Consider the following 57671-nt stretch of genomic DNA (forward strand, 5'->3'; position numbering starts at 1 on the left):
GGTCGGCCCCGGTGCGCTCGTTGGCCCACGACTGGGCGTTCTTCAGATGGAAGTGGACCATCTGACGTGTGTAGCGCTCCCAGTCACGGCGCTCGTACGTCGCGTCGGCCGCGGCCTGCAACGCCTGCAGAGCATGGCCGTTGACGTCCTCCAGGAGTTCGAACCGGGGCGGTCGGCCCTTCTCCATGGCGCGCACCCAGTCGGAGTGCCCCACCGTCACAAGCAGGTCGTCGCCGACCTCGGCGCGCAGGAAGTCGAGGTCGTCCTGACCCTGCACCTTGTTGCCGACGACCCTCAGCTCGACGCCGAAGTCGCGGGCGTACTCCTTGTACTGGCGATAGACGGAGACCCCCTTCCGGGTCGGCTCGGCGACGAGGAACGTGATGTCGAAGCGGGTGAACATGCCGGAGGCGAAGGAGTCCGAGCCCGCCGTCATGTCGACGACCACATACTCACCGGGCCCGTCGACCAGGTGGTTCAGGCACAGCTCCACCGCTCCGGTCTTGGAGTGGTAGCAGGCGACCCCCAGGTCGGCGTCGGTGAAGGGGCCGGTGACCATCAAACGGACGGCGCCGCCGTCGAGTTCCACCGGCCGGGCGCAGGCGTCGTAGACCGGATTGTCCTCGCGCACCCGCAGCAGCCGTGAGCCCTCGCCGGGCGGGGTCGTCTTGATCATCGTCTCGGTGGAGGCGATGCGCGGGTTGCCTCCGCGCAGATAGTCCTTGATCAGCGGCAGCCGGTCGCCCATCGCGGGCAGCGCGGCGGCCTGCGCCTCGTCGAGGCCCAGCGCGGCGCCGAGGTGCTGGTTGATGTCGGCGTCGACCCCCACGACCGGTGCCCCGGTGGCCACCAGATGGCGGATGAACAGGGAGGACAGGGTGGTCTTGCCGCTGCCGCCCTTCCCAACGAAAGCAATTTTCATGTTCAGAAAGCGTAGTGGCGCAGGGTGCGGCTCAAAGGGCCGGACGTGAAGAAGACCACTCCTTCGTGGGGCACGGGCGCCGGTTGCGTACTGTCGTACCCATGAGTACGACAGGCGCGACCGCCGATCCGCTCGCGGCCCTGGGCGCACTGCCCGGCGTCCCCGACTCCGTCGAATCCGTGCGCAAGGCCGTGGACCGGGTCTACGGGCACCGCGTCATGCGCCGCCGCAGCAACGAGATCACCTCCGAGGCTGCGCTGCGCGGCGCCCGGGGTTCGGCCGCGTTGTCCGGCGCGGACTGGGCCCTGGAGGAGGTGCGCCGGCGCACGGACTTCAGCGTGGACGACGAGGCGCGCGTGATGGGCGGCGCGCTGCGGCTGACCGCCGAGGCGGGTCAGCTGCTGTCCATCTGGCGGCAGTCGCCGCTGCGGGTCCTGGCCAGGCTGCACCTGGTGGCCGCCGCGGACGACACCGACCGTGTGGGACGCCCGCGCCTGGCGGGCGAGGCGGTCGACGAGCCGCTGGTGGAGCTGCCCCTGCCGGACGCGGACGAGGTCTCCGCGCGGCTGGAGGGCCTGTCCGAGCTGATCGTGGCGGGCAGCTCGGCTCCGGCACTGGTCAGCGCCGCCGTCGTGCACGGCGAGCTGATGACGCTGCGCCCGTTCGGCTCGCACAACGGCCTCGTCGCGCGCGCGGCCGAGCGGATCGTCCTGGTCGGCAGCGGCCTCGACCCCAAGTCCGTCTGCCCGGCCGAGGTCGGCCACGCCGAACTGGGCCGCGCGGCCTACCTGGCGGCGCTGGACGGCTATGTCTCCGGCACGCCCGAGGGGATGGCCGCCTGGATCGCCCACTGCGGCAGGGCGATCGAGCTGGGCGCGCGCGAGTCGACGGCGGTGTGCGAGGCGCTCCAGCGCGGCGCGGCGTAAGTCGCCGACGGCGTGTGCCTGGACGCGGCGCAAGTCAATTGCGGCGTGCGCCGGGACGCGGTGTAAGTCACTGGCGGCGTGTACCTGGACGTGGCCCAGGTCGCCGACCGGGCGTGTGCTCGGACGTGGCCCAGGTCGCTGACAGGGCGCGTGCTTGAAAGAGCGACCTTCGAGGCAAGCGGCTTCCAGGCAAGCAGCTTCAAGGCAAGCGGCTTCCAGGCAAGAAGCTTCGAGGCAAGAAAAAAAGGCCCCCGTCGAGGGAGCTGAAAAGAGTTGCGGCGGTACGGGTATCCGTACCGCCGCTGGCATGTTCACCCGGTTACCAAGCGTCCTCGATATGTTGCCCATCAGGCCGGGGTCTTTGCCCGTCACCTGGTGCGGCTGGCCCGTAATCGACGGGTCGACGTCGCGTGGGTGCCCGATGTTCATGCGCGGTCCGTGGGCCAAATGCGTAGTGAAGGTGATCCTCTCGGATGTCCTTGGTCTCGCGGGCCGTTGACTCCTTTGTACTCCAGGTCGGGAGCAAGTGGTAGTCCTGGCCATACTTCTTTACTTTTAGGTTCAAACAGGACACAAGCGGGCCGTGGTCCGTCGACCGTCCGGCGCGGGGCCGGACCGCCGCGGGTCAGATCGTTGTCGCGCGGCGCCGACTCGCGTACCAGACGAGCCCCGCGGTGGCCGCCGCGGCGCCGATCGCGGCGGCCGCGACGAGTGCCGGGCGCGGCGGTACGGAGAAGGCAGGCAGCCGCTGCTTGAGCCGCACGGGCCGGTGGAAGTCGAGAACCGGCCACCCGCGCGCGACCGCCTCCCGGCGCAGCGTGCGGTCCGGATTGACGGCGTGCGCGTGGCCCACGGCCTCCAGCATCGGCAGGTCGGTCGCCGAGTCGCTGTAGGCGTAACACCTCGAAAGGTCGTACCCCTCCGACTCCGCCAGTTCCCTGATCGCCTCCGCCTTGGTGGGGCCGTAGGCGTAGTACTCCACCTCTCCGGTGAAGCATCCGTCGTCCCCTACGACCATCCGGGTGGCGATCACGCGGTCCGCGCCCAGCAGTTCGCCGATGGGCTCGACGACCTCCGCGCCCGAGGTGGAGACGATCACGACATCACGGCCGGCGGTGTGGTGCTCCTCGATGAGCGAGGCGGCCTCGTCGTAGATGATCGGGTCGACGATGTCGTGCAGTGTCTCGGCGACGATCTCCTTGACCTGCTGGACGTTCCAGCCGCGCACCATCTGGGAGAGGTAGTCGCGGGTGCGTTCCATCTGATCGTGGTCCATGCCGCCCACGAGGAACACGAACTGGGCGTATGCGGTACGCAAGGCGGCCCGGCGGTTGATCAGACCGCCTTGGTAGAACGACTTGCTGAACGTGAGTGTGCTCGACTTCGCAATGACCGTCTTGTCCAGGTCAAAGAAGGCGGCTGTGCGGGGCATCGAGTGGTTTTCCACGACCCTGAGCATAGGCGCAGCCCATTCGGCGTAAGCTGGGGCCTGTGGGTTTGCCTGAGAAGGCTCTCGGGTACACCATGGAAGTCACGGATCGTTCGCGACCGTGCTAACCCGGTCCGGCTCCTCCCCCCCCGAGTCGGCCCGTGGGGACGACCCCCGCTCTCCCCCCCGGCGGGGGTCGTCGCATGTCCGGGTGGGTTTTCTCTTTCTTCGCGCGGCATGAAGCCGCTCCGGGGCGGCCGTGGCCGCCCCTTTCGTCATGCCCATGATCCGTCACTTTCAGTAGTCGTCGGACTCCTCTGCGGAAGTCGCACAGGAGATGGTGCAGGGGTCACCGGTATGGGTGACGGCGATATTCACAGCCGCCGGGTCGTCCACAGGAATTGACCAAGATCCACACGATTTCCGGGATCGCTGCACCGTGATTCCAGCGCGCTCCGAACGCGACGAGTTGTGACCACTTCCCGTTTGTCGGACGCGTTTGGCCGGTTTCTGTCGGCCGCTCAAATGGAGGCCGGTCTCCCGGTTCTTCACACGGATGGGAAACGCGGGGCCGAAGAGGCCGCGCGGGACACGCAGCGAAGGGGGAAGTCGCGCCATGGCCGACGTCATCACACCCGAATCACCGCCCGGCGCCGGAGGCCGGCAGGGCAGACCGCTCATCGTCACCGAGGACGCCGAGCTTCTGGACGATCTGCTGCGGCTATGTGCCGCCGCCGGTGCCACGCCCGAGGTCCATCCCGCCGTGCCCGCTCGCCGCGGCGGCTGGGAGGCCGCACCGCTCGTGCTGGTCGGTGACGACGCCGCCCGCCGGGTGCGTGGGGCCGCCCGTAGACGAGGAGTCGTGCTGGTGGGCCGTGACCAGGACGACTCCGGGGTCTGGCGGCGGGCCGTGGAGATCGGCGCCGACCACGTCCTGATGCTTCCCGACGGCGAACAGTGGCTGGTCGACCGCATCGCGGATGTCGCCGAAGGCGTCGGCCGGCCCGCCCTCACCGTCGGAGTGATCGGCGGCCGCGGCGGCGCCGGAGCCTCCACGCTCGCGTGCGCCCTCGCCGTCACCTCCGCACACGAAGGCGTAAGGACCCTGCTCGTGGACGCCGATCCGCTCGGTGGCGGACTCGACGTGCTGCTCGGCGGCGAGACCACCGTCGGCCTGCGCTGGCCCGCCTTCGCCGGATCACGCGGACGGGTCGGCAGCGGGGCCCTTGAGGAGTCGCTGCCCGAGCTGCACTCCCTGCGGGTGCTCAGCTGGGACCGCGGCGACCGCGTCGCAGTACCGCCGCAGGCCGTGCGCGCGGTGCTCGCCGCCGCCCGGCGCCGGGGCGGCACGGTCGTCGTCGACCTGCCCCGCCGCTTCGACGAGAGCGTCGCCGAGGCCCTGTCCCAGCTCGACGTCGGCATCCTCGTCGTCCCCGCCGAACTGCGCGCCGTCGCCGCGGCCGGCCGTGTGACCGCCGCGTTCGGCATGGTCCTGCGCGATCTGCGGGTCGCGGTCCGCGGTCCCTACGCCCCCGGCCTCGACGAGCGCGAGGTCGCCCGCCTCCTCGGACTGCCGCTGATCGGCGAGGTCCCCGTCGAGTCCGCGCTGCTGCGGCCGCACGGCCGCAAAACCCCGCCGGGCGCGGGTGGGCGCGGCCCGCTGGCCCGCTTCTGCAAGGAGTTCTGGGAGCGGGCGCTGATCGAGGCAGGTGCGGCATGAGCGCGCTACCTGGGCTTGAGGTGCCCACTGCGAGTCAGGCCGCGGCCCACGGTGGTGCCGGGGCGGGATCCGTGCCGCCGGAGGGCGGACGGCTGTTCGGCGGGAGGCGGCTCGGCGGGAGTGGCGACGGAACGGCTGTCGCGGTTCTGCCGGGGGCACGACGGCCGGGTGCGGGTGGCGGACTGACGCCCGAGCTGCTGGAAGGTGTGCGGCGGCGGCTGGCCGAGAGCGGGGCCGAGCCGACGCCCGCGCGGGTGGCTCAGGCTCTTCGGGAGCAGGGCCGGGTGCTCGGGGACGCCGAAGTGCTGGGCGCGGCCGAGCAGTTGCGGTCCGAGCTGATCGGCAGCGGGCCGCTGGAGACGCTGCTCGCCGATCCCTCGGTGACCGACGTGCTCGTGTCGGCTCCCGACCGGGTCTGGGTCGACCGCGGCGGCGGCCTGGAACTGACCCGGGTCGCCTTCACCGACGCCGCGGCGGTACGACGGCTCGCGCAGCGGCTGGCCGCGGTGGCAGGGCGGCGTCTCGACGATGCCCGGCCCTGGGTCGACGCCCGGCTGCCCGACGGCACTCGGCTCCACGCGGTGCTGCCCCCGGTCGCCGTCGGCTGCACCTGTCTGGCCCTGCGAGTGGTGCGGCCGCGCGCGTTCACGCTCGACGAACTCGTGGCGGCGGGCACGGTTCCGCCGGGCGGGGACCGCGTGCTGCGGGCCCTGCTGCGGGCGCGGCTGTCCTTCCTGATCAGCGGAGGCACCGGCAGTGGCAAGACGACCCTGCTCAGCGCGTTGCTCGGGCTCGTCGGGCCGGGCGAGCGGATCGTGCTGGCCGAGGACTCCGCGGAGTTGCGGCCCGACCATCCGCACGTCGTACGACTGGAGACCAGACCCGCCAACCAGGAGGCTGCCGGCCTCGTCACCCTTGAGGATCTCGTCCGCCAGGCCCTGCGGATGCGGCCCGACCGGCTGGTGGTGGGCGAGGTGCGCGGCCCCGAAGTGGTGCATCTGCTCGCGGCGTTGAACACCGGCCACGACGGCGGCGGAACGGTGCACGCGAACGCCGCGGCGGACGTCCCCGCCCGTCTGGAGGCGCTCGGCACGGCGGCCGGGCTCGATCGGGCCGCACTGCACAGCCAGTTGGCCGCCGCCCTGTCGGTGGTGCTGCACCTGGCGCGCGACCGGGCCGGGCGGCGCCGGATCGCCGAGGTCCATGTGCTGGAGCGGGACGCGGCTGGGCTGGTGCGAACGGTGCCCGCGCTGCGGTGGGGCGCACGGGCGTTCGTGCGCGAGCGGGGGTGGGAGCGGCTGCGGGAGTTGCTCCGGGACGACTGCGGTGAGGCGGAGGTCTGTGGACCGCTGCCGGTGGACGGAGGGGAGAGGGCGCGTGAGCGCGATGAGTGAGATGGGGGTCGCGGCGGCCCTGGTGTGTGCGGTGGCGGCCGCCTGGCTGGCCGGTGAGTGGCAATCCGGGTCCAGGCGTGCCCGGTTGCTGCTGGCGGGTGGTGGGGTGGTGGGCACGGGTCCGCCGCCGAGGTGGCCAGGACCGGCCCGGCACCTGCGGCGCGTGCGGGAGCAGGTGAGGCCCGAGTGGTGGTCGCCCGCGGTGGGACTGGTGCTGGCCGTGCTGGGCGCCTCGGTGCTGCCGGCCGTCGCGGGGGCGGCCGGGTTGCCGGTCCTGAGGCGGGTGCGGCTTGCCCGGGAGGCCAGGCGGGCGCGGGAACGGCGAGGGGACGCGGTCATCGCGCTGTGCGGAGTGCTCGCCGGGGAGGTGCGGGCCGGGCGGCAGCCGGGTGAGGCGCTGCTGCGGGCCGCGCAGGAGTCCGGCGGCCTCGGCCCGGCCCAGTCGGCGGTGCTGGCGGCGGCCCGGTTCGGCGGGGACGTGCCCGAGGCGCTCGCGACAGCGGCGCGGCGTCCGGGCGCCGAAGGTCTCCTGGGACTGGCCGCGTGCTGGCGGGTGGCCGTGGACCAGGGTGCGGGTCTGGCCGCCGGACTGGACCGGCTGGAAGGGGCGTTGCGGGCGCAGCGCGACCAGCGTGCCGATCTGCGGGCCCAGTTGGCGGGCGCCCGCTCCACCGCGGTGATGCTGGCCGGGCTTCCGGCTCTCGGCCTACTGCTCGGCGGCGCCCTCGGTGCGGAGCCGCTGCGGGTGCTGTTGCACACCGGGGCCGGGCTGGGCTGTCTGCTGGCTGGCGGGCTGCTGGAGGGCGTCGGCCTGTGGTGGGCGCTGCGGATCGTGCGGGGAGCGGAGGCGGCATGAGCCAGGAGGTTGTCCACAGGCTGTGGGTGGTTCTGGTGACGGGCGCAGCCGTGTTCTGGGTGGCCCACCGGCTGGCCGGGGTGCGGCGCGAGCGCCGGGTCCGGCGACGGCTGGCCGTACTGCTCGCCGTGGAGGCGGCGGTGGGCCGGGAGAGGCGTCCCAGTGTGGTCCCCGCACTGCGGACCTGGCTGGCACCGGTCGGCGTGGTGTGCGCCGGGTGGGTGCTGGCCGGCGGGTTCATCGGAGTCCTGGTCGGACTGATCGGGGCGGGGGTCCTGTCGCGGTGGCGGCGCGGGCGGGCGGAAGCCGAGGACACGGCGGGAGGGCTCGATGCCGCACGGGCGGCCCAGGGCGCCCGTCAACTCCCGCTCGCCGCCGATCTGCTGGCCGCCTGCATCGCCGCCGGGGCCGGTCCTGTGGCCGCGGCGCAGGCGGTGGGGGAGGCGCTGGGCGGCCCCGTCGGAGAGGCACTCGCGCGGGGAGCGGCCGAGGTCCGGCTCGGTGGGGAACCGGCCGGGGCCTGGCGCGGACTCGCCGCGGTGCCGGGCGCGCAGGGCATGGCGCGGTTGTTGGAGCGCGCCGACGTCTCGGGGCTTCCGGCGGCGGGACCCGTCTCCCGGCTCGCGGCGGACGCCCGCGCCGACTGGACCCGCACCGCGACGGCCCGCGCGAGAAGGGCGGCCGTCCTGGTCACCGCGCCGGTGGGGCTGTGCTTTCTGCCCGCCTTCATCGCCGTGGGTGTGCTGCCCGTGGTGATCGGGCTGGCGGGTGAGGTGCTGGGCGGGGGTCGGTGACGGCGGGTGGTGGCGGGTCCTGGTCGGTGGCGCCGGGCGGGGGTGGTTGGTCGGGTCGGTGACGGAGAAGGACGCCGTGAACCGGGCGGGTGACGGAGGACGGAGGTGGTGGATCGAGTCGGTAACAGTGCGGTGGTGGCGGCGGTGGCGGCGGTGGCGGTGGGCAGAGGCGGTGAATCGGAGCCGGTGGCAATCGAAGAGAACCGAACGGAACGAAAAATCACGGAGGTTGAGATGAACGACGCGGTACGGGCGCGGTGGGGCGCCCTGGTGAGCGGTATGCGCGACTGGTGCCGGTCGCGGCGACGGGACGCGGGGATGGTGACGTCGGAGTACGCCCTCGGGATCGTCGCGGCGGCCGCCTTCGCGGTGGTGCTCTACAAGGTCGTCACCAGCGGGCAGGTCAGTGCCGAACTGCAGGCCATCGTGAAGCGGGCCCTCGATGCGGGGAAGTGAGCGAAGGGGCGACCGGGGCTTTGTGACGGCCGAGTCGGCCGTGGTGCTGCCGGTGCTGGTGATGTTCGCGATGGCGCTCGTGTGGGGCCTGCTCGTCGTGGCGGCGCAGATCCAGTGCATGGACGCGGCCAGGACCGGTGCCCGCGCGGCGGCGCGGCAGGATCCCGAGGACGCGGTCGTGAAGGTGACACGCGAGGCGGCGCCCCCCGGTGCGCGGGTGACCGTCACCCGGGAGGGCGACCTCGTCCGGGTGGCCGTGGTGGCCGAGCCGGCGGCCCTGACCGGGCTTCCCTTCGAGGTGCGGGAGGAGGCCGTGGCAGCGGCGGAGGAGACGGTGGGGGTGGGGTCGTGAGAGGGGCTGTGGGCAGGAAGGGCGTCGGCGCCGCCGTGTCGGCACCCGGACGGCCGTACCGCTCCGACCGGGGTTCGGCCACCGTGTGGAGCGTCGGCGCGATCGGCGTGCTGTGTGTCGTGTTCGGCGTCGTGCTCGCCCTGGGGCAGGCCGTGGTGGTGCGGCAGCACGCCGCGCGCGGTGCCGACATGGCGGCGCTCGCCGCGGCGGACCGTTGGCCGCAGGGCGGTCCGGCGGCCTGTGAGCACGCAGGCCGGGTGGCCCGCGCCCAGGGGGTACGGCTGGTGCGGTGCGTGCTGAGCGGTGAGGTCTCGGACGTGACGGCGGCCTCCGCGCGGGGACCGTTCGCGGCGGAGGCCAGGGCGCGGGCGGGCCCCGCGGGGATGGACCCCTGGGGGCTCACCACGGGGATGGACCCCCCTGGCCCCGATGCGGAGGCGGACCGCCAGGGTCTCGGCGCAGGGGCGGACTTCCAGGGGTTCAGTGCAGGGGCGGACTCCCAGGGGTTCAGTCCGGCCGCGGTGCGGGCAACTCATCGGCCGGACCCCGCCTCCCGTCCTCTCGAAGGCCCGCCTCCCCGGAGACGCCCTCCCCAGAGCCCGCTTCCGCCTCCCCCCGGGGACGCTCCTCAGGCGCACCCCGCAACAGCTCGGTGAGCAGCCGCACGGCCCCTCGCTTGTGCAGCGGGTCGTTCCCGTTGCCGCACTTGGGGGACTGGATGCAGGACGGACACCCGCTGTCGCACTCGCAGGAGGCGATGGCCTCGCGGGTGGCGGTGAGCCAGGCACGGGCGGTGTGGAAGGCGCGCTCGGCGAAGCCGGCGCCGCCCGGGTGGCCGTCGTAGACGAAGACGGTGGGCAGGAGCGTGTCGGGGTGGAGCGGGATCGACACGCCGCCGATGTCCCAGCGGTCGCAGGTCGCGAAGAGGGGCAGCATGCCGATCGACGCGTGCTCGGCGGCGTGCAGGGCGCCGCCGAGGATCTCCGGGTTGATCCGGGCGGCGTCCAGCTGGTCCTCGGTGACGGTCCACCACACCGCGCGGGTGCGCAGGGTGCGGGGCGGGAGGTCGAGCTTGGTCTCGCCGAGCACCTCGCCGGTGATGAGGCGTCGGCGCAGGAAGGAGACGACCTGGTTGGTGACCTCGACGGAGCCGTAGCACAGGCGGCCTTCGCCCCAGGGGATCTCGGTGTCGGTTTCCAGGACGGAGATGGAGGTGGTGTCGCGGGCGACCGTGGAATAGGGCGGAACGGCCTCCTCGACCAGGGCGACGGACTCGTCCAGGTCGAGGGAGCGGACGAGATAGGTGCGGCCCTGGTGGAGGTGGACGGCGCCTTCGTGGACGGTCGTGTGGGCCGAGGCGGCGTCGACCGTGCCGAGCAGGCGGCCGGTGCCCGACTCGACGATCTGTACGGGGCTGCCGCCACCGCCGCGGATGTCGGTGAGGTCGGCGGCCCGCTCCCGGCGGGTCCAGTGCCAGGCACTGGTGCGGCGGCGCAGCAGTTTCGCGGCCTCCAGCTGCGGCAGCAGATCCGCGCAGGCGGGCCCGAACAGCTCCAGGTCCTCCTCCGTGAGCGGGATCTCCGCTGCGGCCGCGCACAGGTGCGGGGCGAGGACGTAGGGGTTGTCCGGATCGAGGACGGTCGACTCCACCGGCCGGTCGAACAGTGCCTCCGGGTGGTGGACCAGATAGGTGTCCAGCGGGTCGTCGCGGGCGACCAGGACGGCCAGGGCGCCCTGGCCGGATCGGCCCGCACGGCCGGCCTGCTGCCACAGGGACGCGCGGGTGCCGGGGTAGCCGGCGATCAGGACGGCGTCCAGGCCGGAGACGTCGACGCCGAGTTCGAGGGCGGTGGTGGCCGCGAGGCCGAGGAGTTCACCGGAGTGGAGGGCCTGTTCGAGGGCGCGGCGTTCCTCGGGGAGGTAGCCGCCGCGGTAGGCGGCCACGCGCCGGGCCAGGGAGCGGTCGATCTCGGCCAGTCGCTCCTGGGTGATCACCGAGATCAGCTCGGCGCCGCGCCGGGAGCGGACGAAGGCGACGCTGCGGACGCCCTGGAGCGTGAGGTCGGTGAGCAGGTCGGCGGTCTCGGCGGTGGCCGTGCGGCGGACCGGCGCGCCCTTCTCGCCCTGCATCTCCGTGAGCGGGGGCTCCCAGAGGGCGAACACCAGTTCCCCTCGGGGGGAGGCGTCGTCGGCGACCTCGACCACCGGCAGCCCGGTGAGCCGCCGGGCGGCCACTGCGGGCTCGGCGGCGGTGGCCGAGGCCAGCAGGAACACGGGAGAGGAGCCGTAGCGTGCGCACAGCCGGCGCAGCCGGCGCAGCACCTGGGCGACATGCGAGCCGAAGACGCCGCGGTAGGTGTGGCACTCGTCGATGACGACGTACTTCAGGGCCTTCAGGAAGGAGGACCAGCGCGGGTGGGACGGGAGTATCCCGCGGTGCAGCATGTCGGGGTTGGTGAGGACGTAGTTGCCGTACTGGCGGATCCACTCGCGTTCCTCGAACGGCGTGTCGCCGTCGTACACGGCCGCCCGCACCGCGTTGCCCAGCGGCTGGGCCAGAGCGCGCACGGAGCGGCACTGGTCGGCGGCCAGGGCCTTGGTGGGTGCGAGATACAGGGCGGTGGCGCCACGGCCGTTCGGAGCCCTGGAACCCTCCAGAAGAGTGGAGAGTACGGGGACCAGATAGGCCAGCGACTTGCCGGAGGCGGTGCCGGTGGCGACGACCACGGATTCGCCGTCCAGGGCGTGCTCGGCGGCCCGTGCCTGATGCTCCCACGGGTGCTCGATGCCCGCGGCCCGCACGGCGGCCACGACCTGCGTGGAGATCCGGTCGGGCCAGACGGCATGGCGGCCCTCACGCGGGGGCAAGTGCTCCGTATGAGTGATGCGCGAGGCCCGGCTCGGACCCGAGGCGAGCCGGGCCAGGATTGTGCCCGGGGCCGGGCGGAGCGCGGAGTCCGTCGGGTGTCGATCGGATCGGTGATTCTTGGCCATCGGCACCGAGTGTGTCACCGGCGTGACGGACAATGGGCTCAAGGCGTCGTGCACGCCTGCCGGTAAGTGATTGAATGCCATGGCGGCTGGCGAACCTCCCGGGGGCTCCGCCGAGGTGCCCAAGGGTGACCGCTCGATAGCAAGGTGCTGGAGGATCCGTGGACCTGTCCCTGTCGACCGAGACCGTCGGCGATCGCACGATCGTCAAGGTCGGTGGCGAAATCGACGTATATACCGCGCCCAAGCTGCGGGAGCAGCTGGTCGAGCTGGTGAACGACGGGAATTTCCACCTCGTCGTCGACATGGAGGGCGTGGACTTCCTCGACTCCACCGGACTCGGCGTGCTGGTCGGCGGCCTGAAGCGGGTGCGTGCCCATGAGGGCTCCCTGCGTCTGGTGTGCAACCAGGAGCGCATTCTCAAGATCTTCCGCATCACCGGTCTGACCAAGGTGTTCCCCATTCACACCTCGGTCGCGGAAGCGGTGGAGGCCACCGACTGATCGCCGATGCCGGGCCCGCGCGGCCCGGCTCGGCACGGTTCAACCGGGGGTCCGGGCGCACTGCGGCCGGACCCCGACAGCACGCCCGTAGCTTTGAGGGGGATGCATGGCCACCGTCGAACTCCGCTTCAGCGCGCTGCCCGAGCATGTGCGGACCGCGCGCTTGGTGGCGGCCGCGGTGGCACGCAGGGCCGGAGTGGACGAGGCCGTCCTCGACGAGGTCCGGCTCGCCGTCGGCGAGGCGTGCACGCGCGCGGTGGGGCTGCACCAGAACGCCGGGATCACCTCGCCGGTGAAGGTGCTGCTGATCGAGGAGGAGAAGCAGTTCTCCATCGAGGTCGGCGACGAGGCGCCTCGCTTCGCCCCCGGTGACCGGGCGCCCGGCGAGGACCCGGACGTGGACGCCGAGGAGGACGAGATGGGCCTCGCGGTCATCAGCGGCCTTGTCGACGACGTGGAGGTCACCGCCGGGGAACACGGCGGGCAGATCCGCATGACCTGGCCCACCACACCGCACGCGGTGGCCCCGCTCTCCTGACCCCTGTCACCCGGAAGGCCCTGCCTCAGGCAGGGCCTTTCTGCGTGTGCGGCTGTCAGTGCCCCCGCCTACAGTGGTTGCGTCAGGAGTTCCTACCGACCCGTAGTGTTCCCGGCGATGCGTTTCGTGAATTCCTTCACGATCGGGGTGCTCGCCGGGTGATCGACTAAATGGATCAACGGTCAATGTCTTCAGGGCATTACTGCTTGAATGTAAATTCCATTTACCGCGCACTGTTTTGATCAGGTTCCGGTACCTACAATCCGTCCACATCTTGAGCTCAGCCCAAGCGTCAAGGAGGACGAATGGCGGGGCTTTCTACCCCTCATCAGATGGATCACCCCACGACCTTCGCGGCCGCGGTCCTGACCGACGGCAATCGCGTTCTCGTAGTGGTCATCGCGGTCGTTGCGCTGGCCGCCCTGGTGGTCGCGGGGATGTTGTTGCGCCAGGTGCTCGCGGCGGGCAAGGGCACCGACAGCATGAAGAAGATCGCGGCGGCCATCCAGGAAGGCGCCAACGCCTATCTGGCCCGGCAGCTGCGCACGCTCGGCGTATTCGCCGTGGTCGTGTTCTTCCTGCTCATGCTGCTGCCCGCGGACGACTGGAATCAGCGCGCCGGACGGTCGGTGTTCTTCTTGATCGGTGCTGCCTTCTCGGCAGCCACCGGTTATATCGGCATGTGGCTCGCCGTGCGCAGCAATGTGCGCGTCGCCGCGGCCGCACGGGAAGCCACGCCGGCGGAAGGCGAACCGGAAAAGGATCTCACCGAGGTCTCGCACAAAGCGATGAAGATCGCTTTCCGTACCGGCGGCGTCGTCGGCATGTTCACGGTGGGGCTCGGTCTGCTGGGCGCCTCCTGCGTGGTGCTGGTGTACGCGGCCGACGCGCCGAGGGTGCTGGAGGGCTTCGGCCTCGGTGCCGCTCTGATCGCCATGTTCATGCGTGTCGGCGGCGGCATCTTCACCAAGGCCGCCGACGTCGGCGCCGACCTGGTCGGCAAGGTCGAGCAGGGCATCCCGGAGGACGATCCGCGCAATGCCGCGACCATCGCCGACAACGTGGGCGACAACGTCGGCGACTGCGCAGGCATGGCGGCCGACCTCTTCGAGTCGTACGCCGTAACCCTGGTGGCCGCGCTGATCCTGGGCAAGGTGGCCTTCGGCGACGCCGGGCTGGCGTTCCCGCTGCTGGTGCCCGCGATCGGCGTGGTCACGGCCATGATCGGCATCTTCGCGGTGGCCCCGCGCCGGTCCGACCGCAGTGGCATGTCGGCGATCAACCGGGGCTTCTTCGTCTCGGCGGTGATCTCCCTCGTCCTCGTCGCGGCGGCGGTCTTCATCTACCTCCCGGGTTCGTACGCCGAACTCGACGGGGTCACCGACGCGGCCATCCAGGACAAGGGCGGCGACCCGCGGATCCTTGCGCTTGTCGCGGTGGCCATCGGCATCCTGCTGGCCGCCGTCATCCAGCAGCTGACCGGCTACTTCACCGAGACCACCCGCCGCCCGGTGAGGGACATCGGCAAGACCTCCCTCACCGGCCCGGCCACCGTCATCCTCGCCGGTATCGCCATCGGCCTCGAATCGGCCGTCTACACCGCACTGTTGATCGGTCTGAGCGTCTACGGCGCCTTCCTGCTCGGCGGTACGTCGATCATGCTGGCGCTGTTCGCGGTGGCGCTGGCCGGCACCGGTCTGCTCACCACGGTCGGTGTCATCGTCGCCATGGACACCTTCGGGCCGGTCTCCGACAACGCCCAGGGCATCGCCGAGATGTCCGGGGACGTCCGGGGCGCGGGCGCGCAGGTGCTCACCAACCTCGACGCCGTCGGCAACACCACCAAGGCCATCACCAAGGGCATCGCCATCGCCACCGCCGTCCTGGCGGCGGCCGCGCTCTTCGGGTCGTACCGCGACGCGATCATCACCGGCGCGCGGGACGTCGGGGAGCAACTCGGCGGCGAGGGCGCGGCGATGACCCTGTCGATGGACATCTCCCAGCCCAACAACCTCGTCGGTCTCATCGCGGGCGCCGCGGTCGTCTTCCTCTTCTCGGGGCTGGCGATCAACGCCGTGTCGCGGTCGGCGGGTTCGGTGGTCTTCGAGGTGCGCCGGCAGTTCCGGGAACGGCCCGGGATCATGGACTACACCGAGCAGCCCGAGTACGGCAAGGTCGTCGACATCTGTACCAGGGACGCGCTCAGGGAACTGGCCACGCCGGGCCTGCTCGCCGTGATGGCGCCCATCTTCATCGGCTTCACGCTCGGCGTCGGCCCGCTCGGCGCGTACCTCGCGGGCGCGATCGGCGCGGGCACGCTGATGGCGGTCTTCCTCGCCAACTCCGGTGGCGCGTGGGACAACGCCAAGAAACTCGTCGAGGACGGGCATCACGGCGGCAAGGGCAGCGAGGCGCACGCGGCGACCGTGATCGGCGACACCGTCGGCGACCCGTTCAAGGACACCGCGGGTCCCGCCATCAACCCGCTGCTGAAGGTGATGAACCTGGTGTCGCTGCTCATCGCGCCGGCGATCATCAAGTTCTCCTACGGCGCCGACAGGAGTATGGGCGTGCGCATCCTGGTCGCGGTGCTGGCGTTCGTGGTGATCGTGGGTGCGGTGTACGTCTCCAAGCGGCGCGGTATCGCCATGGGCGACGAGGACGAGTCCGGAACCGCCTCGAAGTCGGCTGATCCCGCGGTGGTTTCGTAGTCCGGCGTACGACGGCCGCTCCAAGGGGCGGGCGGGCGGCGCGTGTTGACGTGCCGTCCGCCCGCCTCGTTCTGTACGCCCGTACCGGACGGCCCTGTCGTGAGCCTTCTCTCCCTTGGTGTAAATGGTGACAAAACCGGACAGAGCAGACGCTTGTTCTGCGGGTGTCGCCCGTTTGGCGTGTATGTTCCGGGGCCGAGGGCCATGGAAAGGGACCAATCCGGTGAACAAGAAGCTCGCGGCCGCACTGTCCGGCGGTGCGGTACTGGTACTGGCGCTGTCGGGATGCAGCAGTGACGACGGCAACGAGAAGCTGGACGCCTGGGCCAAGCAGGTCTGCGACGCCGTGCAGCCGCAGGCGAAGAAGATCGAGGCCGCCAACGAGGCCATCAAGAAGGAAGCCTCGGACAACAGCACGCCGGCCGAGGTCCAGAAGGCAGACTCGCAGGCCTTCCAGGACATGTCCGACGCGTACAAGGCGATCGGCGCGGCCGTCGACAAGGCCGGGCCCCCGGACGTCGAGAACGGCGAGAAGAAGCAGCAGGACGCGGTCAAGGAGCTCAACTCCATCTGGGCGTCGTACGCCTCGCTGAAGAAGCAGGTGGACGACCTGAACACCAAGGACCAGGCCAAGTTCGCCGACGGCCTGAAGGACATCGCCACCGAGCTGGACAAGCTCAGCAAGAGCGGCAACGACGCCCTGACGACCCTGGAGGAGGGCGAGGTCGGCCAGGCGATGAGCAAGCAGGCCAGCTGCCAGCGCGCCTCCGCCCCGGCCTCGGCCCCGGCGACGAACGGCTGATCCTCGTGGGCCGGCCTCGCGGGAGCGGCCCGAAGAGCTGAGCCTTCGGCGGAGGGCCGTCACAATGGGGGGCGTGAGTGATGCCACCCCGTCCCCCCTGCCCTCCGCCGACCGCCCCGACGTCGCCGTCCGGCTGCGCGCGGCCCTGCTCGCCGCCGACTTCACCGCCGACGGACTGCTCGAACTCCTCGGCGCCCCCGCCTACGCCGCCCTCGCCCGCAGCGAGACCGTGCCGGCGCTGCGGGCGACGCGGGGGGACACGCCCCTGGAAGTGCTGACGCGGCTGTTCCTGCTCCAGGAGCCGGCCCCGCGCGCCCGGGTCGCGGACGTGCTGCCCGTCGCCGAGTGCCTGGACAGCGGCTGGCTGTTGCCGGCCGGCGGCGACGAGGTGGCCGCGACCGTCGACGTACGGCCGTACGGCGGGCCCGACGGCGAGGACTGGTTCATCGTGTCCGACCTGGGCTGCGCCGTCGGCGGGGCCGGCGGCATCGGGAGCCGCCACGAGGGCGTCGTGCTCGGCGTCGGCGGCGCCTCCACGACGCTGGCCGGCATCACCGTCCGTACGCCCGTCGCCTCCGCCCTGGACCTCGGCACCGGCTCCGGCATCCAGGCGCTGCACGCCGCGCAGCACGCCACGCGCGTGACGGCGACCGACCTCAACCCGCGCGCCCTGCACATCACCGGGCTCACGCTCGCGCTGTCCGGCGCCCCGGCTGCGGATCTGCGCGAGGGCTCGCTGTTCGAGCCGCTGCCCGACGACGACACGTACGACCTGATCGTCTCCAACCCGCCCTTCGTGATCTCGCCCGGCGCCCGCCTGACGTATCGCGACGGCGGCATGTCCGGGGACGATCTGTGCCGCTCGCTCGTTCAGGGAGCGGGGGAACGGCTGAACGTGGGCGGGTTCGCGCAGTTCCTCGCCAACTGGCAGCACGTCGAAGGGGAGGACTGGCAGGACAGGATCAGGTCGTGGGTGCCGCGCGGGTGCGATGCCTGGATCGTGCAGCGCGAGGTGCAGGACATCACTCAGTACGCCGAGCTGTGGCTCCGGGACGCCGGTGACCACCGCGGTGACCAGGCCGAGTACCAGACGCGGTACGACGCGTGGCTGGACGAGTTCGAGGCGCGCAAGGTGAAGGCCGTCGGGTTCGGCTGGATCACCCTGCGCCGGACGGACGCCGTCGAACCCTCCCTAACGGTGGAGGAGTGGCCGCACCCGGTCGAGCAGCCCCTGGGCGACACCGTGCGCGCCCACTTCGAGCGCCTGGACTATCTGCGCGGACGCGACGACGCGGCCCTGCTGGAGGACCGGTTCAGGCTGGCCGCAGAGGTCGTGCAGGAGCAGGTCGGGCTGCCCGGCGCCGAGGACCCGGAGCACGTGGTGCTGCGGCAGAACCGCGGCATGCGCCGGGCCACCAAGGTCGACACGGTCGGCGCGGGCTTCGCCGGGGTGTGCGACGGCTCGCTGAGCGCCGGCCGCATCCTGGACGCCATCGCCCAGCTGATCGGCGAGGACCCGGTCCGTCTGCGCGACCGCACGCCCGCACAGATCCGGGTGCTGGTGGAGCAGGGCTTCCTGGAGCCTGGGGCCTGACGCGCGGCTGACCGCGGTGCCGCGCCCCGGTCCACGTCCCCCTCACCGTCGAGATCGCGTCGATCTGTACGACGGTCGCGCACAGTGGCGGACGCCCGCGCCGCGCCCGGCGTGGACGGGTGCGGCCGAAGGCGTACGCATCGCCATGTCGGCCGCTCGTTCACCCGGGGTTCGCCTTCAGGCCGCCCGCGCGTGTCAATGTCACGGCGGCTGGGCACGCGGGACGTGAGAAAAGGGGCGGGCGGCCATGGAGAGCGGACCGGCGATCTTCGCGGGAGGGGTGTTCGCCCTGTTCGGAGGCGCCCTGCTGGTGTGGACGGCGGTCCGCGTGCGGCACCGGGAACCCGTCGCGGACGGGGTGCGGCAGTTCCTGTCGGCCGGTGTCTGCGGTGTCGTGGCGGTGATCGCGCTCGCCGTCTGCGTGTGGTGCTTCACTCAGATCTGAGGGGTGCGCGGGCCGCGGGCCGGTCCTTCGACGCTCCGGGCGCACCGTGCCGACGGTTGCGCAACGGATGATCGTCGGCCTGGCCCGATCGGGCGTAGACGCAGGTCCGGGCGGGCCGGGCGGTGAGCGCGGGCGTCCCGAAGGCCTCCCGCAGACGGCCCGGAAATGCCGGGCGGGCGGCCTGGAAGCGCGTGCTCCGACGTAATAGGGAGAGCACACTCCGGATAGATCGGAACGAACCGCTGGACACTCCGGGCGGCAGGAAGGGCGGTAGTCGGGTTACCGTTCGAGTGGCCGTTGCGGGCTTTTCCCGTTTGACACGGGGGCGGGATGTACCGTCACACTCCGCAGCGTCACCACCCGACCCCGGGAAGCAAGGCCCTGGGGAGGCCCCAGCGTCGACCGGAGAGAAGAGCGAAGTTGTCCCCGACCAGCGAGACCGCGAATGGCGGCCGCCGACTCGTGATCGTCGAGTCGCCTGCCAAGGCGAAGACGATCAAGAGCTACCTCGGCCCCGGCTACACCGTCGAGGCGAGCGTCGGGCACATCCGTGATCTTCCGAACGGCGCCGCGGAGGTGCCGGAGAAGTACACCGGCGAGGTCCGCCGCCTCGGTGTGGACGTCGAACACGACTTCGAGCCGATCTATGTGGTCAACGCCGACAAGCGGGCCCAGGTCAAGAAGCTCAAGGACCTGCTGAAGGAGTCCGACGAGCTCTACCTCGCCACCGATGAGGACCGCGAGGGCGAGGCCATCGCCTGGCACCTCCAAGAGGTGCTCAAGCCCAAGGTCCCGGTCAAGCGGATGGTCTTCCACGAGATCACCAAGTCCGCGATCCAGGCCGCCGTGGCCAACCCGCGCCAGCTCAACCAGAAGCTCGTCGACGCCCAGGAGACCCGCCGCATCCTCGACCGCCTGTACGGCTACGAGGTCTCGCCGGTGCTGTGGAAGAAGGTCATGCCGAAGCTGTCGGCGGGCCGCGTCCAGTCGGTCGCCACCCGGCTCGTCGTGGAGCGGGAACGCGAGCGCATCGCGTTTCGTTCTGCCGAGTACTGGGACCTGACGGGCACCTTCGCGACCGGCCGCGCGGGGGACGTCTCGGACCCGTCGGCGCTGGTCGCGCGCCTGCAGACCGTCGACGGCAGGCGGGTCGCGCAGGGCCGTGACTTCGACTCCCTGGGACAGCTCAAGAGCGCGAACACCCTCCACCTCGACGAGGCGAACGCCCGCGCGCTGGCCGCCGCCCTGGAGAACACCCGCTTCTCCGTGCGGTCCGTCGAGTCCAAGCCGTACCGCCGCTCGCCGTACGCCCCGTTCCGTACGACGACCCTCCAGCAGGAGGCCTCGCGCAAGCTCGGCTTCGGCGCGAAGGCCACCATGCAGGTCGCCCAGAAGCTGTACGAGAACGGCTTCATCACCTACATGCGTACGGACTCCACGACGCTGTCGGACACCGCGGTCTCGGCCGCCCGTGCGCAGGTCACGCAGCTGTACGGCGCCGACTACCTGCCGGCCCAGCCGCGCACGTACGCCGGGAAGGTCAAGAACGCGCAGGAGGCGCACGAGGCGATCCGCCCCTCGGGTGATCGTTTCCGCACGCCCGCCGAGACCGGTCTGACCGGCGACCAGTTCAAGCTCTACGAGCTGATCTGGAAGCGGACCGTCGCCTCCCAGATGAAGGACGCGACCGGCAACAGCGTGACCGTGAAGATCGGCGGCGCCGCCGCCGACGGCCGGGACGTCGAGTTCAGCGCGTCCGGCAAGACGATCACCTTCCACGGCTTCCTGAAGGCCTACGTCGAGGGCGCCGACGACCCGAACGCCGAGCTGGACGACCGCGAGCGCAGGCTGCCGCAGGTCGCCGAGGGCGACGCCCTCACGGCCGAGGAGATCACCGTCGACGGCCACGCCACCAAGCCGCCGGCCCGCTACACCGAGGCCAGCCTGGTCAAGGAGCTCGAAGAGCGCGAGATCGGCCGCCCGTCGACGTACGCGTCGATCATCGGCACGATCCTCGACCGCGGCTATGTCTTCAAGAAGGGCACGGCCCTGGTGCCGTCCTTCCTGTCCTTCGCCGTGGTCAACCTCCTGGAGAAGCACTTCGGCCGGCTCGTCGACTACGACTTCACCGCCAGGATGGAGGACGACCTCGACCGCATCGCGCGCGGCGAGGCCCAGTCCGTGCCGTGGCTGAAGCGCTTCTACTTCGGTGAAACCGTGCCCGACAGCGGCTTCGCCGCGGGGAGCGAGGGCGGCGCGGCCGACGCCGGCAACGGCGACGGGGACCACCTCGGCGGCCTCAAGGAGCTGGTGACCGACCTGGGCGCGATCGACGCGCGCGAGGTGTCGTCGTTCCCGGTCGGCAACGACATCGTGCTGCGGGTCGGGCGCTACGGCCCGTACATCGAGCGCGGCGAGAAGGACGCGGAGGGCCACCAGCGGGCCGACATCCCCGAGGATCTGGCGCCCGACGAGCTGACCGTCGAGCTGGCCGAGGAACTCCTGGCCAAGCCGAGCGGCGACTACGAGCTGGGCACCGACCCGGTCAGCGGCCACACGATCGTCGCCAAGGACGGCCGTTACGGCCCGTACGTCACCGAGGTGCTCCCCGAGGGCACCCCCAAGACCGGCAAGAACGCCGTCAAGCCGCGCACGGCCTCGCTGTTCAAGACCATGGCCCTGGACACGGTGACCCTGGACGACGCGCTCAAGCTGATGTCGCTGCCGCGCGTGGTCGGCGCGGACGCCGAGGGGCAGGAGATCACCGCCCAGAACGGCCGCTACGGTCCGTACCTGAAGAAGGGCACGGACTCGCGGTCCCTGCAGTCCGAGGACCAGCTGTTCACGATCACGCTGGAAGAGGCGCTGGCGATCTACGCCCAGCCCAAGCAGCGCGGTCGCGCGGCCGCCAAGCCGCCGCTGAAGGAACTGGGCGAGGACCCGGTCAGCGGCAAGCCGGTCGTGGTCAAGGACGGCCGCTTCGGCCCGTACGTCACCGACGGGGAGACCAACGCGACCCTGCGCTCCGGCGACAGCGTCGAGACGATCACCCCGGAGCGCGGCTTCGAGCTGCTCGCCGAGAAGCGCGCGAAGGCGCCCGCCAAGAAGACGGCGAAGAAGGCTCCGGCGAAGAAGACGACGACGGCCAAGAAGACCGCCGCCAAGAAGACGACAACGGCGAAGAAGACCGCGGCCGCGAAGAAGACGACGACGGCCAAGAAGACGGCCGCCAAGAAGACCGCGGCATCCTCGGCGCCCACCGAGGACTGATCCCGTCGGGCTTGCGGACAGGGCGCTCAACGAGCCCTGAGTGTTCGCTGAGCGAACGTCCCGGTGCCGCCGAGGTGCCGGGACGTTCGTGTGTTCGGGCGGCGCCGCTGAGTGTCGGCCGGTCCCGATAGGCTGATACGCATGACGCGAGCCGAGCAGCCAACGGCCCACCACCCCGCCCCCGACGACGCACTCGTCGCGGACTCCCGCGAGCGCGCGGTCCGCTCTCTGTTGCGCACCCCGCAGCTGAAGCGGCTGTGGAGCGCTCAGCTGGTGGGGGGTGTCGGCGACACCCTCGCCCTGCTGGTGCTGGTGCTCCTCGCACTCCAGGCGGCGATCACCGAGGGCTCCTTCGGGGGCGGCTACCGGGGCGTGGCGTTCGCAGTGGCGACCGTCTTCGGAGCGCGCGTCCTCGCGACGCTGCTGTTCGGCGCGGTCCTGCTCGGGCCGCTGACCTCCCTCACCGCCCAGGAGGGCCCGCTCGACCGCCGCTGGACCATGGTCGGCGCCGACGGTGTGCGGGTGGCCCTGCTGATCGTCGCGCCACTGTGGATCGACTGGACGCCCGACAACGCCCTGGCCGCCCTGCTGGTCACCGTCTTCGTGTCCGGCGTCGCCGAGCGCTTCTGGACGGTGAGCCGGGAGAGCGCGGCCCCCGCGCTGCTGCCCGCCCCGCCGCTGGAGGGCGCGACCGTACGGCCGCTGCCCGACCACATGGACGCCCTGCGCCGGCTGGCACTGCGCACGAGCTTCGTGGCGATCCCGATCGCCGCCGCCGCGCTCGTCGCCGCGGCCCTGCTGAACAACCTGCTGGGCTCGGGCATCGAGTGGTTCGCCCAGCACCAGGCGGCGCTCGGCTCCTACGTCGCGGCCGGCCTGTTCGCCGCGTCCCTGTCCGTGGTGACCTTCCTGGAACTGCCCGACACGCGCACCCCGCGCGCGCGGTCGCCGCTGGAGGGGCTGCGCCGCCCGCGCACCGGTACCGGCGCCGACAAGGGCCGCACCGGCGCGATCTCGCTGCTGGTCCTCACCTGCGCCGCCGTGGCGGGCGCGGTGGCGGCCGCCGTCTCAGTCGCCGTACTGCAGGCCAAGGACCTGGGCGGCGGCCCGGTGCTCTACGGACTGTTCGTGCTGGCACTGACCGGCGGTGTCGTCGTGGGCATCCGTACGGCGCCCAAGGCGCTGGTGTCGCTGTCGCGGCGCCGTCTGCTGGCGCTGGCCACCGCGTTCACCGGCCTGGCGCTGCTGGCCGCGGGCCTCGTCCCGGACGTCACCACCGTGCTGCTGATCCTCGCCCTGGCGGGCGTCGGCGCGGGCGGAGCCGCGAACATCGGGCACGCCCTGCTCGACCAGGAGGTCGAGGACTTCCGCCGCGCCCGCACCACCGACCACCTGCACGCGGTGGTCCGCGTCCTCGTGGCGCTCGGCGTGCTGATCGCCCCCGTGATCGCGGGGCTGATCGGCCCGCACCGCCTGGAGAACGGCAGGTTCGTCTTCGCCCACGGCGGTGCCGCCTTCACCCTGATGCTCGTCGGCGCGCTGCTGCTCCCCGTGGCCGCGCTCGTGCTGGCCAAGCTCGACGACCGCTCCGGCGTGCCGCTGCGCAACGACCTGCGCGACGCGCTGCTCGGCGGCGACGACCCCGTACAGGTGCCCGCGGGCACCGGCTTCTTCATCGCCCTGGAGGGCGGCGACGGCGCCGGGAAGTCCACCCAGGCCGAGGCGCTCGCCGAGTGGATCCGGGCCAAGGGCCACGAGGTCGTCCTCACCCGCGAGCCGGGGGCCACACCCGTCGGCAAGCGGCTGCGCTCGATCCTCCTCGACGTGTCCTCGGCCGGCCTGTCGCACCGCGCGGAGGCGCTGCTGTACGCCGCGGACCGCGCCGAGCACGTCGACACCGTCGTACGGCCCGCCCTGGAGCGCGGCGCGGTGGTGATCACCGACCGGTACATCGACTCCTCGGTGGCCTACCAGGGCGCGGGCCGGGATCTCTCCCCGGTCGAGATCGCCCGGATCAACCGCTGGGCGACCCACGGGCTCGTCCCGCACCTCACCGTGCTGCTGGACGTGTCGCCGGAGGCCGCCCGCGAGCGGTTCACCGAGGCGCCCGACCGCCTGGAGTCGGAGCCGCTGGAGTTCCACACGCGCGTGCGCTCGGGATTCCTGACGCTGGCCGCCGCCGACCCCGGCCGCTACCTGGTGGTCGACGCCGGCCAGGAGCCCGAAGCCGTCACCACCGTGATCCGGCACCGCCTGGACACCGTGCTGCCGCTGTCCGAGGCCGAGATCGAGGCTCGCGAGGAGGCGCGCCGCAAGGCCGAGGAGGCGGCCCGCCGCAAGGCCGAGGAGGAGGCCGCCCGCAAGGCCGAGGAGGAGCGCCTGGAGCGCGAGCGCCAGGAGCAGCTCGCCAAGCTGCGCGCCGAGGAGGAGGAGCGCAAGCGGCGCGAGCTGGAGGAGGCCCAGCGCCGCGAGGCGGAGCGCCAGGCCGAGGAGGCCCGCCGGCGCGCCGAGGAAGCCGCCAAGCGCGCCGAGGAGGAACGTCAGCGCCTGCTCGCCGAGGAGAAGGCCCGTGCCGAGGCGGAGGCCCGCCGCAAGGCCGAGGAGGAGGAGCGCCGCCGTCGGGCCGAGGAGGAGGCCCGGCTGCGCGCCGAGGCCGAGGAGCGGCGGCTGGAGAAGCAGCGCAAGGCCGAGGAGGCCCTGCTGCGGGCCGAGCAGGCACGCCGCGCCGCCGAGCAGGCCGCGGCCGCCGCGGCGGCCGGCCCCAAGCCGCCCGCGCCGCCCGTGGGCGCGCCGGAGGCGGCGACCGTGCAGACGCCCGTGGTCACCCCGGAGGAGGCCCGCGCGACCTCGCGCGGCGCGGGGGACGCGTCGGCCCGGCCGTCACGCGCGGCCGAGGAGACGGCCGTGCTGCGGCCGGTGCGGGACGGCGACGGCGAGGCTGGCCGGTCGGCCGCCGCCGGTCGGGAGACGCGGGGCGACGGGCGGGTGCCGGGTCGGCCCAGGGCATCCGACGCCTCCGAGGCGGAAGTGACCGCGGAGCTGCCGCAGCCGCCCGAGCCGCAGCCGCCCGTACCGCAGTCGGCGGCCGAGGAGACTGCCGTGCTGCCGCAGATGCCCTCGGGCGCGGCGGACGAGACGGCGGTGCTGCCGCCCGTGGTGCCGGGTGCCGCGGACGAGACGGCGGTGCTGCCGCAGGTGCCGGGCGGGGATCCGGCGGACCGTGTGCCGCCGGGCTTCTTCCGTGACGAGCGGCCGGAGGCCGGGGCGGACGGTGTCCAGGACCGCACGCGTGAGCTGCCGCAGGTCGACGCCGAGGGCGCGCCGCGTCGCCGTCCGCGCTCCGACTGGGCGGAGGAGACGCCGCTGGACGATCTGCCCAGCCTGGCGGACGAGCTGCTCGGCCCGCGCGCCGACGAGGACCGGGACGACGAGCCCGGCCGGGGCCGGGGGCGTCGAGGCTGAGGGGTGAGGAGTGCGGGACGGGCGGCCGGCTTCTCGGCCTTGGGGGCTCTGCGGGGCTTCGGGGGACGGGCCGGCGGCACGCGCCGAACCACCTCCGCCCGGCCGCGGGGGCGGCTCGCGGCCCCACGGATCCGAGGCCGCGGCGGCGGGACGGAGTCCGTGCGGACCGCGTTGTCAGTGGGTGCCCGCACAATGGATGCGGCAACACGAAGCGTGACGAAAGGGCGGGCTGACCCATGACCGTGTGGGACGACCTGGTCGGGCAGGAGAAGGTGAGCGAGCAGCTCGCCGCCGCTGCCCGGGACGCCGACGCCCTGGTCACCGCGGCCGTCACCGGCACCGCGCCGCCGGAGGCGTCGAAGATGACGCACGCGTGGCTGTTCACCGGACCGCCGGGAGCGGGCCGCACACAGACGGCGCGGGCGTTCGCCGCCGCCCTGCAGTGCGTGAGCCCCGACCGCGCCCTCGGCGGAGTGCCCGGCTGCGGGTTCTGCGACGGCTGCCACACCGCCCTGATCGGCACGCACGCCGACGTCACCACGGTCGCCGCCGTCGGCACGCAGATCCTCGCCGACGACATGCGCGACACCGTCCGCAAGTCGTTCACGTCACCGGCGACCGGCCGCTGGCAGGTCATCCTGGTCGAGGACGCCGAGCGGCTGAACGAGAAGTCGGCGAACGCAGTCCTGAAGGCCGTGGAGGAACCCGCCCCGCGCACGGTCTGGCTGCTGTGCGCGCCCTCCCTGGAGGACGTGCTGCCCACCATCCGCTCCCGCTGCCGCCACCTGAACCTGCGCACGCCCTCGGTGGACGCCGTGGCCGACATGCTCATGCGGCGCGACGGCATCGAGCCCGCGGTCGCCGCCGCCGCGGCCCGTGCCACCCAGGGTCATGTCGACCGCGCCCGCCGCCTGGCCACGGACCCGGCCGCGCGGGAGCGCCGGACGGCCGTGCTCAAACTGCCGCTGCGGGTGGAGGACATCGGCGGGGCGCTCAGGGCCGCTCAGGAACTGGTGGACGCCGCCGCGGAGGACGCCAAGCAGCTCGCCGAGGAGCTCGACACCAAGGAGACCGAGGAGCTGAAGGCGGCGCTGGGCGCGTCCCAGGGCGGGCGGATGCCGCGCGGCACGGCCGGTGTGATCAAGGACCTTGAGGACAAGCAGAAGCGCCGCAGGACCCGCACCCAGCGCGACAGCCTCGACCTGGCCCTGACCGACCTCACCGGCTTCTACCGCGACGTCCTGGCCCTCCAGCTCGGCTCGCGGGTCGCCCTGGCCAACACCGACGCCGAAGACGTCCTGGAGCGCCTGGCCCGCTCCGGCACCCCGGAGTCGACCCTGCGCCGCATCGAGGCGATCGGCGCGTGCCGTGACGCGCTCGACCGCAATGTGGCTCCGCTGCTGGCGGTGGAGGCGATGACGATGGCTCTCAGATCGGGCTGACCGCGGCCGGTGCTCCCCGGTCGAGCCGATCCCGCCCGGGTTCTCGGCCCGGCTCGGCCCGGCTCGGCCCGGCTCGGCCCGGCGAGCACGGCTTCGGGGCGGTCCCCGCAGATTGACGCCGTACCCCGTCCGTGGCACAACGCACACGCAGGGCATTCGAGCCGTCGCGCACAGTTACGCTCGCGGAATGGACACAAGGCGCATCCTTCGCAGACCCCGTACCGCCGCCGCCCTCTTCGCCGCCGCCGCGCTGCTCGTCTCCGCCTGTTCCTCGGGCAGCGCGTCGGGTTCGTCCTCCTCGGCGGCGCACGCGGGGCTGGCGGCGCTGCCCCGGGCGACGCCGTCCGCGCTGGCCCCGTACTACGCGCAGCGGCTGAGCTGGCGCAGCTGCGGTGTGCCCGGCTTCGAGTGCGCCACGCTGAAGGCGCCGCTGGACTACGCCGACCCCGGCCGAGGCGACGTGCGGCTCGCGGTCGCCCGCAAGAAGGCCACCGGGCCGGGCGAGCGGCTCGGCTCGCTGCTGGTGAACCCGGGCGGGCCGGGCGGCTCGGCGATCGGCTACCTCCAGGCGTACGCGGGGATCGGCTATCCGGAGGAGGTGCGCGCCCAGTACGACATGGTCGCGATCGACCCGCGCGGCGTCGCCCGCAGCGAGCCCGTCGAGTGCCTGGACGGGCCGGACATGGACGCGTACACGCAGACGGACACCACGCCCGACGACGCCGGGGAGGTGGACGAGCTGGTCGGCGAGTACAAGAAGTTCGCCGAGGGCTGCGGGGCGGACGCGCCGAAGCTGCTGCGGCATGTCTCCACCGTCGAGGCGGCCCGGGACATGGACATCCTGCGGGAGGCGCTGGGCGACGAGAAGCTGACGTACGTGGGGGCGTCGTACGGGACGTTCCTCGGGGCCACGTACGCCGGGCTGTTCCCGGAGCGGGCCGGGCGGCTGGTGCTGGACGGCGCGCTGGATCCCTCGCTGCCCGCGCGCAGGCTGAACCTGGATCAGACGGCGGGCTTCGAGACGGCGTTCCGGGCGTTCGCGAAGGACTGTGTGCGCCAGCCGGACTGTCCGCTCGGCGGTCCGGCCACGACGCCCGAGCAGGCCGGGCGCACGCTCACGGCGTTCTTCGAGAAGCTCGACGCACGGCCGATCCCGACCGGCGACATCGACGGCCGCAGGCTCGGCGAGTCGCTGGCCACCATGGGTGTGCTGGCAGGGATGTACGACGAGGCGTCCTGGACGCAGGTGCGCGAGGCGCTGACCTCGGCGATGCGGCACAACGACGGAGCGGGCCTGCTGATGCTCTCCGACGCCTACTACGAGCGCGAGGCGGGCGGCGAGTACTCGAACCTGATGTTCGCGAACGCCGCCGTGAACTGCCTCGACCTGCCGCCCGACTTCGACGACCCCGACCGGGTGCGCGAGTCGCTGCCCGCGTTCGAGAAGGCGTCCCCGGTCTTCGGCAAGAGTCTCGCGTGGGCCTCGCTGAACTGCGCGTACTGGCCGGTCGCGCCGACCGGTGAGCCGCACCGCATCGAGGCGAAGGGCGCGGCCCCGATCGTCGTGGTCGGCACCACCCGCGACCCGGCGACCCCCTACCGCTGGGCGCGGGCACTGTCCGGTCAGCTCTCCTCCGGCCGGCTGCTCACCTATGTGGGTGACGGCCATACGGCGTACGGCCGCGGCAGTGAGTGCATCGACTCGACGATCAACGCCTTCCTCCTGCGCGGGACCCCGCCGACCGACGGAAAGCGCTGCTCATAGCCCTGCGACCGGTCCCGGGGACCCCTCCTCCGGGGCCGGTGCGAAGCACCCCCGGAAACTGTGTAGACTTACCGACGTTGCCGATCGCACCATAGTGCTGGCAGCGCGCCGCTTTAGCTCAGATGGCCAGAGCAACGCACTCGTAATGCGTAGGTCTCGGGTTCGAATCCCGAAAGCGGCTCCATCGAAACCCCAGGCCGAGCGATTCCGACCTGGGGTTTTCTCGTGCCTCAAGTGCCTGGGGCGAGGGAAGCGGCCATGGACGAGCGGAACGGCTGGATGGCCGCCTACGCCGCCGGCCCGAAAGGGCGGCCCGAAGAACCGACGTGAAGGTCGACGTGAAGGTCGACGTGAAGGTCGACGTGAAAGTCGGGGCTGAAGTTCGTGCGCCGTAAGGAGAGTCGGCGGCGGGAGGCTGTGGGATGGACGAGGATCCCGGTCGCTCACCTCTGCCGACCGGGACCCCCGTGGCCCCCCGGATCCGGCCGCGGCGGCGACACTCCCCCGAGCTCGCGTTCTACGCGCGCACCGTCGGGCCAGATCCGATGAAGTGATCACATCAGGTCGCACCAACGGATCGCTAACATGTGGCCAACGGTTCCCGGCGTCGCTGCCGGTCGGCTGGCGCGAAGCCGGCGGACGGTGGCGGGCGGGCGGCCGGGCCGCGACGCAAAGATGGTGGAACCACGCCCGGGCATCCTGGGAAACCGCCGTAACGGTAGTGGATCACGACGGATTCCGTCGCCTCTCCGCCGGATTTCGTCGACTGCTCAGGGCTGCCGTCCGGTTCGGCCGGGGGACAGATGGCGGGAAATCGCCGTGGAGCAGTGGGAAATAGGCCAGCGACGGCCGTTCCCGCGGGGAGCGCGACCGCTCGGGGCGCGCGGAAAGGCAGTGGGGCGGCGATGGGGGCACCTCCCTGCGCGAGCGGAGCCGGGAGCCCGGGGGAGCGGCGACTCCCACGGCGGGCGCTGCGGTTCGGGCTGCTGGGACCGCCGGTGCTGTACGACGGCGGCGGCGAACGTGCGTCCGGCGGGCCGGCCCGCGGCACCGTACGCAGCGTGCGCAGCGGCAAGGTCCGGTCGCTGCTGGCCGCGCTGCTGCTGGAGCCCGGCCGCGTGGTGCCGGTCGACTCCCTCAAGGACGCGCTGTGGGGCAGCGCGCCACCCGCGTCCGCGCACGCCTCGCTGCACAACCACGTCACCCGGCTGCGCCGTCTCCTCGACGACCCCGAGCGGCTGCGCGCCGTGCCGCCCGGCTATCTGCTGCGTGTCGAGCGGGGGGAGCTGGACGTCGACGTCTTCGACGCGCACGTCGCCGCGGCCCGCGCAGCGCACGCCACCGGGGACTGGGAGCGGACCGTGCGCGAGTGCGCCGCGGCCCTCGCGCTGTGGCGCGGTGCGCCGCTCGGCGGACTGTCCGCCGAGCTCGGCGGATACGCCTTCGTGCAGCGTCTGGCCGAGGCGCGCCTGCTGCTGCTCGAATGGCGCTACGACGCCGAGCTGGCCGTCCCCGGCGGCCGGCCCGACACCCTCGTACCCGAACTCGCGGCCCTCGCCGCCGAGCATCCGCTGCGCGAGACCTACCACCGCCAGCTGATGCTCGCCCTGAACGCCACCGGCCGCCAGGCCGAGGCCCTCGCCGTCCACCGCGACCTGCGCGCCCGCCTCGTCGAGGACCTCGGCATCGAACCGGGCCCCGCGATGCGTGAGGCGCATCTGGAGGTGCTGCGGGGAGGGGGCGGGGAGTCGTCCGACGCCGCCATCGGCACCTCGGCACGAAGCACCCCGCCGGCCGCCGCCGCCGACCAAGGCACCGACCCCGCCCAGGACACCGAACCCGGCCCCGTCGCCCAGGACGCCGACTCCTGCGGGGAAACCGCCCGCACCCAGGCCGCTTCCCCGTCCCACCGCCCCGCCCCGAGCCGCCCCGCCGCCCCCCGGCCCGCCCAACTCCCCCCGCCCCCGGCCCACTTCACCGGCCGTATCCGTATCCGCGACGATCTCCTCGGCACCCTGGCCCGCCCCTCGGCCGTGGCCGTCGTCAGCGGGATGGCCGGGGTCGGCAAGAGCGCGCTCGCCCTGCACGTGGCACACGGGCTGCGGGACCGCTTCCCGGACGGGCAGCTGTACGTGAACCTGCACGGCGCCACCCCGGGCATGACCCCGCTCACCCCCGGCCAGGCCCTCGCCGCGCTGCTGCGCGACCTCGGCACCGAACCCCGCCGCATCCCCGAACACCCCGACGCCGCAGCGGCGTTGCTGCGCTCCCTGCTCGCCCCCGCCCGCACCCTGATGGTGCTGGACGACGCCGCTAACGCCGCGCAGGTACGGCCGCTGCTGCCGGCCGGTCCCGGCTGCGCGGTGATCGTCACCAGCCGCTCACCGCTGACCGCGCTGGACGGGGCGGTCCGCTTCCCGCTCACGCCGCTCAGCGACGTGGACAGCGCCGCCCTGCTGCGGGCGGTCTCCGGCCGCGACGGACTCGACCCCGGCCATCCGCTGGTCGGCCTCACGGGCCGGCTCCCGCTCGCCCTGCGCGTCGTCGCCGCCCGGCTGGCCGCCCGCAGGGCGCTCACCCCGGAGGTGCTCGCCGGTCAACTGGCCGCCACGGAAGGACGTCTGCACCATCTGGAGTACGACGACCTGAGCGTGCGCCGCTCCCTGGCCGTCGCGCACGAGGCGCTCGCCGCCTCCGACCGCGAGGCCGACCGGGACGCGGCCGCCGCCCTCGGCCGGATCGGCGCGCTCGACCTGCCCGCGTACGGTGTTCCGCTGCTCGCCCGGCTCCTCGGCACCGACGAGCGACGCGCCGAGGCCGCGCTCGACCGGCTGGTCGACGTGGCGCTGCTGGAGGAGACGGCGTACGGGCGCTACGCCCCGCACGACCTCGTCCGCGACTTCGCCCGCGAACTCGCCCACGCCGGGCCCGACGGCGAGGCAGCCGGCCGTGGGCCGGACCGCGACACCGCCGTCCGGCCGGACGACGAGACCGCCGCAGCAGCCCTGCGCTGGTACGCGGCCGTCGCCGAACGCATCCTCACCACCATCCTCGAACCCGGTCTCGACCTGGACGACCGCCGCCGGCCGACCGCCGCGCAGCCGCCGGAGCACGCCGCCGACGTCACCGCCGTACCGCCGTTCGGCAGCCCGGAGGAGGCCTTCGCCTGGGCCGACGGGGAACTGGCGAACATCGTGGCCCTGGCGGAGCGGTACGCCGAGGCCGGGCGGGCCACGGACGCCCGCCTCTCCACGCTGCTGCGCCTGCTCTTCCCCTGCCTGCACCGCAGCGGCCGGGTCGCCGAGATGGAGGTGCTCGGGCGGGTCGCGCTCACGGTGGCGCGGCGGCTCGGGGACGCAGCGGCCGAGGCGTACGCGCTGGGCGACCTCGCCGGACTGCACTTCCTCACCGGCCGCCAGACGGAGGCGCTCGCCCTCAACGACCGGGCGTTGGAGATCTGGCGGCGGCTCGACGCGGTCACCCGCATCCGCCGCTGCCTCAACAACCGCGGACTGCTGCTCGAAGGGCTGGGCCGGCACGCCGAGTCGGGCGACGCGCTGCGCCAGAGCCTCGCGTGCTCACGGAAGTTGAACGACCCGCAGGGCGAGGCCGTGACCTACAGCCACCTCGGCAACCTCTACGAGCACACCGACCCGCGCGCCGCCATCGAGCAGCACCGCCGTTCGCTCGCGATCGGGGTCGAGATCGGCGCGGTGATCGTGCAGCACTCCGCGCACTGCAACATCGGCTACGCCCATCTCACCCTCGGCGAACCGGACGCGGCCGTACCGCACTTCGAGGAGAGCCTGCGCATCCTGGGCGGCCACGGCGACTGGCACGGCGAGTCCCAGACCCGGCTGGGCCTGGTGCGTGCCCTGCGCCTGCTCGGGCGTACGGGCCGGGCCGGCCGTGAGTGCGCCGAGCTGATCGGCCGGGCCGACGCCCGCGCCGACGGCTACACCCGCGCCCTCGCCCGCCACCAGCAAGGGCTCCTGCTGCGCGAGCACGGCCGTACGGAGGAGGCCCACAGAGAGTGGCGGGCCGCGCTGGCCGCGCTGGACGGCACCGACGAGAAGGTGATCGTGGCGGAACTGCGGGAAATGCTGGGCGCGGAGGGCTGACCGCTGCCGCTTCGGGGATGCCCTTCCTGCTTGGCCTACTTGGCATCCGCATAGCACTCCACCACCGCCGTGGTGAACGGAAACCGCACCGGCGTCTCTCCGAAAGTCAGCCGTCCCGCCAGCTCCGCCGCCTCGCGGATGGCCCGCACGACGGTGTCGGCCTCCTCGGCCGGGCAGTGCACGATCACCTCGTCGTGCTGGAAGAAGACCAGCTCTGCGGAGAGGTCCGCGCAGGCGCGGCGCAGCGCGGCGAGCAGCAGCAGAGCCCAGTCGGCGGCGCTGCCCTGGACGACGAAGTTGCGGGCGAAGCGGCCGCGGGCGCGGGCGTTGGTGGAGGCGTAGCCCGGCACCCACTCCTGCCCGGAGGTCTCCTCGGACCCCTCGTCCTGGGGGAGCCCGGCCTCCTCGGCGGAGTCGGCCGTGCCCGCAGCGGGTGGGCAGGTCCGCCCGAGCCAGGTCCGCACCAGCCGGCCCTCCTCACCCGCGCGGGCCGCGTCGTCGACATAGGCGACGGCCTTGGGGAAGCGGCGGCGCAGCGCGGCGAGGTTCTTCAGGCCGTCTCCGGATGTCTGGCCGTACACCGCGCCCAGGACGGCGAGTTTGGCCTGCGCGCGGTCGCCGGAGAAGGCGCGGTCGGACACGGACTGGTAGAGGTCGCTCTCGCGGCCCGCCACCTCCATCAGCCCGGGGTCGCGGGAGATCGCGGCGAGCACGCGCGGTTCCATCTGGTCGGCGTCGGCGACGACGAGCCGCCAGCCGGGGTCGGCGACGGCGGCCCGCCGGATGACCCGGGGGATCTGCAGCGCGCCCCCGCCGTTGGTCACCCAGCGCCCGGTCACGGTGCCCCCGGCGACGAACTCCGGCCGGAACCTGCCCTCGCGCACCCAGTCCTGGAGCCAGGACCAGCCGTGGGCGACCCAGATGCGGTACAGCTTCTTGTACTCCAGCAGCGGCTTCACCGCGGGATGGTCCACGTTCTCGAGCTCCCAGCGGCGGGTCGAGGTGACCTTGATCCCTGCCTGGCCGAAGGCCTTGATCACATCGGCGGGCAGATCGGGCCGGACCCGGCGGCCGAATGCGGTGGAGATCTCGTCGGCCAGCTCGGCCAGGCGGCGCGGCTCGCCCCCGCCCGCGTACCGCTCGCCGAGCAGTTCGTGCAGCACGCTCCGGTGGACCTTCGTGCTCCACGGCAGTCCCGCCGCGTTCATCTCGGCGGCCACCAGCAGGCCCGCCGACTCGGCGGCGGTCAGCAGGCGCATGCGGTCCGGGTGCGCGGTCGCGTCGTGGCGGCGCTGCTGATCGGCGTACACCTCGATCAGGTCCCGCAGGGATACGTGCACTCCCTGCGGCTCGAACAGCGGGGACTGCGCGCCCGGTTCGGCCGCACGCTGCCGAGGGTCGGGTGGGACGGGGCCGCCGCGCAGCCGGGCGAGGGCCGCGGCCGCCGAGCGCGGTTCGCCGTACCGTCCCTCGTGGCCGAGCAGCAGGGTCTCGGCGTCCTCGATGTCGTAGCACCGCTCCACCCGCACCCCCGTGGCGAGCAGGCGCGGATAGACCTCGGCGGTGGAGCGCCACACCCAGCGCGCGACCTCGGGCCGCCCGCGCACGGCCTGGGCGAGATCGGGCTCCCAGGTCACCGGCCCCGCGGGCAGCCCGTCCGGACCGAGGGCGGCGACCTCCACGCCACCGTCCTCGGCCGGAGCGAGCGCCCAGCGGTCGGCCATGTCCCCGAGTCTGACACCGAGGTCTGACAACGGCCCCGACCAGCGGCTTCCCCGCTCAGTCCGTGTCCGGCTCCGCGGCCTCGGACTGCTTGGCGACCAGCAGCGCGAGCGCCTGCGACACCCACTGCTCGACCGCCGCCTTGGTGATCCCCAGCCCGTTCAGCAGCCCCTCGCCGTTCTCGAACTCCAGCAGGGCCAGCAGGACGTGCTCGGTCCCGATGTGGTTGTGGCCGAGGCGCAGGGCCTCGCGGAAGGTGAGCTCCAGGACCTTCTTGGCGTCGGGCCCGTAGGGCACCAGCTCGGGCGCGTCCTCGACGGCCGGCGGCAGCGCGGCGTGGGCCGCCTGGCGGACGGTGTCGAGCAGCACGCCCTGGGCGGTGATGGCCTTCGCGGCGAGGCCGTCCGGCTCGGCGAGCAGACCGAGGACCAGATGCTCGGGCCGCCCCTCGGCGTTGCGTGCGGCGACGGCCTCGTTGTGCGCGGCCATGACCGTGTTCCGCGCGCGCGGGGTGTAGCGGCTGAAGCCCTGGCTGGGGTCGAGGTCGGCCGACTCCTTGGGCACGAACCGCTTCTGGGCGGCCTGCCGGGTGACGCCCATGCTCTTGCCGATGTCGGTCCAGGAGGCCCCCGAGCGCCGGGCCTGGTCCACGAAGTGGCCGATCAGGTGGTCGGCCACGTCGCCCAGGTGCTCACCGGCGAGCACGGCGTCCTGGAGCTGGTCGAGCGGTTCCGGGTGGACCGTCTTGATGGCCGCGATGAGGTCGTCGAGGCGTACGGAGGACGTGATGGCGGAGTTCGTCGTCATGTGTCAACCGTAGGTTGCACCCCAGGCGGCGTCAACCGATGGTTGACACTTCGGTCGGGCTCCGGCCGGGACGTTCTCGCGCGAGGTCCCCGCGCCCCGGGTGAGACCATCGACCGGTGAGCACCCCGACCACCGTCGAACGCGCCTTCGAGGCCGCGCTGTACGGCGACACGCCCGGACACGCCCTCGACACCGCCGCCTCCCTGCTCGCCGCCGACCCCGCGGCGGACACCGAACTGGCCCGGCGCGGGCGGGAGTTCGTGGAGACGGCCTGGCGTCGCGGCTGGCAGCCCGCCGATGTCGTACGGATGGTGCGGCGCGAACTGGACGACGTCCATGTAGGGCTCCTGGTCGCGCTGGTCCGCGCGCAGGTGCCGGACGACGGCCCGCGCGGGCCGCGCTGGAACGCCCAGCTCGCCGAGCTGCCCGCGGACCCGCCGCAGCGGACGGACCGCTTCACGCACGCCACGTCCGTCCTGGAGCTGTACCGCCTCCTGTTGCGGCTGCCGTCGCTGGAGCCCCTGGACCGCCCCGGGGCCGGCCGCCCCGGCAGCGCGCCGCGCGGTGAGTCCAAGATGCTCACCCGGATCCGCGCACTCCTCGCGAAGGCCGAGGCGACCGGCTATCCGGAGGAGGCGGAGGCGCTCAGCGCCAAGGCGCAGGAGCTGATGGCCCGGCACAGTGTGGACGAGGCGCTGCTGGCCGCGCGGGCGCCGGACCCGGACGCGCCCGCGGCCTGCCGGATCGGTGTCGAACCGCCGTACGAGCAGGCGAAGGCGGTCCTGCTGGACGCCGTGGCGACGGCCAACCACTGCCGGGCCGTGTGGAACGAGCCCCTCGGATTCTCCACGGTCGTCGGCTTCGAGGCCGACCTGGAGGCGGTCGAACTCCTCTACGCCTCACTGCTGGTGCAGGCGACCGCGGCCATGACCCGGGCGGAGGCCGGCCAGCGGGCCGGCGGCCGCAAGCGGACCAAGACCTTCCGGCAGTCGTTCCTGGCCGCGTACGCGCATCGCGTCGGCACGCGTCTCGCGGCCGCCGCGGAGACCCAGGTGACCGACGACCTGCTGCCGGTCCTGGCCTCCCGCGAGGTCGCGGTCACCGCCGCCACCGACCACCTCTTCCCGCAGACGACCACGAGCCGGCTGCGCGGGGTCAGCGACGAGGCGGGCTGGACGGAGGGCTCCCGGGCCGCCGACCACGCGGAGGTCCACTCGCGCCGCCGCCTCGGCTGAGCGTCTGGAGCCCGGCCCGCCGCCGCCCGGGGTAGCGGCTTGGGGCCGGTACCGCCGCCGCCCGGGGGTGGGGGCTTGGGGCCGGTCCCGCCGTCGCCCCGGGTGAGGGCTTGGGGTCCAGTCCCGCCGCCCCGGATGGGGTTCAGGCCCGGTCCTGCCGCCTCGGGCAGTCCCCGACCTGCTGGAACTGGTCCCCCGCCTGCTGGAACTAGTCCCCGGCCTGCTGGAACGCCGTGAACGACGCCTCCGGAGCGTCCGCCGTCCCGGCCACCGGCCCGTACGACCAGGGGAAGTCCTGACTCTCGGACGCCCCCGGAAGGGTGACCCGCAGGGTGCTCACGTCCAGGGAACCGGCCCCCGCCGCGCCCCTGACGTAGGTCAGGGTGACGGACGTGGAGGCGCCCTCCGCGAGGGTGAGCGTGGTGGCCTTCGCGGCCTGGTCCGGTGCGACGGCCGCTGCGGCGTCGGCCGTCCGCAGTTCGATCTCGGGGAAGCCCTTCAGGGTGCACTCGGGGCCGTTGTTGGTGACTGTGACGGGCAGGTTCCCGCTGTCCCCGGCGGCGGGCGCGGCGTTCGCCGGCCCGGCTTCGACGTCCACGTCCCCGATCGCGCAGGCGCCACCGGCCCGCGTCTTGGAGTCCGAGTCGTCCGAGCCCCCACCGCCACAGGCGGTCAGCGCGAGACTCGCGGCAAGGGCGGCGACGGTGATGCGAACGGCACGCATGGGCTGGTCCTCGGGGCTCGGGTGGATGCCCAAGGATCATGCCGTACGCGACGGCCCGCCGCTCGCCCGGCCCGGCGGTCAGGGACAGCCGGTGGTCGGCGAGAGCCGCTCACCCGGCCCGGGTGTCAGGGACAGCGGTTGGTCGGCGAGAGCCGCTCACCCGGCCCGGCGGTCAGCGAGAGCCGGTGGTCACCCCAGCCCCGCCGTCGGCAGTCCGGACGGCAGCTTCCCGCCCTCGGCACGCTGGTACGTCTCCTGCCCGAGCCGGCCCTCCCAGGTGACCTTCAGGGTCGTGTCGTCGACGGAGTCGACGGTGCCGAGGGCCCGGTCGTCGCCGCCGACGGTGCACGTCAGCCGGATCGACCCGGCGCTCGCGCTGCCGCTGCACACTGCGCCCTTGGACCCGAACAGCGCCGCCTCCCCGCCCGTGACGACCAGGGCGACCGCGCTGCCCTCGGAGGTGGTGAGCCAGCTGCCCTCCAGCGTGCCGGGCGGTGACGACGTACGGCCGCCGTCCGGGGTCCCGTCGGCCGAGGGCGTGGCGCTGACACTGGCGCCGGGCGAGCGGTCGTCACCGGAGCCGTCGTCGGTGCAGCCGCTCAGGACGAGCACGCCCGTCAGCCCCGCGGCCGCCGCCGCGCCCCGCAACCGCCTGCGCGCCACGCGCGCGTACGTCGCCGAATGCACTGCGAGCCCCCTGGTGTGCCGGAATGGCGTGCCGGTCGAAACGCTCGGACGCTACCAGCCCGTAACCGCCCCGGAGACTGTGAGATCCGGCACCCCTGGCAGGACGACTCACCCGCTCCGGACGGGAAACCCGACACCGCGTACCCCCGAACGCCGTTCACGGGGAAACGCGAACACAGGAGGAAGCGCTATACGGAAGACCAGGATCCGGACAATCAGGAGGCCGGGATTCCCCTCCCGCCCGGCCCGAGGGTGGAACAGGATCGCCCTTCGGAGCGTCCATACCTGATGCGCGGAGGAACGGATCCGGACGGTCGGCGCGTCAGAGCCCGGCCCGGCAGAACCGCACGACACGACGGACGACAGGGAAGATCATGAACAGGGGCAGGCGGTCGCGTGTCGGGCGATCTCCGCGGTAGCCGTCGGCAGCCCGCCCACCAGGGCGTATGCGCGGCTGTAACCGCAGGACCACCCCGCGTGCACGTGCATCTGCCCATGCATCTGCACATGAACAACGTTATGATCCGGCACAGTTGACCAATGCATCAATGGCCACACCAGCCAGTGCACACCGGGGAGCGACCTGTGGACCACGACGTGTACAACGGCATGGCAGCGACGAAGCTGCGGGACGCGGCCTGGCAGAAGAGCCGCCACAGCAACTCGCAGGGTTCATGCGTGGAGTTCGCCCGCCTCCCGGGCGGCCGCGTAGCCGTGCGCAACTCGAACTTTCCCGACGGTCCGGCGCTGGTCTACACGCGCGCCGAGATCGAGGCGATGCTCCTGGGCATCAAGGACGGGGAGTTCGACCATCTGATAGCGGGCTGACCGTGTTGGCGCGAGCCAACGGCGGCCGGGCGAACGGGTACGGTGTGACGCGCGTAGAGCCTGCGCGACGAGACGTGCCGCGTTCCGTCACCCGTCCGGCTGGAGTCGGAACAGCGCCCAGACGACCTTCCCGCTGAGCGTGCCGGCCAGCGGATGCCATCCCCAGCTGTCACTGAACGAGTCCACCAGGAACAGTCCCCGCCCTGACTCCGCCGAGAAGTCTTCGGAATCGCGCGCGACGGGACTGTCGTTGCTGGGATCGCGCACCGCGCACATCAACCGCTCGGTCCAGCGCATCAGATGCAGTCGTACGCCCGGCTCCTGCTGCGGTACCCGCGCCCCTGCTGCACCGCCCTCCGGCAGCGCGTGCCGCAGCGCGTTGGTCACCAGCTCGGACACCACCAGCCCGACGTCGTCGAATCGCTCGTCGAGATTCCACTGCTCAAGGGTTCCGCGCGTGAACTGCCGTGCTTCGCGGACGGCTTCGTAACGAGCGGGGAGGGCGCAGGAGGCGGCGCTGGACACGGCCGCGGGATTCAGCGGCGGAAGGCCCTGCCGTAACGGCTTGAGCATGGTCGATCCATTCGTCCCCATGCGAGGCACTCCCGGGAATTCGCGGTCGTTGCGATGCAGCGGTGGCGCGGCTCCATGGTTTCGGATGCGTAGAGCAGATGCAAGGGCAGATGCACGTGCACGTGACCGAATTGGTCGCTCCCGTACCGCTTCTTAGCCATTTTTTCTGCCATCTTCGACCTCCCGGCCGGTCGACCGTCGCACTGCTTCGCTGTTGAATCTTTGGCTACTTTTCCGTCTCTGTAATCGGACGAGTACTGCTTGGAGTGTTTTAGTGGCAGACTGCGGGCCCTGAAGACGGTTGGGGAGGCTGGCGAACGTGAGCGCGGGAGAGCCAGGATCGGTGGTGCGGCGCATGCTGCTCGGCTCGCAACTCAGGCGACTGCGCGAGGCGCGCGGGATCACCCGCGAGGCGGCTGGGTACTCCATCCGCGCCTCCGAGTCGAAGATCAGCCGGATGGAGCTGGGCCGGGTGAGCTTCAAGACGAGAGACGTCGAGGACCTGCTGACGCTGTACGGCGTGACCGACGAGACGGAGCGCAACGCGCTGATCTCCCTCGCCCGGGAGGCCAATGTGGCGGGCTGGTGGCACAGTTACTCGGACGTGCTGCCCAACTGGTTCCCCACGTATGTCGGACTGGAGGGCGCGGCCTCCATGATCCGGGCGTACGAGGTCCAGTTCGTGCACGGCCTGCTCCAGACCGAGGGCTACGCCCGCGCGGTCGTGCAGCGCGGCATGAAGGGCGCGAGCGAGGCCGACGTCGAGCGGCGCGTGGCACTGCGCCTGGAGCGGCAGAAGCACCTCGTCGACGAGAACGCCCCCGACTTCCACATCGTCCTGGACGAGGCGTCCCTGCGCCGCCCCTACGGCGACCGCGCGGTGATGCGCGGCCAGCTCCAGCATCTGATCGACATCTCGGAGCGGCCCAACGTCCGCCTGCAGATCATGCCGTTCGGCTTCGGCGGGCACTCCGGCGAGAGCGGCGCGTTCACCATCCTCAGCTTCCCCGAGTCCGACCTGTCGGACGTCGTCTACCTGGAGCAGCTGACCAGCGCGCTGTACCTCGACAAGGCCGAGGACGTCACCCAGTACGAGGCCGCGCTGAAGGAGCTCCAGAACGACAGTCCGGGCCCCGACGAGAGCCGGGATCTCCTCCGAGGTCTCCTTCAACTGTCTTGAAACGCAAGTACGATGACGCTTGATCGGACCGTGAAGCCGTTCGGGGGCCGGTACTTCCCGCCGTGACCGCTCGACCGCTTCGTCTGCTTCTCCGGCAGGGGATTGAGGGAGCGAATGTCGTCCTACTTCACCGACCTGGCTCAGCAGTACATCGACGGCGAGTGGCGTCCGGGCTCGGGTTCCTGGGACATCATCGACTTCAACCCTTACGACGGCGAGAAGCTGGCCTCGATCACCATCGCCACCGCTGAGGAGATCGACGAGGCCTACCGTGCCTCCGCGCGGGTGCAGCGGGAGTGGGCGGGGGCGGGCGCGTTCGCGCGTCGCGCGGTGCTGGAGAAGGCGCTGCGGCTGGTCGAGGAGCGCGAGCCGGAGATCGGTGAGGCGATCATCGCCGAGCTGGGCGGCACCCGGATGAAGGCCGCCTTCGAGCTGCACCTGGCCAAGGAGTTCCTGCGCGAGGCGGTCAGCGTGGCCACCCGCCCCGACGGCCGGATCATCGCCTCGCCGGACGAGAACAAGGAGAACCGCCTCTACCGCGTCCCCGTCGGCGTGGTCGGCGTGATCAGCCCCTTCAACTTCCCCTTCCTGCTGGCGCTGAAGTCGGTCGCCCCGGCGCTGGCGCTCGGCAACGGCGTCGTTCTCAAGCCGCACCAGGACACCCCGGTCGTCGGCGGCACGCTGATCGCGAAGATCTTCGAGGACGCGGGCCTGCCGGCCGGTCTGCTCAACGTCGTCGTGACGGACATCGCCGAGATAGGCGACGCGTTCATCGAGCACCCGATCCCCAGGGTCATCACCTTCACCGGCTCCGACAAGGTCGGCCGCCATGTGGCCACCGTCTGCGCCGCGCAGTTCAAGCGCACCGTCCTCGAACTGGGCGGCAACAGCGCCCTGGTGGTGCTGGACGACGCCGACCTCGACTACGCGGTGGACGCCGCGGTCTTCAGCCGGTACGTCCACCAGGGCCAGGTCTGCATGGCGGCCAACCGGGTGCTGGTGGACCGCTCGGTGGCCGAGGAGTTCACCGGGAAGTTCGTCGCCAAGGTGAAGTCCCTGAAGGCGGGCGACCCGCGCGACCCCGAGACCGTCATCGGCCCGCTGATCAACTCCTCGCAGGCGGAGGCCATCTCGGGCGTCGTCGAGCAGGCCGTCGCCGAGGGCGCCACCGCCCTGGTGCGCGGCGCCACCCGCGACAACCTCGTCGAGCCGTCGGTGCTGACCGACGTCCCGGCCGGCTCCCCCCTGCTGCGGCAGGAGGTGTTCGGCCCGGTCGCGTTCCTCATCCCGTTCGACGGCGAGGAGGAGGCCGTGGGCATCGTCAACGACACGCCGTACGGGCTCAGCGGGGCCGTGCACACCGCGGACGTCGAGCGGGGCGTGCGGTTCGCCCAGCGCATCGACACCGGGATGTTCCACGTCAACGACGGCACGGCGCACGACGAGCCGCTCGTTCCCTTCGGCGGCGAGAAGAACTCCGGCGTCGGCCGGCTCAACGGCGAGACCACCCTGGACGCCTTCACGACCATGAAGTGGATCTCCGTGCAGCACGGCCGGAGCCGGTTCCCGTTCTGAGCCGGTTCCCGTGCTGAGCGGGTGACGGTTCTGAGCGCGTCAGGGCCTGAGCGCCCCGCCGAGCGAAGAGGGCGGAACGGGCGCCGTTCGCAGCGGCACCTTTCGCAGCGGCACCTTTGGCCGCGGCACCCTTCGCAGTGGCGCCATGGCAGCGGCACCTCTCGCAGTGGCGCCATTCGCCGCGGCACTTTCCGCGCCATCCTTCCCGCGCTCTTTCCCGCGCCACTTTCGCCATCCCGGGCCCTTGCGGACAGAACCTGACCGCAAGGGCCCGTAGTTTTACCGGTGTCGGGAAGAACGGCGACGAACACGGCGAAAGGCGACGGACATGGTCACTCACGTGCGGGCGGAGCAGCGGGGCGACGAGCGGGGGGCGCTGCTCGCCTTCCTCGCCGAGCAGCGCGGCGGCATCCGGCGGTCGGTGCTCGGGCTGACCGACGAGCAGGCGTCCTCGCGGCCGAGCGCCAGCGAACTGAGCCTGTCCGGACTGGTCAAGCATGTCGCCGAGGTCGAGCAGGGCTGGGTCGCGCGCGCCAAGGGCGAGCCGCCGGCCGTGCGGCGCGACGAGACCAACTGGCACGAGAACTTCCGCCTGATCGGTGATGAGACGCTCCAGGGGCAGCTGGACCACTGGGAGAAGGTCGCCGCCGAGACGGAGGCGTTCGTCCGGTCCGTGCCCAGCCTGGACGACACCTTCGCGCTGCCGAACGACCCCTGGTTCCCGCCGGACGAGCGTGTCTCCATGCGCTGGCTGGTGCTGCACCTGATCCGCGAGACGGCCCGGCACGCCGGTCACGCCGACGTCATCCGCGAGTCGCTGGACGGCAAGACCGCCTTCGAGCTGGTGGCCCTGGAGCAGGGCGGCTCCTGGGGGTGAACCCGGCGGGAAGGCGGGCTCTACGCTGGCCCCATGTCAGCGATCCGTCTCCTCGTACTGGGTGCCGTGCGCCAGCACGGGCGGGCCCACGGCTACCAGGTGCGCAACGACCTGGAGTACTGGGGCGCGCACGAGTGGTCCAACGCCAAGCCCGGCTCGATCTACCACGCGCTGAAGCAGATGGCGAAGCAGGGCCTGCTGCACGCGCACGAGATCGCGCCGTCCACGGCCGGCGGCCCGCCCCGCACCGAGTACGAGATCACCGACCTCGGTGCGGCGGAGTACCTCGGTCTGGTCCGTGAGGCGCTGACCAACTACGACCAGAAGACGGACATGAAGTCCGCGGCCATCGGCTTCATGGTCGATCTGCCGCGCGCCGAGGCGGTGTCGCTGCTCAAGGAGCGCATCCGCCGCATCGAGGACTGGCGCGGGGCCGTCACGGAGCACTACGTGCCCGAGGACGGCCCCGGCCAGCTCGGGCACATCGGCGAGATCATGAACCTCTGGATCCACACGGCGGACGCCGAGGCCGAGTGGACCCAGGGGCTCATCGAGCGCGTCGAGGGCGGGGCGTACGTCTTCGCGGGCGAGGGCGAGCCGTTCGTCGGCGTCCTCGCGGAGGGCCAGGAGAACCCCTGGGCGACGGGGGAGCGGCACCCGGGCGACGCCCGCTGACCCGCCCATCGGGTTCCTGTCCAACGCCTTCGCCACCCCGGCCCCTCCATGCCCGACTGGCTGGGCACCGTCGTCGACTGGAACCCCCTGTCCCACACGGCGACCGCCGTACGCGACCTCTTCGCCGCCGGAGCGGTCGACGCGGGCCACGTCTGGTCGGCTGTCGCGTGGCCGCTGGGCCTGCTGGCGGTGTTCTTCCCGCTGGGGCGGTGCGCAGGTTCGGTCGGCTCAACCGATAGGCGGGCACAATCCGGCTTGCACCTCACGCGGCGTGAGGCCCCACCGTGGAGGGCGTACCGAGAAAGGAGCGGAAGTTGAGCTACTCCGTGGGACAGGTCGCCGACTTCGCCGGAGTCACGGTGCGCACGCTGCACCACTACGACGCCATCGGCCTGCTCGCTCCGGGCGAGCGCAGCCACGCGGGTCACCGGCGCTATACCGACGCCGACCTCGACCGGCTGCAGCAGATCCTGTTCTACCGGGAGCTCGGCTTCCCCCTCGACGAGGTCGCCGTCCTGCTCGACGACCCGGACGCGGACCCGCGCGCACACCTGCGCCGCCAGCACGAGCTGCTGACCGCCCGGATCGAGAAGCTGCGCAAGATGGCGGCGGCCGTGGAGCACGCCATGGAGGCACGAAAGATGGGCATCGACCTCACGCCCGAGGAGAGGTTCGAGGTGTTCGGGGACAAGGACCCCGAGCGTTACGCCGAGGAGGCGGAGCAGCGCTGGGGCGGCACCGCCGCCTACGCCGAGTCGCAGCGCCGCGCCGCGGGCTACACCAAGGAGGACTGGAAGCGCATGCAGGCCGAGGTGGCCGACTGGGGCGAGCGCTACAACGCCCTGATGGCCGCGGGCGAGCAGCCGGCCGGTGAGGCCGCCATGAACATGGCCGAGGAGCACCGGCAGCACATCTGCGCGTGGTTCTACGAGTGCCCGTACGAGATGCACCAGGGCCTGGGCGAGATGTACGTCTCGGACGAACGCTTCAAGGCGTTCTACGACACCATGCGCCCGGGTCTGGCCAAGCACCTGCGGGACGCGATCGTGGCGAACGCGGCCCGGCACGCCTCGTGACGCCCCGGTCCGGGAGCGGGCGGCGGATCACCCCTGGGCGCCGAAGCCCGGCAGCGAGCGGCCGACCGCTCCCGGGCACCCCGCCCGCGTTGCGAGCGGCCGGCCGCTCCCCGGCTTCGGCGCGGTAGCGGGCAGCCGGTCACTCCCGGGTCACGATCACCGCCGTTCCGTACGCGCACACCTCCGTGCCGACGTCGGCCGCTTCGGTCACGTCGAAGCGGAAGGCGAGCACGGCGTTGGCGCCACGCGCGCGTGCCTGCTCCACCAGCCGCTCCATGGCCTGGTTGCGGGTCTCCACCAGCGTCTTGGTGAGCCCTCTGAGCTCACCGCCGACGAGTGACTTCAGCCCCGCGCCGATCTGGCTGCCCAGATGGCGGGAACGGACCGTCAGCCCGAAGACCTCGCCGATCACCCGCTCGACTCGCATTCCGGGGATGTCGTTCGTCGTCACGACCAGTACGTCCGGCTGGGGCCCCTGGCCGCCGCCGTAGTCATCGATGCCCATGGCTCACAGCTTTGTCCGAGTGCACGCACAGTGCATCCTGGAGTCACCCGGTGGAACCTGGGGCGGCCGCCGGGCGTTGATAGCTTTGGCCCGGCCGCACTGGACGCCGCCGCACCTCCCTCACCCCTCAGGAGCCCGGAACCGTGACGACGCTCGCACTCGGACCGAGCTGGCTCGACCCGAACCACCTGCTCGACACTTTCGGGATCTGGGGCCTGCTCCTGATCGTCTTCGCCGAGTCCGGGCTGCTCATCGGCTTCTTCCTGCCGGGCGACTCCCTGCTGTTCACGGCCGGCCTGCTGATCACCTCCGGTCAGCTGGACTTCCCGCTGTGGGCCGCGATCGCGCTGATCTGCCTCGCCGCGATCCTGGGCGACCAGGCGGGCTACATGTTCGGCAGGAAGGTCGGCCCTTCCCTGTTCAATCGCCCGGACTCCCGCCTGTTCAAGCAGGAGAACGTCACCAAGGCCCACGAGTTCTTCGAGAAGTACGGCCCGAAGTCCCTGGTCCTGGCCCGCTTCGTGCCCATCGTGCGCACCTTCACGCCGATCATCGCGGGCGTCAGCGGCATGCGGTACCGCTCGTTCCTCACCTTCAACATCCTGGGCGGTGTCCTCTGGGGCGCCGGGGTCACCCTGCTCGGCTCCTGGCTGGGCAACATCGACTTCGTCGAGAAGAACATCGAGGCGATCCTCATCCTGATCGTCCTCATCTCGGTCGTCCCGATCGCCATCGAGTTCCTCAGGGCCCGCTCCCAGGCCAAGAAGAACCCCGCCGCGCGCCAGCAGCCCGCCCAGCCGCTCCAGCAGGCCCCCCAGCAGCAGTACCAGCAGTACCCGCCGCTGGACGACGCGACGACCCAGCTCCGCCGCGTCGAGCCGACGGACGACCAGAGCGGGCACTACGACGGGCAGTACGGCCAGGACCCGGGCTACGACCAGGGTTACGACCAGCAGCAGTACGCCCAGCAGCCGCACGACCCGTACTACGGCGGCCACCAGCAGTACGACCAGGGCTACGACCACCAGGGTTACGACCAGAACTACGCCCAGCCGTACGCGCCTCAGCAGCAGGACCAGCAGCAGTACCCGTACCCCTACAACCAGGGCTGACGCCACCGCCCAAGCGGCGCGAGGAACGGCGCGAATCTCTAAGGGGCGCGGGGAACGGCGCAAGTCTTTAGGGGGCGCGGGGAACGGCGCGAGTCTTTAAGGGGCGCGGGGAACGGCGCAAGTCTTTAGGGGGCGCGGGGAACGGCGCGAGTCTTTAAGGGGCGCGGGGAACGGCGCAAGTCTTTAAGGGGCGCGGGGAACGGCGCAAATCTTCAAGGGGCGCGGGGAACGGCGCGAACAACCCCCACCGGCCCGCAGCCGAAGCGCGTGGAAGGGCACGGGGGTTCAGAACCCCCGCGTCCGCTTCGCCGCCTTCCGCCCCCCGCCGGAGGCAACCGGCACCCGCAGGAACAGCCGCGACACCTCCGACCCCAGGTTCACCCCGATCGCGATGGCCATGGCCAGCGCCGCCGCCTTGGTCAGCGAGCCCAGCCCCTTGTCCACCTCGTTCTGCGCGATGGACAGCAGCCCGAAGTACGTCGCGGAACCCGGCAGCAGCGGCCCGATCGCCGCGGTCGTGTACGGCAGCGCCGAGGCGTACCGGTACCTGGACAGCAACTGCCCAAACAGACCGACCACCCCGGCCGCCACCGCCGTGGAGGCGACGGGGGACAGGCCGCCGGCGTAGTGCATGGCGCCGTACACCGACCAGGCCACGCCGCCGTTGAGGGTGACGGCGAACACGGTGGATCGTTCCTGCTGGAGCAGCACCGCGAAGGTCAGGGACAGCAGCATCGAAGCGACGATCTGCACGACGGGCCGCTCGGCCAGACCGAGGGCCTCGTCCGGGTTCAGCTCGGCGCCGAACTGGACGCCGAAGTACAGCATCACCAGCACGCCGACGACGATGCCCACGAACAGGTACATCACCTCCAGCAGACGCGCGGCCGCGGTGATGTAGAAGCCGGTCAGACCGTCCTGCACGCCCGCCACCAGCGCCCGTCCGGGCAGCAGCGCGAACAGCCCACCGGTGATCACGGCGGAGGCCTTCACATCGACATGGGCGAGGGTCAGCGCCACCCCTATCGCCGCGGGCGGCATCGCGGCGACCGTGAACTGGTAGAACTCCGGCAGCCCCCGCCCCGCGCACAGCCAGGCCAGCCGGTCGCCGAGCATCGCGCCCAGCGCGGCCGCGACGAACACGATCACGTCACCGCCGACCAGCAGCGAGGCAGCGCCCGCCAGCAGTCCGCTCGCGGAGGTCAGCACCCAGGTCGGATAGGGGTGCCGGTTGCGGCGGATCTCCGCGAGCCGCCGGTAGGCCTCCTCCAGCGAGACATGGGTCACCGGGTCGCTGAGGTCGTCGACGAGCTGGAACACCGCCGCGAGCCGCGTGTAGTCGGTGCCGCGGCGCCGCACCGTACGGGACGCCGTCACCGGGTCGTCCACCAGGGACGGCTGGTAGGAGATCGACAGCAGGGTGAAGGTGACGTTCGGCTCGCAGCGGTCGAGACCGTAGGAGCGGCACACCGCGAACATCGCGGTCTCCACGTCCTCGGCGCTCTCCCCGCCCGCCAGCAGCAGCTCCCCGAGGCGCAGCGTCAGGTCGAGCACGCGCGGGACGGCCGGACCGCCCTCCTCGGCCCGCTGCACCGGCTCCGGCGCGGGCCGCTCGGCCACCGGCATGCGCAGCATCGTGCGCATCCGGTCCTGCCAGGGCGCGTCCTTGGTCAGACTCACCAGCGGTATCCCGGCGGCGGGCGTGAACGCCGCGGGAGCGGCCTTGGAGCTGTAGGTGCTGGGCGTACTGAACGCCGACCCCTCCGACTCGGGGCCGGGCGGCGACGGCACGTCCAGTCCCTTGGGAACGGCGAACTCCGACGTCGTCGACGACTCCGTGTCCGAGGTGTCCGCCGGCCCGACCCCGGGAGGCGGTGTGAACGCGCTCCTCGCCTCGTCCGACTGCGGTTTGCGGTCCTCCGCTTCCGTCACTTAAAGCAGCGCTCCCTGTACGACTCCCGATGGGCACAGTATGCGCACGGACACGCGAACGGGCCGCACGCGCAGGCGTGCGGCCCGTTCACCGGAGGAGGGCTCAGTGGCCGCCCTGCTCCTCGGCCCGCTTGTAGGACCGCTCGATCTCGGCCTCGGCCTCGACACGGCCCACCCAGTTGGCGCCCTCGACGGACTTGCCGGGCTCAAGGTCCTTGTAGACCTCGAAGAAGTGCTGGATCTCCAGGCGGTCGAACTCCGACACGTGGTGGATGTCGCGCAGGTGCTCCACACGCGGGTCGGTGGCCGGCACGCACAGCAGCTTGTCGTCGCCGCCGGCCTCGTCCGTCATCCGGAACATGCCGATCGCGCGGCACTTGATGAGACAGCCCGGGAAGGTCGGCTCGTCCAGGATGACCAGCGCGTCGAGCGGGTCGCCGTCCTCGCCGAGAGTGTTCTCGACGAACCCGTAGTCGGTCGGGTAGGCGGTCGAGGTGAAGAGTCGGCGGTCCAAGCGGATACGACCGGTCTCGTGGTCCACCTCGTACTTGTTCCGCGAACCCTTCGGGATCTCGATCGTGACGTCGAACTCCACCGGTGGTTCCTCCATGATCAGCGCACAGTTCTGGTGGTTAAGTGTCCCTCACGCAGGTGTGTGATCGCGAAAGGGGCTGGTGGTCGTGCCAGATCTCAGGCCGTGGCGGGTTGCGAGGCCCCGGCTGGTGCGGGCCGCGAACGCCGTACGCCCCCGCCTCGCCCGGGTCGCCGCGGCCGCGAAACCGCGGTTCACGCGGTCGGCACGGCCCACGAAACCGCAGGTCACACGGGTGAAAACCTGGCAGTTCACCGCGGGTGCCGCAACGGCCGGGCTGGCGCTGGCCGTCGGCGCGGTCACCGCAGCGGGTCCCTGGGACTCCACCGGTCAGCGTACGGCCGAGCGTGAGCGTGCGGTCGCCCAACAGCACACAGGTGGCGCATCTCACGGTCGCGGATCCGGTACGACGTCCGCCGCGCCCCGCCCCGCCCCCAGCGCCCCCTCCGTGCTCACCGGCCTCGGCGGGTCCACCCCGGTCGGGGAGTCCGCACCCGGCGCCCGCCCCCTGGCCGCGGTCCTGGGCCCCCTGCTCAAGGACCCCGCGCTCGGCGAACGACAGGCCGCCGCCGTCGTCGACCTGGCCACCGGCATGCCCGTGTACGGCACCGCGGCCGGCGAGGCACTGATCCCGGCCTCCACCACCAAGATCGCCACCGCCGTCGCCGCCCTGTCCGCGCTCGGCCCCGACCACCGCCTCACCACCCGCGCCGCCTTCGAACCCGACACCGGCGAACTCGTCCTCGTCGGCGGCGGCGACCCCACCCTCACCGCCCGCGAACCCGCCGGCGGCTGGGCCGACCTGCGCACCCTCGCCGACCGCACCGCCAAGAAACTCGCCGAACGCGGCGTACGAGAGGTCACCCTGTCCTACGACACGACCCTGTACGCCGGTCCCGAACGCCACCCGATCGGGGAGAACGACAACCTCGCCCCCGTCACCGCCCTGATGATCGACGAGGCCCGCACCGACGGCTCCACCAGCGGCACCGCCGGGCGCAGCACCGAACCCGCCGCCGACGCCACCCGCGCCTTCGCCGACATCCTGAAGACCCACGGCATCAGGACCAGCTCCCCGGGACCCTCCAAGGCGACCACGCGCGCGCAGACCCTCGCCTCGGTCTCCTCGCCGCCCCTGGCCACCCTCGTCGAACGCATGCTGACCAACAGCGACAACGACATCGCCGAGGCTCTCGTCCGCCACACCGCGCTCGCCACCGGCCGGCGCGCCGACTTCGACGGTGCCGGCCGCGCCGTGCACGCCCAGCTCAAGAAGCTCGGACTGCCCGTGAAAGGCGCCGTCTTCAAGGACGGCAGCGGACTCAGCCGCGAGGACCGGCTCACCACCGGCCTGCTCACCGCGCTGCTCGCCGAGGCCGCCGACCCCGACCGCCCCGAACTGCGCCCGGCCCTCACCGGCCTTCCCGTCGCCGGCTTCACCGGCACTCTGACCAGCCGCTACGCCGACGGCGCGGCCGGCCTCGTCCGTGCCAAGACCGGCACCCTCACCGGCGTCAACGCCCTCGCCGGTACGGTCGTCGACCGCGACGGCCGTCTGCTCGCCTTCGCCTTCCTCGCCTCGGGCACGCTGGAGAAGGACGCGGCTCAGACGGCGCTGGACCGCGCGGCGACAGCACTGGCGAACTGTGGTTGCGGATGAGCCGGCCGCTGTAGTGCCGCGGGCGGCCGTTCCGCGGGGCGCAACGGGTGGGCACGGCCGCCGACGCACGGCACTTTGCGAGCAGGCCCCGCCGCAAGCGCCCTGCCCCGGAGGGGACCGCTCACGTACGGTTGACACATGACGAGCATCGGTGGTGCCGCATCCGCTGGGATGATCGACTGGAACCTCGCCGTGGCGACCGCGACCCGCCTCCTGCGGCCCGGCCCCGAGATCAGCCGTGACGAGGCCCGCGCCGTCGTCGCCGAACTGCGCCGACACGCCAAGGCCTCCGAGGAGCACGTGCGCGCCTTCACCCGGCTCGGCGTCGACGGACTCGACGACACGCCCGTGCTCGTCGTCGACCGGCCCGGCTGGGTCAAGGCCAACGTCGCCGGATTCCGCGCCATCCTCAAGCCCCTGCTCGACAAGATGCAGGAGCGGCGCACCGGTAGCCCCGGCGGCGCCGTCCTGGGCGCCGTGGGCGGCAAGGTCACCGGCGTCGAACTCGGCATGCTGCTGTCCTTCCTCGCCTCCCGCGTCCTCGGCCAGTACGAGACCTTCGCACCCGGCACCCGCGACCTGCCGGCCGGCGACAACGGCGGTGGCCGACTGCTGCTCGTCGCCCCGAACATCGTCCACGTCGAGCGCGAACTCGACGTCGACCCGCACGACTTCCGCCTGTGGGTGTGCCTGCACGAGGAGACCCACCGCACCCAGTTCACCGCCGTGCCCTGGCTGCGCGACCACCTGGAGGGCGAGATCCAGTCGTTCCTCGCCGAGACCGACGTCGACCCCGGGACCGTGCTGGAACGCATCCGCGAGGCCGCCCAGTCGCTCGCCGGAGGCCGTCCCGAGGGCGAGGAGGACGACGGCGGCCGCTCCTTCGTCGAACTCGTGCAGACCCCGGCCCAGCGGGAGATCCTCGGCCGGCTCACCGCCGTGATGTCCCTGCTCGAAGGACACGCCGACTACGTCATGGACGGCGTCGGCCCCGACGTCGTGGCCTCCGTCGCCGAGATCCGCGAGAAGTTCCAGCAGCGCCGCGCCAAGGGCGCCTCCCGCCTCGACCTCGCCCTGCGCAGGCTGCTCGGCCTGGACGCCAAGCTCCGGCAGTACCGCGACGGGGAACGCTTCGTACGGGCCGTCGTCGACGAGGTCGGCATGGACGGCTTCAACCGCGTGTGGACGTCCCCCAACACCCTCCCCACCAAGACCGAGATCGCCAAACCGGCGGACTGGATCACACGGGTGCACGGCAGGACCGAGACGTGACACCGCGCGCGAGTGGAGTGAAGGGTATTCGGCCGACGGCAGGCGAACGCCCCTCCAATCACCCGTCCGAGGGACCGTGAGGCACGGACAGGCGTGCAATGCTCGGGGAACGGCCCATTTCTGTCACCATCGACACACTCTGAGTGACCGAACTCGGGCTCATCCCCCGAAAACTTCTTGAAGGGAACCGGACATGGGTCCCCATCCTGCGGTCGCGGCGATACGCCTGGCGGTCCGCCGCGTCCTCCACGACGTCCTCACCGACCACCACTCCACACCACCCCATACGCGCCCCGCGCGCACGCCGTCGCCGCTCGTGCTCGTCGCCTGCTCCGGCGGCGCCGACTCCATGGCGCTCGCCTCGGCCCTCGCCTTCGAGGCACCCAGACTCGGCGTCCGCGCCGGCGGCATCACCGTCGACCACGGCCTCCAGGCCGGCTCCGAGCTGCGCGCGGAGGAAGTCGTCGTGCGCCTGCGCGAACTGGGCCTCGACCCCGTCGAGTCCGTCACCGTCACCGTCGGCCGTGACGGAGGACCCGAAGCCGCCGCCCGCGACGCCCGCTACGCAGCCCTGGACGCCGCCGCAGCCCGCCACGGGGCCGCCGCCGTCCTCCTCGGCCACACCCGCGACGACCAGGCCGAGACCGTCCTGCTCGGACTCGCCCGCGGCTCCGGTATCCGCTCCCTGTCCGGCATGGCCGCGGTCTCGGGGGCCGACGGCCGCTACCGGCGCCCCTTCCTCCAACTCGACCGGCAGACCGCTCGCAAGGCCTGTCTGGTCCAGTCGCTGCCCGTGTGGGACGACCCGCACAACACCGACCCCGCGTACACGCGTTCCCGTCTGCGCCACGAGGGCCTGCCCGCCCTGGAGAAGGCCCTCGGCAAGGGCGTCGTCGAGGCCCTCGCCCGCACGGCCCAGCTCTCCCGGGACGACGCCGACGCGCTCGACGCGTGGGCCAGTCAGGCCGAGGCCGCCGTCCGTGACGCCACCGGACTGCTGGAGTGCGCCAAGCTCTACGCCCTGCCGCCCGCCGTACGCCGCCGGATCCTGCGCCGCGCCGCCATCGAGGCGGGCGCCCCGGCCGGTTCGCTGTTCGCCCGGCACATCGAGGAAGTCGACCGGCTGATCACCGGCTGGCGCGGCCAGGGGGCCATCAATCTCCCAGGCAAAGTCGTGGCCCAGCGTCAGGGTGGCAGACTGGTGATTCGGCAAGGCTGAATCTCTCCCACGCGGAGAGAGGACCCGGTCCCTCTTCACGGAGGGGCCGGACGGCCGGTGGGACGACCGAAAGTGATGCGGGTGGACGCGAAAGACATGGGTGCCGACCTCAAGCAGGTGCTCATCACCAAGGAAGAGATCGACGCGAAGCTGGCCGAGCTGGCCGCGAAGATCGACGCTGAGTACGCGGGCAAGGACCTGCTGATCATCGGAGTCCTCAAGGGCGCCGTCATGGTCATGGCCGACCTGGCCCGAGCGCTGTCCAACCCCGTCACCATGGACTGGATGGCCGTCTCCTCCTACGGCGCGGGCACCCAGTCCTCCGGCGTCGTACGGATCCTCAAGGACCTGGACACCGACATCAAGGGCCGGCACGTCCTGATCGTCGAGGACATCATCGACTCCGGCCTGACGCTGTCCTGGCTGCTGTCCAACCTCGGCTCACGCGAGCCCGAGACGCTGAAGGTGTGCACCCTGCTGCGCAAGCCCGACGCGGCCAAGGTCGCCATCGACGTCGAGTGGGTCGGCTTCGACATCCCGAACGAGTTCGTCGTCGGCTACGGCCTCGACTACGCCGAGAAGTACCGCAACCTCCCGTTCGTCGGTACGCTCGCGCCCCACGTCTACGGCGGCTGACCCGAAGGGCCCAGTGCCGTACGAAGATCGGGAACCCCGTCGGGTGTCGCGCCGTTGGAGCATGCAGACGGGTTCCCCGCCAGTCCGTGCGGCTTCGGGCCGCAAAGCTGGGGTACCGTCAGAAGAACTGTCTTATCAAACTCACTATGGCAGGAGGGACGGGGCGGCACCGCTCCGTATGGATGGACGTGAAGCGATACTTCCGTGGGCCGGTCATGTGGATCGTGCTGGCCGTCCTTGCCGTGGTCGTGTTGATGCAGGTCGTCGGCTCGTCCGGGGGCTACAAGACGGTAGACACAGGCCAGGTCGTTCAGGCGATCAATGAGAACAAGGTCGAGTCGGCCAAGCTGACCACAGGTGACGAGCAGACCGTCAAGGTCGAGCTCAAGGACGGCGTAAAGGTCGAGGGCAGCTCGAAGATCCAGGCGAGCTACATCGGCGACCAGGGCGTGACCATCGCCGGCACGCTGCAGCAGAAGTTCCAGGAGAAGCAGATCCCGGACGGGTACACCGTCTCGCCGTCGAAGCAGAACCCCATCGTGGGCATCCTGCTCTCGCTGCTTCCCTTCGTCCTCATCGTGGTCGTCTTCCTGTTCCTGATGAATCAGATGCAGGGCGGCGGCTCCCGAGTGATGAACTTCGGCAAGTCCAAGGCCAAGCTCATCACCAAGGACACCCCCAAGACCACCTTCGCCGACGTGGCCGGCTCGGACGAGGCCGTCGAGGAACTCCACGAGATCAAGGAGTTCCTCCAGGAACCGGCCAAGTTCCAGGCCGTCGGCGCCAAGATCCCCAAGGGCGTGCTCCTCTACGGCCCGCCCGGCACCGGCAAGACCCTGCTCGCGCGCGCCGTCGCCGGCGAGGCGGGCGTGCCGTTCTACTCGATCTCCGGTTCCGACTTCGTCGAGATGTTCGTCGGCGTCGGTGCCTCCCGAGTCCGAGACCTGTTCGAGCAGGCCAAGGCGAACGCCCCGGCCATCGTCTTCGTCGACGAGATCGACGCGGTCGGCCGCCACCGCGGCGCCGGCCTCGGCGGCGGTCACGACGAGCGCGAGCAGACCCTGAACCAGCTGCTCGTCGAGATGGACGGCTTCGATGTGAAGGGCGGCGTCATCCTGATCGCCGCCACGAACCGACCCGACATCCTCGACCCCGCCCTGCTGCGCCCCGGCCGCTTCGACCGCCAGATCGCGGTCGACCGCCCGGACATGCAGGGCCGGCTGGAGATCCTCAAGGTCCACCAGAAGGGCAAGCCGGTCGCTCCGGACGTCGACCTGTCGGCCGTCGCCCGCCGCACCCCCGGCTTCACGGGTGCCGATCTGTCCAACGTCCTGAACGAGGCCGCGCTGCTCACGGCCCGCTCGGACAAGAAGCTGATCGACAACCACATGCTGGACGAGGCGATCGACCGCGTGGTCGCGGGCCCGCAGAAGCGGACCCGGATCATGTCGGACAAGGAGAAGAAGATCACCGCGTACCACGAGGGCGGTCACGCCCTGGTCGCGGCGGCCTCGCCGAACTCCGACCCGGTCCACAAGATCACGATCCTCAGCCGCGGCCGCGCGCTGGGCTACACGATGGTCCTGCCGGACGAGGACAAGTACTCCACGACCCGCAACGAGATGCTGGACCAGCTGGCCTACATGCTGGGCGGCCGTGCGGCCGAGGAGCTCGTCTTCCACGACCCGACCACGGGCGCGGCGAACGACATCGAGAAGGCCACCGCCACCGCCCGCGCGATGGTCACCCAGTACGGCATGACCGAGCGACTCGGCGCCATCAAGTTCGGCGGCGACAACACCGAGCCGTTCCTCGGCCGTGAGATGGCCCACCAGCGCGACTACTCGGAAGAGGTCGCCGCCCTGGTGGACGAGGAAGTCAAGAAGCTCATCGAGAACGCGCACAACGAGGCCTGGGAGATCCTGGTCGAGAACCGCGACGTCCTCGACAACCTGGTCCTCCAGCTGCTGGAGAAGGAGACGCTGGGCAAGGAGGAGATCGCCGAGATCTTCGCCCCCATCGTCAAGCGTCCCCCGCGGCCGGCCTGGACCGGCTCCTCCCGCCGCACGCCGTCCACCCGCCCGCCGGTGCTCTCCCCCAAGGAGCTCGCACTGACCAACGGTGCCAACGGCGCGACCCCGGCGATCACCACCGTCAAGTCCACGGCGGCGGAGACCGCCCCGGTGATCGACCCGGTCACCGAGGACCGCCCCGAGAGCTGACCCTCCGGCCCCGGTGACCACACCGGGCCCGGAATGGATGCCGCGCCCCCCTGGTTCTAGCCTGGGGGGCGCGGCATTTGCGCATGACCGCACGTGAGACGCGTGATCCACGCGACAGTTATCAGGAACGAGGCACGAGATGACCGACCCCGTGACGCTGGACGGCGAGGGCTCCATCGGCGAGTTCGACGAGAAGCGCGCTGAGAACGCCGTACGCGAACTGCTGATCGCGGTCGGCGAGGACCCGGACCGCGAGGGCCTGAAGGAGACGCCGGGGCGGGTGGCACGGGCCTATCGCGAACTGCTGGCGGGGCTTCGGCAGGAGCCGGAGGACGTTCTCACGACGACGTTCGACCTGGGCCACGATGAGATGGTCCTGGTGAAGGACATTGAAATCGTGTCTTTGTGCGAGCATCACCTTCTGCCGTTCCACGGTGTGGCGCATGTCGGCTACATCCCGGCCGAGACCGGAAAGATCACGGGCCTGTCCAAGCTGGCTCGCCTCGTCGAGGTGTTCGCCCGGCGTCCGCAGGTGCAGGAACGACTCACCACACAGATCGCGGACTCCCTCATGCGGATCCTGGAGGCGCGTGGCGCCATCGTGGTCATCGAGGCCGAGCACATGTGCATGTCGGTGCGCGGCATCCGCAAGCCGGGCGCGAAGACGACGACCTCGGCCGTGAGGGGCCAGCTTCGGGACGCCACGACCCGCGCCGAGGCGATGAGCCTGATACTGGCGCGTTGACCTGATCGTCGGTGGTGCCCGATGGCTTGATTCCGGTCAACGGCCATCTGGCCCGTCAGCCCTGGTGACTCGGGCCCCTCAGGCCACCGGAGCCGCGCCCGTGCCGTTGTCGTCCTCGTCCTCCGGGAGTTTGCAGACGCGTTCCAGGAAGAGGGCGGCCGCTATGACGCCGATGCCGGCGACGACGGAGAGGCCGGCGTAGATGGCCTGGTCGCGGCGGGCGGGGATGTCCAGGGACTCCAGGAGGAAGACGCCGGTGCCGCCGTACATGCCGGCGACGAGGGCGGCCACCAGGGCGCTGGCCTGGCCGAAGACGACCGCGCGGGCGGCCATCAGGGGGTCGACGCCCTTGGCGCCCGGGCGGCGTTCGCGCTGTGCCTTGAGGCGGGCGCGCAGGGACAGGGCCGTGGCGAGCAGGATCACGGCGATCACGGCCAGCACGATGGGCGCGGCCAGGGGGACGCTGGGGAGGGTTCCGACCGAGTTCCACAGGCGGGCGCCCGCCCAGGACAGGACTCCGGCAACGATGAACACGCCTGCCAGCACCCTGATGCGCAGCTCTCTCACGGTGTCCCTTCAGCTCCCCCCGGACATGGTGGTCGTGTTGACCTTAACGACTACTCGGGCAGCCGGAGTTCCAGGTCCTTGCGCGGCGCGACGCCTTCCCGGGTGATCGCGTCCAGCAGTGCGGCGACGGCACCGCGGCCGGGCAGCTCGGCGGCGGGGTCGACGTCGTGCCAGGGGGCGAGGACGAAGGCGCGCTCGTGGGCGCGGGGGTGGGGCAGGGTGAGGACGGGGTCGTCGGAGACGACCTCGGCGTAGGCGACGATGTCGACGTCGAGGGTGCGGGCGCCCCAGCGCTCGTCGCGCACCCGGTGGAAGGCCTCCTCGACCGCGTGGGCGCGCTCCAGCAGGGAGGACGGGGGCAGGGTCGTCCGCAGGATCACGACGGCGTTGAAGTACGAGGGCTGGCTGCCGGGCTCGACGCCCCAGGGCTCGGTCTCGTAGACGGGGGAGACGGCCTTGACGCGGACGCCGGGGGTGTCCTCCAGGGCGTCGACGGCGCCCTGGAGGGTCTCCAGGCGGTTGCCCAGGTTGGAGCCGAGGGAGAGCACCGCGAGCCGGGGGTTGTGCAGGGTGGTGTCGGCGGCGTCGACCTGCTCCACGACGGAGGCGGGCACCGGCTGTACGGTCGGGTCGCTGGGACCCTCGGTGAACGAGGCGCTCATACTCGGCTCCGGGTGATGGTGACGGTCACGTCGTCGAAGGGAACCGTGATCGGCGCGTCCGGTTTGTGGACGCAGACCTCGACCTCCCGCACCCC

At 72.0% G+C, this 57671-nt stretch carries 46 protein-coding genes, 1 tRNA gene and 2 pseudogenes (2 of these 49 cut by a window edge); 35 read left to right on the forward strand and 14 right to left on the reverse strand.

All coding sequences use genetic code 11. The features are described from left to right. Positions 1-922 carry the 5' portion of an ATP-binding protein gene (locus ABZZ79_RS23525; RefSeq protein WP_356691647.1) on the reverse strand. Its footprint begins 74 nt before the window's first position, so the window shows 922 of its 996 coding nt (coding positions 1-922); its start codon is at positions 920-922; its stop codon lies beyond the left edge, outside the window. 101 nt (positions 923-1023) lie between these two features. Here ABZZ79_RS23525 and ABZZ79_RS23530 point away from each other — a divergent pair, with 101 nt between their 5' ends. Further along, on the forward strand, positions 1024-1848 hold the full coding sequence (locus tag ABZZ79_RS23530) for an oxidoreductase (RefSeq protein ID WP_356691649.1): 825 nt from the start codon (positions 1024-1026) through the stop codon (positions 1846-1848). Between the two features lie 625 nt (positions 1849-2473). Here ABZZ79_RS23530 and ABZZ79_RS23535 read toward each other — a convergent pair. Then, complete coding sequence (locus ABZZ79_RS23535; protein ID WP_356691651.1) at positions 2474-3307, reverse strand: HAD family hydrolase; 834 nt, start codon at positions 3305-3307, stop codon at positions 2474-2476. Between the two features lie 586 nt (positions 3308-3893). On the opposite strand from ABZZ79_RS23535, the gene ssd reads away from it, so the two are divergent. From ssd to ABZZ79_RS23570, 7 genes and pseudogenes are all read left to right on the forward strand, one after another. Then, entirely contained in the window at positions 3894-4997 is a 1104-nt protein-coding gene (gene ssd / locus ABZZ79_RS23540) for a septum site-determining protein Ssd (protein ID WP_356691653.1), read from the forward strand. Further along, the gene (locus ABZZ79_RS23545; protein WP_356691655.1) at positions 4994-6391 is read left to right on the forward strand and encodes a TadA family conjugal transfer-associated ATPase; all 1398 of its coding nucleotides are present in this window, start codon (positions 4994-4996) and stop codon (positions 6389-6391) included. The genes ssd and ABZZ79_RS23545 overlap by 4 nt, the downstream gene beginning before the upstream one ends. Beyond that, positions 6384-7247, forward strand: coding sequence for a type II secretion system F family protein (locus ABZZ79_RS23550; protein ID WP_356691781.1), 864 nt, complete (start codon positions 6384-6386; stop codon positions 7245-7247). The genes ABZZ79_RS23545 and ABZZ79_RS23550 overlap by 8 nt, the downstream gene beginning before the upstream one ends. Further along, positions 7244-8041 carry a type II secretion system F family protein gene (locus ABZZ79_RS23555; RefSeq protein WP_356691657.1) on the forward strand — a complete coding sequence of 266 codons (798 nt, stop codon included), beginning with the start codon at positions 7244-7246 and terminating at the stop codon, positions 8039-8041. Before ABZZ79_RS23550 ends, ABZZ79_RS23555 begins: the two co-directional genes overlap by 4 nt. 234 nt (positions 8042-8275) lie before the next feature. Then, positions 8276-8497 carry a DUF4244 domain-containing protein gene (locus ABZZ79_RS23560; RefSeq protein WP_356691659.1) on the forward strand — a complete coding sequence of 74 codons (222 nt, stop codon included), beginning with the start codon at positions 8276-8278 and terminating at the stop codon, positions 8495-8497. Then, on the forward strand, positions 8484-8849 hold the full coding sequence (locus ABZZ79_RS23565) for a TadE family type IV pilus minor pilin (protein ID WP_356691661.1): 366 nt from the start codon (positions 8484-8486) through the stop codon (positions 8847-8849). The genes ABZZ79_RS23560 and ABZZ79_RS23565 overlap by 14 nt, the downstream gene beginning before the upstream one ends. A 35-nt stretch (positions 8850-8884) precedes the next feature. Further along, a pseudogene (locus tag ABZZ79_RS23570) lies at positions 8885-9232 on the forward strand (Rv3654c family TadE-like protein); the annotation flags it as partial. Positions 9233-9356: 124 nt separating this feature from the next. On the opposite strand, the gene ABZZ79_RS23575 reads toward ABZZ79_RS23570, so the two are convergent. Further along, positions 9357-11924: a DEAD/DEAH box helicase gene (locus ABZZ79_RS23575; RefSeq protein WP_356691663.1), complete on the reverse strand. Its 2568-nt coding sequence runs from the start codon at positions 11922-11924 to the stop codon at positions 9357-9359. 77 nt (positions 11925-12001) lie between these two features. Here ABZZ79_RS23575 and bldG point away from each other — a divergent pair, with 77 nt between their 5' ends. The 12 genes from bldG to ABZZ79_RS23635 all read left to right on the forward strand — a co-directional run bounded on the left by bldG (position 12002) and on the right by ABZZ79_RS23635 (position 32493). Beyond that, positions 12002-12343, forward strand: a complete 342-nt coding sequence (gene bldG, locus ABZZ79_RS23580; RefSeq protein WP_356691665.1) for an anti-sigma factor antagonist BldG — start codon at positions 12002-12004, stop codon at positions 12341-12343. 106 nt (positions 12344-12449) lie between these two features. Further along, the gene (locus ABZZ79_RS23585; RefSeq protein ID WP_356691667.1) at positions 12450-12881 is read left to right on the forward strand and encodes an ATP-binding protein; all 432 of its coding nucleotides are present in this window, start codon (positions 12450-12452) and stop codon (positions 12879-12881) included. 305 nt (positions 12882-13186) lie between these two features. Beyond that, positions 13187-15592, forward strand: coding sequence for a sodium-translocating pyrophosphatase (locus ABZZ79_RS23590; protein ID WP_356691669.1), 2406 nt, complete (start codon positions 13187-13189; stop codon positions 15590-15592). A 184-nt stretch (positions 15593-15776) separates the two neighbouring features. Continuing rightward, on the forward strand, positions 15777-16394 hold the full coding sequence (locus tag ABZZ79_RS23595) for a small secreted protein (RefSeq protein WP_356691671.1): 618 nt from the start codon (positions 15777-15779) through the stop codon (positions 16392-16394). A gap of 64 nt (positions 16395-16458) precedes the next feature. Beyond that, positions 16459-17988 carry a methyltransferase gene (locus tag ABZZ79_RS23600; RefSeq protein ID WP_356691673.1) on the forward strand — a complete coding sequence of 510 codons (1530 nt, stop codon included), beginning with the start codon at positions 16459-16461 and terminating at the stop codon, positions 17986-17988. Between the two features lie 247 nt (positions 17989-18235). Next, positions 18236-18433 (forward strand): hypothetical protein, encoded by a 198-nt coding sequence (locus ABZZ79_RS23605; RefSeq protein WP_356691675.1) that lies wholly within the window; start codon positions 18236-18238, stop codon positions 18431-18433. A gap of 420 nt (positions 18434-18853) precedes the next feature. Beyond that, complete coding sequence (topA, locus tag ABZZ79_RS23610; RefSeq protein ID WP_356691677.1) at positions 18854-21703, forward strand: type I DNA topoisomerase; 2850 nt, start codon at positions 18854-18856, stop codon at positions 21701-21703. Positions 21704-21844: 141 nt separating this feature from the next. Continuing rightward, positions 21845-25165: a dTMP kinase gene (gene tmk, locus ABZZ79_RS23615; protein ID WP_356691679.1), complete on the forward strand. Its 3321-nt coding sequence runs from the start codon at positions 21845-21847 to the stop codon at positions 25163-25165. Between the two features lie 236 nt (positions 25166-25401). After that, entirely contained in the window at positions 25402-26607 is a 1206-nt protein-coding gene (locus ABZZ79_RS23620; protein ID WP_356691681.1) for a DNA polymerase III subunit delta', read from the forward strand. 187 nt (positions 26608-26794) lie between these two features. Next, entirely contained in the window at positions 26795-28372 is a 1578-nt protein-coding gene (locus ABZZ79_RS23625; protein WP_356691683.1) for an alpha/beta hydrolase, read from the forward strand. Positions 28373-28479: 107 nt separating this feature from the next. Then, positions 28480-28556 (forward strand) — tRNA-Thr (locus ABZZ79_RS23630). A gap of 721 nt (positions 28557-29277) precedes the next feature. Continuing rightward, complete coding sequence (locus tag ABZZ79_RS23635; RefSeq protein ID WP_356691685.1) at positions 29278-32493, forward strand: BTAD domain-containing putative transcriptional regulator; 3216 nt, start codon at positions 29278-29280, stop codon at positions 32491-32493. 35 nt (positions 32494-32528) lie between these two features. On the opposite strand, the gene ABZZ79_RS23640 is transcribed toward ABZZ79_RS23635, so the two are convergent. Continuing rightward, a complete protein-coding gene (locus ABZZ79_RS23640; RefSeq protein WP_356691687.1) occupies positions 32529-34217 on the reverse strand; it encodes a bifunctional 3'-5' exonuclease/DNA polymerase in 1689 nt (562 codons plus the stop codon). A 55-nt stretch (positions 34218-34272) separates the two neighbouring features. Further along, positions 34273-35022 carry a Clp protease N-terminal domain-containing protein gene (locus ABZZ79_RS23645; RefSeq protein WP_356691689.1) on the reverse strand — a complete coding sequence of 250 codons (750 nt, stop codon included), beginning with the start codon at positions 35020-35022 and terminating at the stop codon, positions 34273-34275. A 116-nt stretch (positions 35023-35138) separates the two neighbouring features. Between ABZZ79_RS23645 and ABZZ79_RS23650 the strand changes: the two genes are divergently transcribed. Further along, complete coding sequence (locus tag ABZZ79_RS23650; RefSeq protein WP_356691691.1) at positions 35139-36257, forward strand: DUF2786 domain-containing protein; 1119 nt, start codon at positions 35139-35141, stop codon at positions 36255-36257. Between the two features lie 208 nt (positions 36258-36465). On the opposite strand, the gene ABZZ79_RS23655 is transcribed toward ABZZ79_RS23650, so the two are convergent. Together ABZZ79_RS23655 and ABZZ79_RS23660 are read right to left on the reverse strand one after the other, a co-directional pair. After that, a complete protein-coding gene (locus tag ABZZ79_RS23655; RefSeq protein ID WP_356691693.1) occupies positions 36466-36981 on the reverse strand; it encodes a DUF4232 domain-containing protein in 516 nt (171 codons plus the stop codon). A 189-nt stretch (positions 36982-37170) separates the two neighbouring features. Continuing rightward, positions 37171-37668 (reverse strand): hypothetical protein, encoded by a 498-nt coding sequence (locus ABZZ79_RS23660; protein WP_356691695.1) that lies wholly within the window; start codon positions 37666-37668, stop codon positions 37171-37173. Between the two features lie 540 nt (positions 37669-38208). On the opposite strand from ABZZ79_RS23660, the gene ABZZ79_RS23665 reads away from it, so the two are divergent. Then, positions 38209-38496: a DUF397 domain-containing protein gene (locus ABZZ79_RS23665; RefSeq protein WP_356691697.1), complete on the forward strand. Its 288-nt coding sequence runs from the start codon at positions 38209-38211 to the stop codon at positions 38494-38496. Positions 38497-38583: 87 nt separating this feature from the next. On the opposite strand, the gene ABZZ79_RS23670 is transcribed toward ABZZ79_RS23665, so the two are convergent. Next, positions 38584-39090, reverse strand: coding sequence for an ATP-binding protein (locus ABZZ79_RS23670; RefSeq protein ID WP_356691699.1), 507 nt, complete (start codon positions 39088-39090; stop codon positions 38584-38586). Between the two features lie 334 nt (positions 39091-39424). Between ABZZ79_RS23670 and ABZZ79_RS23675 the strand changes: the two genes are divergently transcribed. From ABZZ79_RS23675 to ABZZ79_RS23700, 6 genes and pseudogenes are all read left to right on the forward strand, one after another. Beyond that, a complete protein-coding gene (locus ABZZ79_RS23675; RefSeq protein ID WP_356691783.1) occupies positions 39425-40249 on the forward strand; it encodes a helix-turn-helix transcriptional regulator in 825 nt (274 codons plus the stop codon). A gap of 114 nt (positions 40250-40363) precedes the next feature. Continuing rightward, on the forward strand, positions 40364-41824 hold the full coding sequence (locus tag ABZZ79_RS23680; RefSeq protein WP_356691701.1) for an aldehyde dehydrogenase family protein: 1461 nt from the start codon (positions 40364-40366) through the stop codon (positions 41822-41824). 328 nt (positions 41825-42152) lie between these two features. Continuing rightward, a complete protein-coding gene (locus tag ABZZ79_RS23685; protein WP_356691703.1) occupies positions 42153-42701 on the forward strand; it encodes a DinB family protein in 549 nt (182 codons plus the stop codon). Between the two features lie 33 nt (positions 42702-42734). Then, positions 42735-43376, forward strand: coding sequence for a PadR family transcriptional regulator (locus ABZZ79_RS23690; protein WP_356691705.1), 642 nt, complete (start codon positions 42735-42737; stop codon positions 43374-43376). 4 nt (positions 43377-43380) lie between these two features. Next, a pseudogene (locus ABZZ79_RS23695) lies at positions 43381-43615 on the forward strand (ABC transporter permease); the annotation flags it as partial. A 75-nt stretch (positions 43616-43690) separates the two neighbouring features. Continuing rightward, the gene (locus ABZZ79_RS23700; RefSeq protein ID WP_356691707.1) at positions 43691-44452 is read left to right on the forward strand and encodes a MerR family transcriptional regulator; all 762 of its coding nucleotides are present in this window, start codon (positions 43691-43693) and stop codon (positions 44450-44452) included. Between the two features lie 139 nt (positions 44453-44591). Here the strand turns inward: ABZZ79_RS23700 and ABZZ79_RS23705 are convergent, their stop codons facing one another. Beyond that, positions 44592-44957, reverse strand: a complete 366-nt coding sequence (locus ABZZ79_RS23705) for a YbjQ family protein (protein WP_356691709.1) — start codon at positions 44955-44957, stop codon at positions 44592-44594. 143 nt (positions 44958-45100) lie between these two features. Here ABZZ79_RS23705 and ABZZ79_RS23710 point away from each other — a divergent pair, with 143 nt between their 5' ends. Next, positions 45101-46069, forward strand: a complete 969-nt coding sequence (locus ABZZ79_RS23710) for a VTT domain-containing protein (RefSeq protein ID WP_356691711.1) — start codon at positions 45101-45103, stop codon at positions 46067-46069. Positions 46070-46354: 285 nt separating this feature from the next. On the opposite strand, the gene ABZZ79_RS23715 is transcribed toward ABZZ79_RS23710, so the two are convergent. Beyond that, on the reverse strand, positions 46355-48001 hold the full coding sequence (locus ABZZ79_RS23715) for a threonine/serine exporter family protein (protein ID WP_356691713.1): 1647 nt from the start codon (positions 47999-48001) through the stop codon (positions 46355-46357). Between the two features lie 103 nt (positions 48002-48104). Continuing rightward, positions 48105-48596: an inorganic diphosphatase gene (locus ABZZ79_RS23720; RefSeq protein WP_356691715.1), complete on the reverse strand. Its 492-nt coding sequence runs from the start codon at positions 48594-48596 to the stop codon at positions 48105-48107. A gap of 79 nt (positions 48597-48675) precedes the next feature. Between ABZZ79_RS23720 and dacB the strand changes: the two genes are divergently transcribed. The 6 genes from dacB (at position 48676) to folE (ending at position 56347) form a co-directional block, all read left to right on the forward strand. After that, positions 48676-50253, forward strand: coding sequence for a D-alanyl-D-alanine carboxypeptidase/D-alanyl-D-alanine-endopeptidase (dacB, locus tag ABZZ79_RS23725; RefSeq protein WP_356691717.1), 1578 nt, complete (start codon positions 48676-48678; stop codon positions 50251-50253). 138 nt (positions 50254-50391) lie between these two features. After that, positions 50392-51525 carry a zinc-dependent metalloprotease gene (locus tag ABZZ79_RS23730; RefSeq protein WP_356691719.1) on the forward strand — a complete coding sequence of 378 codons (1134 nt, stop codon included), beginning with the start codon at positions 50392-50394 and terminating at the stop codon, positions 51523-51525. Between the two features lie 193 nt (positions 51526-51718). Then, positions 51719-52744, forward strand: a complete 1026-nt coding sequence (gene tilS, locus ABZZ79_RS23735; RefSeq protein ID WP_356691721.1) for a tRNA lysidine(34) synthetase TilS — start codon at positions 51719-51721, stop codon at positions 52742-52744. Between the two features lie 75 nt (positions 52745-52819). Then, on the forward strand, positions 52820-53380 hold the full coding sequence (gene hpt, locus ABZZ79_RS23740; protein WP_356691785.1) for a hypoxanthine phosphoribosyltransferase: 561 nt from the start codon (positions 52820-52822) through the stop codon (positions 53378-53380). Between the two features lie 182 nt (positions 53381-53562). Next, complete coding sequence (ftsH, locus tag ABZZ79_RS23745) at positions 53563-55602, forward strand: ATP-dependent zinc metalloprotease FtsH (RefSeq protein WP_356691723.1); 2040 nt, start codon at positions 53563-53565, stop codon at positions 55600-55602. A 139-nt stretch (positions 55603-55741) separates the two neighbouring features. After that, a complete protein-coding gene (gene folE, locus ABZZ79_RS23750) occupies positions 55742-56347 on the forward strand; it encodes a GTP cyclohydrolase I FolE (protein WP_356691725.1) in 606 nt (201 codons plus the stop codon). A 78-nt stretch (positions 56348-56425) separates the two neighbouring features. Here the strand turns inward: folE and ABZZ79_RS23755 are convergent, their stop codons facing one another. The 3 genes in view from ABZZ79_RS23755 to folB are tightly spaced (at most 50 nt apart) and all read right to left on the reverse strand, a layout consistent with a single transcriptional unit that may run on beyond the window. Further along, positions 56426-56914: a DUF3180 domain-containing protein gene (locus ABZZ79_RS23755; RefSeq protein WP_356691727.1), complete on the reverse strand. Its 489-nt coding sequence runs from the start codon at positions 56912-56914 to the stop codon at positions 56426-56428. 50 nt (positions 56915-56964) lie between these two features. Continuing rightward, positions 56965-57576 carry a 2-amino-4-hydroxy-6-hydroxymethyldihydropteridine diphosphokinase gene (folK, locus tag ABZZ79_RS23760; protein WP_356691729.1) on the reverse strand — a complete coding sequence of 204 codons (612 nt, stop codon included), beginning with the start codon at positions 57574-57576 and terminating at the stop codon, positions 56965-56967. Continuing rightward, a protein-coding gene (gene folB / locus ABZZ79_RS23765; RefSeq protein WP_356691731.1) for a dihydroneopterin aldolase crosses the window boundary here: on the reverse strand, positions 57573-57671 show its end. 261 nt of this gene lie beyond the right edge of the window; 99 of the gene's 360 nt are visible here — the last part of the coding sequence; the start codon falls outside the window, past its right edge — the gene reads right to left on this strand; it ends in the stop codon at positions 57573-57575. The genes folK and folB overlap by 4 nt, the downstream gene beginning before the upstream one ends.

This window comes from Streptomyces sp. NPDC006458, assembly GCF_040612135.1.
In the GTDB taxonomy this organism is placed as follows: Bacteria; Actinomycetota; Actinomycetes; order Streptomycetales; family Streptomycetaceae; genus Streptomyces.

What these genes read in the sequence shown, in the direction of transcription:
- ABZZ79_RS23530 (WP_356691649.1), top strand. Translation starts at nt 1,024, where the DNA reads ATGAGTACGACAGGCGCGACCGCCGATCCGCTCGCGGCCCTGGGCGCA.
- ABZZ79_RS23535 (WP_356691651.1), bottom strand. Translation starts at nt 3,307, where the DNA reads ATGCTCAGGGTCGTGGAAAACCACTCGATGCCCCGCACAGCCGCCTTC.
- ssd (WP_356691653.1), top strand. Translation starts at nt 3,894, where the DNA reads ATGGCCGACGTCATCACACCCGAATCACCGCCCGGCGCCGGAGGCCGG.
- ABZZ79_RS23545 (WP_356691655.1), top strand. Translation starts at nt 4,994, where the DNA reads ATGAGCGCGCTACCTGGGCTTGAGGTGCCCACTGCGAGTCAGGCCGCG.
- ABZZ79_RS23550 (WP_356691781.1), top strand. Translation starts at nt 6,384, where the DNA reads ATGAGTGAGATGGGGGTCGCGGCGGCCCTGGTGTGTGCGGTGGCGGCC.
- ABZZ79_RS23555 (WP_356691657.1), top strand. Translation starts at nt 7,244, where the DNA reads ATGAGCCAGGAGGTTGTCCACAGGCTGTGGGTGGTTCTGGTGACGGGC.
- ABZZ79_RS23560 (WP_356691659.1), top strand. Translation starts at nt 8,276, where the DNA reads ATGAACGACGCGGTACGGGCGCGGTGGGGCGCCCTGGTGAGCGGTATG.
- ABZZ79_RS23565 (WP_356691661.1), top strand. Translation starts at nt 8,484, where the DNA reads ATGCGGGGAAGTGAGCGAAGGGGCGACCGGGGCTTTGTGACGGCCGAG.
- ABZZ79_RS23575 (WP_356691663.1), bottom strand. Translation starts at nt 11,924, where the DNA reads ATGGCATTCAATCACTTACCGGCAGGCGTGCACGACGCCTTGAGCCCA.
- ABZZ79_RS23585 (WP_356691667.1), top strand. Translation starts at nt 12,450, where the DNA reads ATGGCCACCGTCGAACTCCGCTTCAGCGCGCTGCCCGAGCATGTGCGG.
- ABZZ79_RS23590 (WP_356691669.1), top strand. Translation starts at nt 13,187, where the DNA reads ATGGCGGGGCTTTCTACCCCTCATCAGATGGATCACCCCACGACCTTC.
- ABZZ79_RS23595 (WP_356691671.1), top strand. Translation starts at nt 15,777, where the DNA reads ATGTTCCGGGGCCGAGGGCCATGGAAAGGGACCAATCCGGTGAACAAG.
- ABZZ79_RS23600 (WP_356691673.1), top strand. Translation starts at nt 16,459, where the DNA reads ATGGGGGGCGTGAGTGATGCCACCCCGTCCCCCCTGCCCTCCGCCGAC.
- ABZZ79_RS23605 (WP_356691675.1), top strand. Translation starts at nt 18,236, where the DNA reads ATGGAGAGCGGACCGGCGATCTTCGCGGGAGGGGTGTTCGCCCTGTTC.
- tmk (WP_356691679.1), top strand. Translation starts at nt 21,845, where the DNA reads ATGACGCGAGCCGAGCAGCCAACGGCCCACCACCCCGCCCCCGACGAC.
- ABZZ79_RS23620 (WP_356691681.1), top strand. Translation starts at nt 25,402, where the DNA reads ATGACCGTGTGGGACGACCTGGTCGGGCAGGAGAAGGTGAGCGAGCAG.
- ABZZ79_RS23625 (WP_356691683.1), top strand. Translation starts at nt 26,795, where the DNA reads ATGGACACAAGGCGCATCCTTCGCAGACCCCGTACCGCCGCCGCCCTC.
- ABZZ79_RS23635 (WP_356691685.1), top strand. Translation starts at nt 29,278, where the DNA reads ATGGGGGCACCTCCCTGCGCGAGCGGAGCCGGGAGCCCGGGGGAGCGG.
- ABZZ79_RS23640 (WP_356691687.1), bottom strand. Translation starts at nt 34,217, where the DNA reads ATGGCCGACCGCTGGGCGCTCGCTCCGGCCGAGGACGGTGGCGTGGAG.
- ABZZ79_RS23645 (WP_356691689.1), bottom strand. Translation starts at nt 35,022, where the DNA reads ATGACGACGAACTCCGCCATCACGTCCTCCGTACGCCTCGACGACCTC.
- ABZZ79_RS23655 (WP_356691693.1), bottom strand. Translation starts at nt 36,981, where the DNA reads ATGCGTGCCGTTCGCATCACCGTCGCCGCCCTTGCCGCGAGTCTCGCG.
- ABZZ79_RS23665 (WP_356691697.1), top strand. Translation starts at nt 38,209, where the DNA reads ATGCATCAATGGCCACACCAGCCAGTGCACACCGGGGAGCGACCTGTG.
- ABZZ79_RS23670 (WP_356691699.1), bottom strand. Translation starts at nt 39,090, where the DNA reads ATGGGGACGAATGGATCGACCATGCTCAAGCCGTTACGGCAGGGCCTT.
- ABZZ79_RS23675 (WP_356691783.1), top strand. Translation starts at nt 39,425, where the DNA reads ATGCTGCTCGGCTCGCAACTCAGGCGACTGCGCGAGGCGCGCGGGATC.
- ABZZ79_RS23680 (WP_356691701.1), top strand. Translation starts at nt 40,364, where the DNA reads ATGTCGTCCTACTTCACCGACCTGGCTCAGCAGTACATCGACGGCGAG.
- ABZZ79_RS23685 (WP_356691703.1), top strand. Translation starts at nt 42,153, where the DNA reads ATGGTCACTCACGTGCGGGCGGAGCAGCGGGGCGACGAGCGGGGGGCG.
- ABZZ79_RS23690 (WP_356691705.1), top strand. Translation starts at nt 42,735, where the DNA reads ATGTCAGCGATCCGTCTCCTCGTACTGGGTGCCGTGCGCCAGCACGGG.
- ABZZ79_RS23705 (WP_356691709.1), bottom strand. Translation starts at nt 44,957, where the DNA reads ATGGGCATCGATGACTACGGCGGCGGCCAGGGGCCCCAGCCGGACGTA.
- ABZZ79_RS23730 (WP_356691719.1), top strand. Translation starts at nt 50,392, where the DNA reads ATGACGAGCATCGGTGGTGCCGCATCCGCTGGGATGATCGACTGGAAC.
- tilS (WP_356691721.1), top strand. Translation starts at nt 51,719, where the DNA reads ATGGGTCCCCATCCTGCGGTCGCGGCGATACGCCTGGCGGTCCGCCGC.
- hpt (WP_356691785.1), top strand. Translation starts at nt 52,820, where the DNA reads ATGCGGGTGGACGCGAAAGACATGGGTGCCGACCTCAAGCAGGTGCTC.
- ftsH (WP_356691723.1), top strand. Translation starts at nt 53,563, where the DNA reads ATGGACGTGAAGCGATACTTCCGTGGGCCGGTCATGTGGATCGTGCTG.
- folE (WP_356691725.1), top strand. Translation starts at nt 55,742, where the DNA reads ATGACCGACCCCGTGACGCTGGACGGCGAGGGCTCCATCGGCGAGTTC.
- folK (WP_356691729.1), bottom strand. Translation starts at nt 57,576, where the DNA reads ATGAGCGCCTCGTTCACCGAGGGTCCCAGCGACCCGACCGTACAGCCG.